This is a genomic window from Shewanella sp. Isolate13 (genome assembly GCF_022398325.1).
GTDB lineage: Bacteria > Pseudomonadota > Gammaproteobacteria > Enterobacterales > Shewanellaceae > Shewanella.
Map to the genome: position 1 here is coordinate 1 of NZ_JAKEVD010000023.1, position 57671 is coordinate 57671.

The 57671-nt window shown below is 43.1% G+C and carries 47 protein-coding genes, 8 tRNA genes and 1 pseudogene (1 of these 56 running past the window's edge); 30 read left to right on the forward strand and 26 right to left on the reverse strand.

The features are described 5' to 3' along the window. Window positions 1–711: 711 nt before the first annotated feature. Window positions 712–1218: a hypothetical protein gene (locus tag L1D44_RS14485; RefSeq protein ID WP_239891718.1), complete on the forward strand. Its 507-nt coding sequence runs from the start codon at window positions 712–714 to the stop codon at window positions 1216–1218. Window positions 1219–1514: 296 nt separating this feature from the next. On the opposite strand, the gene L1D44_RS14490 is transcribed toward L1D44_RS14485, so the two are convergent. After that, the gene (locus tag L1D44_RS14490; RefSeq protein ID WP_239891720.1) at window positions 1515–2537 is read right to left on the reverse strand and encodes an oxidoreductase family protein; all 1023 of its coding nucleotides are present in this window, start codon (window positions 2535–2537) and stop codon (window positions 1515–1517) included. A 147-nt stretch (window positions 2538–2684) separates the two neighbouring features. Between L1D44_RS14490 and L1D44_RS14495 the strand changes: the two genes are divergently transcribed. The 8 genes and pseudogenes from L1D44_RS14495 to L1D44_RS14530 all read left to right on the forward strand — a co-directional run bounded on the left by L1D44_RS14495 (window position 2685) and on the right by L1D44_RS14530 (window position 8651). Further along, window positions 2685–3074: a glycine zipper family protein gene (locus tag L1D44_RS14495; protein ID WP_239891722.1), complete on the forward strand. Its 390-nt coding sequence runs from the start codon at window positions 2685–2687 to the stop codon at window positions 3072–3074. A 254-nt stretch (window positions 3075–3328) separates the two neighbouring features. Continuing rightward, window positions 3329–4021, forward strand: coding sequence for an SDR family oxidoreductase (locus L1D44_RS14500; RefSeq protein ID WP_239891723.1), 693 nt, complete (start codon window positions 3329–3331; stop codon window positions 4019–4021). A gap of 357 nt (window positions 4022–4378) precedes the next feature. Then, a pseudogene (locus L1D44_RS14505) lies at window positions 4379–4786 on the forward strand (RimK/LysX family protein); the annotation flags it as partial. An 84-nt stretch (window positions 4787–4870) separates the two neighbouring features. After that, a complete protein-coding gene (rimK, locus tag L1D44_RS14510) occupies window positions 4871–5755 on the forward strand; it encodes a 30S ribosomal protein S6--L-glutamate ligase (RefSeq protein WP_239891854.1) in 885 nt (294 codons plus the stop codon). A 159-nt stretch (window positions 5756–5914) separates the two neighbouring features. Beyond that, entirely contained in the window at window positions 5915–6466 is a 552-nt protein-coding gene (locus L1D44_RS14515; protein ID WP_239891725.1) for a GNAT family N-acetyltransferase, read from the forward strand. Between the two features lie 8 nt (window positions 6467–6474). Further along, window positions 6475–7824 (forward strand): FAD-binding oxidoreductase, encoded by a 1350-nt coding sequence (locus L1D44_RS14520; protein ID WP_239891728.1) that lies wholly within the window; start codon window positions 6475–6477, stop codon window positions 7822–7824. A 68-nt stretch (window positions 7825–7892) separates the two neighbouring features. Continuing rightward, on the forward strand, window positions 7893–8168 hold the full coding sequence (locus tag L1D44_RS14525) for a hypothetical protein (RefSeq protein WP_220769209.1): 276 nt from the start codon (window positions 7893–7895) through the stop codon (window positions 8166–8168). A gap of 159 nt (window positions 8169–8327) precedes the next feature. Then, window positions 8328–8651, forward strand: a complete 324-nt coding sequence (locus tag L1D44_RS14530; protein ID WP_239891730.1) for a hypothetical protein — start codon at window positions 8328–8330, stop codon at window positions 8649–8651. A gap of 139 nt (window positions 8652–8790) precedes the next feature. Here L1D44_RS14530 and gap read toward each other — a convergent pair whose 3' ends face one another. Further along, window positions 8791–9801, reverse strand: a complete 1011-nt coding sequence (gene gap, locus L1D44_RS14535) for a type I glyceraldehyde-3-phosphate dehydrogenase (protein ID WP_220769207.1) — start codon at window positions 9799–9801, stop codon at window positions 8791–8793. A 220-nt stretch (window positions 9802–10021) separates the two neighbouring features. Continuing rightward, entirely contained in the window at window positions 10022–10855 is an 834-nt protein-coding gene (locus L1D44_RS14540; protein WP_239891732.1) for a DUF2989 domain-containing protein, read from the reverse strand. A 222-nt stretch (window positions 10856–11077) separates the two neighbouring features. Between L1D44_RS14540 and L1D44_RS14545 the strand changes: the two genes are divergently transcribed. The 9 genes from L1D44_RS14545 to L1D44_RS14585 all read left to right on the forward strand — a co-directional run bounded on the left by L1D44_RS14545 (window position 11078) and on the right by L1D44_RS14585 (window position 16701). Then, window positions 11078–12514: a glyceraldehyde-3-phosphate dehydrogenase gene (locus tag L1D44_RS14545; protein WP_239891734.1), complete on the forward strand. Its 1437-nt coding sequence runs from the start codon at window positions 11078–11080 to the stop codon at window positions 12512–12514. A 376-nt stretch (window positions 12515–12890) separates the two neighbouring features. Beyond that, a tRNA-Gly gene (locus tag L1D44_RS14550) sits at window positions 12891–12966 on the forward strand. A gap of 12 nt (window positions 12967–12978) precedes the next feature. After that, window positions 12979–13052 (forward strand) — tRNA-Cys (locus L1D44_RS14555). 28 nt (window positions 13053–13080) lie between these two features. Continuing rightward, window positions 13081–13156, forward strand: a tRNA-Gly gene (locus L1D44_RS14560). Between the two features lie 12 nt (window positions 13157–13168). Then, window positions 13169–13242: transfer RNA gene (locus L1D44_RS14565), tRNA-Cys, on the forward strand. Window positions 13243–13326: 84 nt separating this feature from the next. Beyond that, a tRNA-Leu gene (locus tag L1D44_RS14570) sits at window positions 13327–13412 on the forward strand. 619 nt (window positions 13413–14031) lie between these two features. Then, window positions 14032–15897 carry a methyl-accepting chemotaxis protein gene (locus L1D44_RS14575; RefSeq protein WP_239891736.1) on the forward strand — a complete coding sequence of 622 codons (1866 nt, stop codon included), beginning with the start codon at window positions 14032–14034 and terminating at the stop codon, window positions 15895–15897. Window positions 15898–16457: 560 nt separating this feature from the next. Continuing rightward, a tRNA-Cys gene (locus L1D44_RS14580) sits at window positions 16458–16531 on the forward strand. A gap of 84 nt (window positions 16532–16615) precedes the next feature. Continuing rightward, window positions 16616–16701 (forward strand) — tRNA-Leu (locus L1D44_RS14585). 681 nt (window positions 16702–17382) lie between these two features. On the opposite strand, the gene L1D44_RS14590 is transcribed toward L1D44_RS14585, so the two are convergent. The 6 genes from L1D44_RS14590 to punR form a co-directional block, all read right to left on the reverse strand. Further along, the gene (locus L1D44_RS14590; protein ID WP_239891738.1) at window positions 17383–17712 is read right to left on the reverse strand and encodes a TusE/DsrC/DsvC family sulfur relay protein; all 330 of its coding nucleotides are present in this window, start codon (window positions 17710–17712) and stop codon (window positions 17383–17385) included. Between the two features lies 1 nt (window position 17713). After that, entirely contained in the window at window positions 17714–17995 is a 282-nt protein-coding gene (gene tusB, locus L1D44_RS14595) for a sulfurtransferase complex subunit TusB (protein ID WP_239891740.1), read from the reverse strand. Continuing rightward, window positions 17995–18351 carry a sulfurtransferase complex subunit TusC gene (tusC, locus tag L1D44_RS14600; protein ID WP_239891742.1) on the reverse strand — a complete coding sequence of 119 codons (357 nt, stop codon included), beginning with the start codon at window positions 18349–18351 and terminating at the stop codon, window positions 17995–17997. The genes tusB and tusC overlap by 1 nt, the downstream gene beginning before the upstream one ends. 8 nt (window positions 18352–18359) lie before the next feature. Next, window positions 18360–18749 (reverse strand): sulfurtransferase complex subunit TusD, encoded by a 390-nt coding sequence (gene tusD, locus L1D44_RS14605; RefSeq protein WP_239891744.1) that lies wholly within the window; start codon window positions 18747–18749, stop codon window positions 18360–18362. 57 nt (window positions 18750–18806) lie between these two features. After that, the gene (locus L1D44_RS14610) at window positions 18807–19460 is read right to left on the reverse strand and encodes a Bax inhibitor-1/YccA family protein (RefSeq protein WP_220769234.1); all 654 of its coding nucleotides are present in this window, start codon (window positions 19458–19460) and stop codon (window positions 18807–18809) included. 180 nt (window positions 19461–19640) lie between these two features. Further along, entirely contained in the window at window positions 19641–20543 is a 903-nt protein-coding gene (punR, locus tag L1D44_RS14615) for a DNA-binding transcriptional activator PunR (RefSeq protein WP_239891746.1), read from the reverse strand. Between the two features lie 130 nt (window positions 20544–20673). On the opposite strand from punR, the gene punC reads away from it, so the two are divergent. Together punC and L1D44_RS14625 are read left to right on the forward strand one after the other, a co-directional pair. Further along, on the forward strand, window positions 20674–21906 hold the full coding sequence (punC, locus tag L1D44_RS14620) for a purine nucleoside transporter PunC (protein ID WP_239891748.1): 1233 nt from the start codon (window positions 20674–20676) through the stop codon (window positions 21904–21906). An 89-nt stretch (window positions 21907–21995) separates the two neighbouring features. Further along, window positions 21996–22086, forward strand: a tRNA-Ser gene (locus L1D44_RS14625). Between the two features lie 114 nt (window positions 22087–22200). Here L1D44_RS14625 and L1D44_RS14630 read toward each other — a convergent pair. After that, entirely contained in the window at window positions 22201–23085 is an 885-nt protein-coding gene (locus L1D44_RS14630; protein ID WP_239891751.1) for a LysR family transcriptional regulator, read from the reverse strand. A gap of 167 nt (window positions 23086–23252) precedes the next feature. Between L1D44_RS14630 and L1D44_RS14635 the strand changes: the two genes are divergently transcribed. Beyond that, complete coding sequence (locus tag L1D44_RS14635) at window positions 23253–24152, forward strand: NmrA family NAD(P)-binding protein (RefSeq protein WP_239891753.1); 900 nt, start codon at window positions 23253–23255, stop codon at window positions 24150–24152. A gap of 359 nt (window positions 24153–24511) precedes the next feature. On the opposite strand, the gene L1D44_RS14640 is transcribed toward L1D44_RS14635, so the two are convergent. After that, the gene (locus tag L1D44_RS14640; protein WP_239891755.1) at window positions 24512–25468 is read right to left on the reverse strand and encodes a LysR family transcriptional regulator; all 957 of its coding nucleotides are present in this window, start codon (window positions 25466–25468) and stop codon (window positions 24512–24514) included. A 189-nt stretch (window positions 25469–25657) separates the two neighbouring features. On the opposite strand from L1D44_RS14640, the gene L1D44_RS14645 reads away from it, so the two are divergent. Both L1D44_RS14645 and L1D44_RS14650 read left to right on the forward strand, forming a co-directional pair. Further along, complete coding sequence (locus L1D44_RS14645) at window positions 25658–26482, forward strand: enoyl-CoA hydratase/isomerase family protein (protein WP_239891757.1); 825 nt, start codon at window positions 25658–25660, stop codon at window positions 26480–26482. 102 nt (window positions 26483–26584) lie between these two features. Then, window positions 26585–27466 (forward strand): radical SAM protein, encoded by an 882-nt coding sequence (locus L1D44_RS14650; RefSeq protein WP_239891759.1) that lies wholly within the window; start codon window positions 26585–26587, stop codon window positions 27464–27466. Window positions 27467–27596: 130 nt separating this feature from the next. On the opposite strand, the gene L1D44_RS14655 is transcribed toward L1D44_RS14650, so the two are convergent. The 3 genes from L1D44_RS14655 to L1D44_RS14665 form a co-directional block, all read right to left on the reverse strand. Further along, the gene (locus L1D44_RS14655; RefSeq protein ID WP_239891761.1) at window positions 27597–30782 is read right to left on the reverse strand and encodes an efflux RND transporter permease subunit; all 3186 of its coding nucleotides are present in this window, start codon (window positions 30780–30782) and stop codon (window positions 27597–27599) included. Window positions 30783–30785: 3 nt separating this feature from the next. Next, on the reverse strand, window positions 30786–31976 hold the full coding sequence (locus tag L1D44_RS14660; protein ID WP_239891763.1) for an efflux RND transporter periplasmic adaptor subunit: 1191 nt from the start codon (window positions 31974–31976) through the stop codon (window positions 30786–30788). Window positions 31977–32461: 485 nt separating this feature from the next. Next, a complete protein-coding gene (locus tag L1D44_RS14665; RefSeq protein WP_239891765.1) occupies window positions 32462–32797 on the reverse strand; it encodes a PBPRA1643 family SWIM/SEC-C metal-binding motif protein in 336 nt (111 codons plus the stop codon). A 356-nt stretch (window positions 32798–33153) separates the two neighbouring features. Here L1D44_RS14665 and L1D44_RS14670 point away from each other — a divergent pair, with 356 nt between their 5' ends. Continuing rightward, window positions 33154–34074 (forward strand): manganese-dependent inorganic pyrophosphatase, encoded by a 921-nt coding sequence (locus L1D44_RS14670; RefSeq protein ID WP_239891767.1) that lies wholly within the window; start codon window positions 33154–33156, stop codon window positions 34072–34074. Window positions 34075–34159: 85 nt separating this feature from the next. Here the strand turns inward: L1D44_RS14670 and L1D44_RS14675 are convergent, their stop codons facing one another. From L1D44_RS14675 to L1D44_RS14685, 3 genes are all read right to left on the reverse strand, one after another. Continuing rightward, window positions 34160–36559 carry an AAA family ATPase gene (locus L1D44_RS14675; RefSeq protein WP_239891769.1) on the reverse strand — a complete coding sequence of 800 codons (2400 nt, stop codon included), beginning with the start codon at window positions 36557–36559 and terminating at the stop codon, window positions 34160–34162. Between the two features lie 257 nt (window positions 36560–36816). Further along, window positions 36817–39204, reverse strand: a complete 2388-nt coding sequence (locus L1D44_RS14680) for a DUF3656 domain-containing protein (protein ID WP_239891771.1) — start codon at window positions 39202–39204, stop codon at window positions 36817–36819. A gap of 343 nt (window positions 39205–39547) precedes the next feature. Further along, complete coding sequence (locus L1D44_RS14685) at window positions 39548–40012, reverse strand: rhodanese-like domain-containing protein (protein WP_239891773.1); 465 nt, start codon at window positions 40010–40012, stop codon at window positions 39548–39550. Window positions 40013–40684: 672 nt separating this feature from the next. On the opposite strand from L1D44_RS14685, the gene L1D44_RS14690 reads away from it, so the two are divergent. Continuing rightward, entirely contained in the window at window positions 40685–41713 is a 1029-nt protein-coding gene (locus L1D44_RS14690; RefSeq protein ID WP_239891775.1) for a biogenesis of lysosome-related organelles complex 1 subunit 2, read from the forward strand. Window positions 41714–41871: 158 nt separating this feature from the next. Next, window positions 41872–42510 (forward strand): protein-disulfide isomerase, encoded by a 639-nt coding sequence (locus L1D44_RS14695; protein WP_239891777.1) that lies wholly within the window; start codon window positions 41872–41874, stop codon window positions 42508–42510. A 323-nt stretch (window positions 42511–42833) separates the two neighbouring features. Here the strand turns inward: L1D44_RS14695 and cmoM are convergent, their stop codons facing one another. From cmoM to codB, 3 genes are all read right to left on the reverse strand, one after another. After that, the gene (gene cmoM, locus L1D44_RS14700) at window positions 42834–43610 is read right to left on the reverse strand and encodes a tRNA uridine 5-oxyacetic acid(34) methyltransferase CmoM (RefSeq protein WP_239891779.1); all 777 of its coding nucleotides are present in this window, start codon (window positions 43608–43610) and stop codon (window positions 42834–42836) included. Between the two features lie 182 nt (window positions 43611–43792). Continuing rightward, entirely contained in the window at window positions 43793–45088 is a 1296-nt protein-coding gene (locus tag L1D44_RS14705) for a cytosine deaminase (RefSeq protein ID WP_239891781.1), read from the reverse strand. Window positions 45089–45098: 10 nt separating this feature from the next. Continuing rightward, the gene (gene codB, locus L1D44_RS14710; RefSeq protein WP_239891783.1) at window positions 45099–46364 is read right to left on the reverse strand and encodes a cytosine permease; all 1266 of its coding nucleotides are present in this window, start codon (window positions 46362–46364) and stop codon (window positions 45099–45101) included. 396 nt (window positions 46365–46760) lie between these two features. Here codB and L1D44_RS14715 point away from each other — a divergent pair, with 396 nt between their 5' ends. Next, complete coding sequence (locus L1D44_RS14715; RefSeq protein ID WP_239891785.1) at window positions 46761–47039, forward strand: DUF4242 domain-containing protein; 279 nt, start codon at window positions 46761–46763, stop codon at window positions 47037–47039. A gap of 100 nt (window positions 47040–47139) precedes the next feature. On the opposite strand, the gene L1D44_RS14720 is transcribed toward L1D44_RS14715, so the two are convergent. Further along, window positions 47140–48390, reverse strand: coding sequence for a valine--pyruvate transaminase (locus L1D44_RS14720; protein ID WP_239891787.1), 1251 nt, complete (start codon window positions 48388–48390; stop codon window positions 47140–47142). Between the two features lie 389 nt (window positions 48391–48779). Here L1D44_RS14720 and L1D44_RS14725 point away from each other — a divergent pair, with 389 nt between their 5' ends. Beyond that, window positions 48780–49205, forward strand: a complete 426-nt coding sequence (locus L1D44_RS14725; protein WP_239891789.1) for a DUF4156 domain-containing protein — start codon at window positions 48780–48782, stop codon at window positions 49203–49205. A gap of 82 nt (window positions 49206–49287) precedes the next feature. Here the strand turns inward: L1D44_RS14725 and L1D44_RS14730 are convergent, their stop codons facing one another. After that, window positions 49288–50829, reverse strand: coding sequence for an MDR family MFS transporter (locus L1D44_RS14730; protein ID WP_239891791.1), 1542 nt, complete (start codon window positions 50827–50829; stop codon window positions 49288–49290). A 1-nt stretch (window position 50830) separates the two neighbouring features. Beyond that, the gene (locus tag L1D44_RS14735; RefSeq protein WP_239891793.1) at window positions 50831–51868 is read right to left on the reverse strand and encodes an HlyD family secretion protein; all 1038 of its coding nucleotides are present in this window, start codon (window positions 51866–51868) and stop codon (window positions 50831–50833) included. Window positions 51869–52143: 275 nt separating this feature from the next. On the opposite strand from L1D44_RS14735, the gene L1D44_RS14740 reads away from it, so the two are divergent. After that, on the forward strand, window positions 52144–52368 hold the full coding sequence (locus tag L1D44_RS14740; RefSeq protein WP_275660493.1) for a VOC family protein: 225 nt from the start codon (window positions 52144–52146) through the stop codon (window positions 52366–52368). A gap of 1431 nt (window positions 52369–53799) precedes the next feature. Here L1D44_RS14740 and L1D44_RS14745 read toward each other — a convergent pair. The 3 genes from L1D44_RS14745 to L1D44_RS14755 form a co-directional block, all read right to left on the reverse strand. Then, entirely contained in the window at window positions 53800–55092 is a 1293-nt protein-coding gene (locus L1D44_RS14745; RefSeq protein WP_239891797.1) for a site-specific integrase, read from the reverse strand. A gap of 85 nt (window positions 55093–55177) precedes the next feature. Next, window positions 55178–55450: a hypothetical protein gene (locus tag L1D44_RS14750; RefSeq protein WP_239891799.1), complete on the reverse strand. Its 273-nt coding sequence runs from the start codon at window positions 55448–55450 to the stop codon at window positions 55178–55180. Window positions 55451–55641: 191 nt separating this feature from the next. After that, complete coding sequence (locus L1D44_RS14755; protein ID WP_239891801.1) at window positions 55642–56139, reverse strand: hypothetical protein; 498 nt, start codon at window positions 56137–56139, stop codon at window positions 55642–55644. A gap of 227 nt (window positions 56140–56366) precedes the next feature. Between L1D44_RS14755 and ccoN the strand changes: the two genes are divergently transcribed. Next, window positions 56367–57671, forward strand: the 5' portion of a protein-coding gene (gene ccoN / locus L1D44_RS14760; protein ID WP_220769859.1) for a cytochrome-c oxidase, cbb3-type subunit I. It continues 132 nt past the right edge of the window; only the first 1305 of its 1437 coding nucleotides appear in the window; it begins with the start codon at window positions 56367–56369; its stop codon lies beyond the right edge, outside the window.

Consider the following 57671-nt stretch of genomic DNA (forward strand, 5'->3'; position numbering starts at 1 on the left):
GCCTAGGGAGAATATTATTTATTAAAGTATGGTTTAACCATATATTGTGGCGATTAAGACGACGAACTGCAGCCAATAATTAAAAGTGACTAATGATTTAAAGGACTAAGGATTAAAAGGTACTAAGGTCAAAAAGGGCGGCACAGGTATAAGCTGTATCAATTATGTGATCTAAAGAATATTCGCAATAGCTTAACTAGTTGGGTGGTATGACTGCACTGATCTTTTAGTTATTCATGTTTAACTGTCCAGGCTAAAAGTATTCAGAGGTTCTAGCCAAAAGCTAAGTGCCGTACGAGCATAACCGAAACAACTAAAGTGACAGATGATTTTGACTGTCGAATTGTAAAATTACTGTGGGGGGAGTTGCTAAGTGAAAGATATGACTATCAGTCATGGAAAACTGAAATATACTGTTTTTTAAAATGCCCCGTTAGCGTGTCTCTGTAGATTTGGAAATTGGACAACTGATAGCGGTGGCGGTGACCAGTCCTTTCTTACGCGTAATTGATTATTACAATAAAGTGGTGTCACCATTTTATTGGTAAAAAGTAGAGGCATCGTTCATTTCAAGAAAAAATCTTACAAAAGTAACGAGTTAGATACTGCATTAGTAAGCAAATTTGGGTATTATATGGTTATACCATACTTTAGTTATTTTGTTTGTCGGTAGTTAAGTCTGGTAAAATCAACGATTGAGAGTGGAATAAAATGCAAAAGAAAATAGACAGTGCAGGGCAGAGCTGGCAGTACCATCAGCAAAAACCAACGGCAGGTCGGAAATTAAAATTGTTAGAGGCAGATGAATTGCTCGTAGCCTTGCCTCTGATCTATCGCCTTATCTCATTAGCTGAAGTTGAAAAGAGAAAAGACTGGTTTTATGAATTCGGAGAAACAGTTGAACGTGAGCAGCTCTATATCAAGTTGACTGAAAGTTTATCGTCACTAAATAAGATCCGCAAACAAGCGACAGGTGTTGAAGACGCCTTGATACAAACCAATCTACTGCTTAACTGCTATTTTAGTGATTATGGCTGGAGAATGGTACGAAAGGAGTTGTCGCAGATAAAGAAACGTAAAAAGAAATCTCATATTGAAATTGGCAATGATCTTGTCATAAAACTTAAGCAGTTCATGGCGGTAAATCAAATCGATACTTTTGACCAAGCCATAGATCACCTGTTGAGTGAATATCCAAAAGAAAACGATGAGTATTGATTTGCTAAACCTAAGATGCGGTTAATCTTGCTTAGCTATTAATATGGATATAGATAGGCGTTGGCAATTATCCTGAATTACAAAATCATAATAATCGGCGGTAGTGCCAATGCCATCGGTAAGTCCATTCTTTAGAAACTAAATCTTAAGCCGACTGTTCAGTTAAATAATTTAACCCGTTCTGTAGCTATCAGTACTCGGAAGTAAAGCGCCTTCGAAAGTTTAACCATACAACGGACTAAGTCGGTCTCTTAAAGTAAAATGTTGTGGTCATGTTGCAACTTTATTCCTAAAGCTCAAATGGATGCTAGAGCCCGGCTCGTGATCATCTGGCTAAATTGATTTCTTTTTTTGTGGTCAGGAGCCCAGCCGACAAGAAAGCGTTCGAAGTCAGCCCAGGCTAAATCCACCAACCCTTGCCACTCTTTAACCACTAAATTAGCGGTTAGCTTAGGCTGGTATAAGCCTAATGCATAGGTTAAACAGTCAAAATAATCATTCACTAATAATGTGAAATTATTCTTACAATCCGTCTCCGATAAGCAACTTCCTAGCAGATAAATAAGGTCTTTTACCCCAGTGCCACTGCCTACATACTGAAAATCTACGGCGGCGACATCGGTAAAATCTGGGGTGAAACAGAAATTAGCTACCTTAGCATCACCGTGAATAATGGTTTTATATTTACAATTATTCAAGGCCTTATCTATATTTGTGGCGCTTTCTTTCAGCTGTGAACTCGGCATTGCTTGCCACTCTTCAAGGCGAGTAGCAAGATGCCAGTAACTGCCTACTTCCCAAAGCCCATTATGTTTGTGGTCTGATGAGGAGTGAATAAATTTCGCATGAAAATGCGCTAACCAACGCAGGCACAATTTTGTTTGCTGAACTGTTAGGTTGGTGGCTCGAATAGGAAAGCCCTGATCATCGAGGTCTGACATTAGGATGAGTTGGCAAGGGTTACCGTTCTCAATAAAACGATGCTCGCCAATGAAGCTCGGGACAAGGCACTGATCATCGCATCGTTCGGCGAAGGTTTTATAAAAGTTAACTTCAACTTGATAAGAGTCGACTTTTCGCTGATGGGAAACCGAAGTTGACCAACCTCTGGGATGGCAAACCTGTCTAGGAGGGGAGATGTGTTTAACTATAAATTGTCTAATACCAAACTTTTGAACTAACTTAGGTGAGGTAAAGCGGTATCTTGCAATCTCGCCATACCCAGACCAAAGTGATTGAATCTTTGCGATTTTTTCAAAATCTGTCGATTTAAAAAATTCGACTAAAATATTTTCAATTGAGTTATTCGTTAGATCCATTAATGCGCCTAAGTGAAATCTTGTTCAAGAGCCAGACAGGTAGAACGCTGTACTATAATTGATAAGAAGCGGAAATCAAAACAGACTAATGCTTTTGATTCTGTTGTCGATTTTTCGAGGAAATTGTAGATAAAGAGGAAACATTGAATGAGGCGTAATCTAATAACTCTAGGCTTGTTGTTACTACCGTTGAGTGCGATGGCAAATATCGTTGTAGATAAAACTGGTGTTGATGAGAAAGACTATGTGTACGATCTTCATCAATGTACCGAAATGGCGACTCAAGTAGAGCAGAAAAAGACCGAAGGAAGTGCTATTGGTACTGCAGCTAAGGGCGCGGCGATTGGGTCTGCAGGTAAGGCGATAGCAGGTGGTTCAGGTACTGATGGCGCAAAAAAGGGAGCGGCAATTGGACTCGGTGTCGGCGTATTATCTAACAGTCGAGAGAGGCGAAATAATAAAGATGCCCACGCAACGGAGCAGCAAACCGTGATTAAGAACTGTATGACAAATCGCGGCTATGTTGTGCTCAACTAAGGTTTGTTTGTGTTAGGCTAAACTCTTAAGGTTTTTAAAGTGAGTTAAAGTTACCTTCATATTGCTTGGTTGTTGACGTGGCAATAAATCAAACAAATGAGCTACGCCTGAATCGCTCAATGATTATCTGCAGATTGATTTAATTGGATTATTTGATTTTTCCGTTTATCGTGCACATCTAAAGGCTTGGCTACTGATTCATTCACTAATGAATTAATAACACCAAATAATGGACAAAAACGGGAGTAAAATCAGTGAAACATGTTGTGATCACCGGTGCTAATCGAGGAATAGGCCTAACCTTTGTTGAGCACTACTTAGCTGATGGTTGGCGTGTCAGTGCATGCTGTAGGGATCCGATTAATGCACCCGAGCTTACCCAAATGATGTCCCGTTTTAATCGGCTCCAAGTTATTGAACTCGACGTAACTTCCGCCGACTCCATCGCAACATTGAATCAAACATTTGGTACTGATCCCATCGATCTATTAATTCATAACGCTGGGTATTATGGCCCAAAGGGAGTGCAATTTGGCGATACTGATGTTAAGCAGTGGCGCACAGTACTAGAGGTCAACACCATTGCTCCCCTTATACTTACAGAGGCCTTGTATGCGAACCTTAAACGCTCCCCTTGTGCTGTATTAGCGTTTATTTCGTCTAAAGTCGGCAGCATGTCTGATAACAGAAGTGGCGGGGGATATTATTATCGCTCATCTAAAGCGGCACTGAACTCTATTGTTAAGTCACTTTCCATCGATCTTCGACAAGATGGCATAAGGTGCGTGGCCCTGCATCCTGGGTGGGTGAAGACAGACATGGGCGGTCCTAATGCACTTATTGATGCCGATACCTCGGTAAGAGGGATGATGGCGGTAATAAAGCAATTAACATTTGAGCAAAGTGGTCACTTCTATGACTATCAGGGCGGCAGCATTGATTGGTAGAGCTTGTGTTAATACTGTCACATTGGAGGTTGACTAACCATTTGTAGCGCCTTCCTGTTACTGGGCGAGCGCTACACTGCTTTAGTAGGTAAAAATTAGCATTTTATGTGGTCATAAATTAAAATTAACCGAGCTAAACTACTAAGAAAATCGTGTTTTTGGTACCCTGTACAATTAATTCGTTTTCAGGTGACTTTAGCCGTTTATACGGCTAATAAACCACGATAGATGTCTCAATTTTCAGGATTTTAGAAAAAATTCTATCCGAATGCAGTAAATAACTAAAATTTAGTTTGCATCTGCTGAAAAAAGGAGTACTTTCGCGCTCCTTAATTTAACTTAACTGGAAGAATTGTAATGAGCGACAATAAGTTTATTATCGGAAGTGAAGAGTGGTGTGCATTCCCCGCTCTTGGTGTTCCTGCAATTAAGGCTAGAGTTGACTCTGGCGCCAGAACGTCATCAATCCATGCTGTAAATATCCGTCCTTTTAAAAGAGAAGGCGAGCCATGGGTTTCTTTTGAACTTCACCCGATACAAAACAGTCGCAAGATCATCCTAAGATGTGAAAGTAAAGTTGTTGACCGTCGTAACATCAAGAGTTCGAACGGCGAAATAGAAAAGCGTTACGTTATTGCATCAGTCATCCAGTTGGGTGGCCACGCGTGGGAAGTTGAGCTTACTCTAACGAATCGTGACAGCATGGGTTACCGTATGCTGTTAGGTCGTGAAGCGATGAGTAATAAAACGCTAGTCGATCCATCAGCATCATTTTGTTTAGGCGAGCAAAACGAAGCTGAAGTTGAACAGCTTTACGGTGTTAAAACGGCTAAGAAGAGCGGTTTAAAGATAGGTTTGCTAGCAAGTAACCCTGACTTATACAGCAACCAGCGTATCATTGAAGCAGGCGAGCAACGCGGCCACGAAATGGTGTTCTTGAACATCAAGCAGTGCTATTTAAAACTCGATGCATCAGAGCCAGAAGTGCATTACCGTGGTGGTCGTATCTTGAATGATCTTGATGCCGTAATTCCTCGCATCAGACCGAGTATGACTTTCTATGGCTGTGCTTTAACACGTCACTTTGAAAGCTTGAATATTATGGCGTTGAATACTTCTGAAGCAATAACTCGCTCAAGAGATAAGTTATTCTCGTTGCAGTTACTGCAAAAGAACAACCTAGATATTCCAACGAGTGGTTTTGCTAACTCACCTGTTGATACTAAAGATCTTATCGATATGGTTGGTGGTGCACCGCTTATCGTTAAGTTACTTGAAGGTACTCAAGGTAAGGGTGTTGTATTAGCAGAAACAACTAAAGCGGCTGAAAGTGTGATTAACGCATTTAAATCGCTACACGTTAACTTGCTAGTGCAGGAATTCATTAAAGAAGCTCAAGGTAAAGATTTACGTTGCTTTGTGATTGACGGTAAGGTTGTTGCTTCTATCGAGCGTACTGCAGCTCCTGGTGAGTTTAGAGCTAACATTCACCAAGGCGGTAGCGCATCAATCGTTTCTGTAAGTGCTGCAGAGAAGCAGTTAGCACTGAAAGCGGCAAAGACCATGGGTCTGCGCGTTGCTGGTGTTGATATTATTCGTTCTAGCAGAGGACCTCTATTACTAGAGATTAACTCTTCTCCAGGACTTGAAGGTATCGAGTCAGCAACAGGTATTGACATTGCAGGTGCGATGATTGAATCAATCGAAAAGAAATTAGGATGGAAGCCGGAGTAACTGGCTAAGTTTCTAGTTTCACTAGAAAGCGTTATGTCTCAGACATAACGCTTTTTTTTTGCTTGATGATAATTGACGCGATTGACATCGCCAGAGAGGGCTTAATGTAAAAAACATGTTAATGTGATATTTGTATCAACTTTTATGATAAAAATACCCATGATTATTCCTCTCGCCCCAAAACACTTCGATGCCGTTATAGCGCTTGGAAACCAGGTACATGGAGATGGCTACCTAGACGAAAAGTCGTTAGCTCATATCGTAGAGCTCGGACATAAAAATGGCATTAACAGCTGTTTCGTCGCAATTGATAAACAGCATCTACTTGGTTTTAGGCTCTGCTATGCTCCTGGACAGTGGGCCATAGATAAATGGTGCTCCCCAAATCGATGGCGCATAGAACCAGAGAAAGTGGGTTATTTTAAGTGTAATACGGTCGCAGAAGAGGCGAGAGGCCAAGGATTAGGGGGAAGATTACTCCAGGCCTCCATTTCTGCATTAACGCAGCAGGGAGCTGCTGCGGGCGTCAGTCATCTTTGGCAGCAAAGCCCTAATAATGCAGCGGTTAAATATTTCACAAAAGCGGGTGGTATATTGATAAAAGAGCACCCTAACAGGTGGAGTGATACCGACGAACATCCAAACTACGTGTGTATCCTGTGTGGCTCTAATTGTCATTGCGTGGCATGTGAAATGTTGCTGACGTTTTAGGGGGAAAGATGACCAATCAACAAAGTGACTGTTTTGACCCTTTAGTTGCTACGTCACCTAAATCACTTGCACCGTGCCATTCGTACTGGTCTGATACCATCGCACTAGGTAAACCAAAACAACCTCTTAGAGCGCAAGTTCAGGCTGATATAACCATCATTGGGGGCGGCTATACTGGCCTTCTGACCGCCTACTATCTTGCTAAAAATCATCATGTAGATGTCTGTCTGCTCGAGGCCAATAGAATAGGGTTTGGTGCGAGTGCTCGAAATGCCGGTTTTGTATTGGGCGGCTCGGGGCGTTTAGGCTACAGTCAAACGGCTCAACGTTGGGATTTAGACGTCGCTAAAGGTATTCATAACGAATTTTCGCAAGCGGTAGAGCGAGTAGAGGGCTTAATAGTAGAGCATAAAATTGATTGTGAACCGCAAGATAAGGGGTATCTTAAGATTGCCCATAACCGTAAAGCCTTTAAACAACTAAGCGATACGGCTCACTTCATCGACAAATATTTAGGAGAGAAACCACAACTTATCAGCCAAGCTCTGCTTAAGTCTGAATACATGGCTCATCATCAGGCATATGGAGCCCTAAGAGTTGAACGAGGATTTGGCGTTAACCCGCTAAAATTACTGCTTGGTTACAAACAGGTGGTTGAAAAATTGAAGGTTCCTCTTTATGAGCAAAGCTGTGTTGAATCCTGGATTCAGGAGGATGGCGTTCATAGGTTAATCACATCAAATGGCGAGGTAAGGACGAAGAAGGTAGTAAGCTTGGGAAATGGTTATACACCTAAGCGTTTTAACCCAGTAGTGGATAAACGTTTTTTGCCTATCTTAAGTAATATCATTGTTACTGAGCCTTTAACGCCAGACGAACTTGCTGCATCAGGTATTCATACTCGAGAAGTGGTGATGGATACCCGTATATTGAAATATTATTATCGTTTATTGCCCGATAATCGGCTGCTTTTCGGCGGTAGAGGCGCTATTTTTGGGCGGGATGCGCAAAACCCTGTGTACCAAGAGCGACTAAAATTTGCTTTAAGCCAATGCTTTCCTGCATTAAAAAATAAGAAACTGGCCTATAACTGGACTGGTTGGATTGCTGCTACCCTAGATGATATTCCCCATGTATTTGAAAGTAATGGAGTTGGCTACAGCTTAGGCTACTGTGGAGCCGGAGTGTCTTTCAGTGCTCAGGCAGCCTATCGCCTAGCAGAGAAAATTGTAGGTAAGCCTGTACCTAACTTGCCTTTATATCATCAGGCCGCGCCGCGATTTCCAGGAGCCAGCTTAAGGCGGTTAGGGCAGTGGGGGTATTACCATTACGGCTGGTTAAAAGATCGCTATTTTTAGGCAATTTTTTTACACAACAAGTGGTCTGTGCTACTTTTATAGCTTGGTTTTTTGCTATGGAGGAAGTTGTGAAGTCCACAGTAGACAAGATGTTAGTTAAGCACGATAAGCTCGTTCATTCTGAAGGTGTAAAGGTTTGCTCTCACACTCAAAGGGTTAAAGATGATTGGGTACAACATACAGTAATGATTGATGACTGTGATACACCTTTCACCTTCCGTCGCACTAAAAAATACAAAAGCCTCAACGGCGCAAGAGTGAATATGACGTATTACCCTGACACGCAGGGGCTCGCCGGATTTGAAATGGATATCTTTAAGGTTGTACGCATTAAGCGAAGCTAAAAACCCTCGTTAGTCCGTTTTTAATCACAATCACTGTTAAGCTGTCTCATTCACGGGCTCAATTGAGTTGCCTATTAAGTTTGAGTACAGTTCTAGGTTGTTATTATCTACCTCTCAAAACCTATGCTATTAAGCCTAGGTTAACCTTAAGAGGTGGATATGCAACATACTTTACAGCAACAGTATTGTGGTTTGGTAGCCCCAAAATTAGCGGGCGAGAAAGTCTCTATTTTGAATCATAGTGTGCAAACAGCGATAAAGATTACCCAGCGAACATTGTTGAGCCGCTATAAAAACGAAAATCAAATCTCCGCTTTAACGCTTTTAACTCTTAAGTCCGAGTCCCTAGAGTTGCATCGAGCCATATTAACCTCAGAGCTGGACAGTACAGAGAAAAGCATTTTGCTCGGTTATATTGATCAAAATCTAGAAAATATTGATGAAGCAATTAACACTCCCCAGATGAACAGGTTACTAGGTTAATCGTACTAACGCCTTTTAGAGGGATGAGGGATGCAGAACTGCTCTCGAACTAAAAGCGGATTATTAGGCTCGGTAGGTGAGCTTTCACCAGCCCATAAAAAAACCCAGCTTAGCTGGGTTTTTTATTACTACAAATGAGTTACTTAGCGTTCATTAGTGCAACAGCATTGTCTAGCATGCGGTTACTGAAGCCCCATTCGTTGTCATACCAAGCCATTACTTTAACTAGACGACCGTTAACACGTGTTTGTGTAGCATCGAAGTTAGAAGAGTATGGGTTGTGGTTAAAATCGATAGATACCAACGGCTCGTGGTTAACTGCCAATACTTCGCTTAATGGTGCGACAGAGGCGGCTTTTTCGATGATAGCATTGATCTCTTCAACACTTGTGTCGCGTGCAGCGACGAAAGACAAGTCAACCAATGAAACGTTAACCGTAGGAACGCGAACCGCTAATCCATCAAACTTACCTGCAAGTTCTGGAACCACAAGGCCTACGGCAGCAGCTGCACCAGTCTTAGTTGGGATCATAGACATCGCTGCTGCACGAGCACGGCGAAGGTCAGTGTGATAAACGTCAGACAAACGTTGGTCGTTAGTATAAGCGTGAATGGTCGTCATTAGACCTGATTCGATGCCAATCTCATCATTTAACGGCTTAGCAAACGGCGCTAAACAGTTTGTAGTACAAGAAGCATTTGAAATGACCGTCATGTCACCAGTAATTTCGTCGTTGTTGACACCGTAAACAACAGTCGCATCGACATTCTTACCTGGCGCAGAAATAATCACCTTTTTAGCGCCAGCATCTAGGTGAGGCTGCACTGATTCCTTAGATGTGAAAATGCCGGTACATTCAAATACCACATCAACATCTAACTCTTTCCAAGGAAGTTTTGAAGGATCACGCTCTTGGAAGGTAAGGATCTTATCTTCGTTCACAAAAATAGCGTCATCTGCGTGTTCTACTTTTGCGTTAAAGCGACCATGTACAGAATCGTATTTAGTTAAATGAGCGTTGATTGAAGCATCACCCAAATCGTTTAGTGCAACAATCTTGATAGGGTAGTTCTTTTCGCTTTCATATAGTGCGCGTAGAACATTGCGGCCGATACGGCCATAGCCGTTAATTGCAACTCGGATAGTCATCTCATATCCCTCTGGTAAAAGAAAAAATAGAATCTGGTAGTAAAATTACCAAACTGGCAGCCATCGTCAAGTAATATCGGTGATAAACGGCTAATTATTGCTAATATTTAGGTAATTTTTTTACACGTGTCGCGAATTCGAATATAAATTGTGTTAATCGATAAAATAACTGTAAGTTGGCAAAAATATTGCCAAATTAGCAGTGTTTAACAGCTAAAGCTTACAGTGGCTTGATTAGATCTTCGTCAAGCAATATTTTTAGCTTACTTTGCTGATACTTTCCACTCATAAGCTGATCTGCAAGATTTTCGGCATCTCGGTCTAACTGTCGCTGAAGTGCTTTCTCTCCCTTGATGAGTGCAAGCATCTGCTCGCTCGAAAATTTTGCCTTAGTTATTTCAATATTGGTCATAGATAGCCAATATTCAATTTCATTTCTGCCTTCTTGACGATAAAGCGTGGCCAATGCCAGTAGCCAGTCCGGTTTAAACTCTTCTGCGGTGCTTGCCTTTAATACCTCAGCATAGAGGCGCTTGGATTTCTTAGGGTTTACTTTTACAAAATAAGAGGCTAATTGAGCCTGTAGTTCTATATCGACTATTTTATTGTCTTGTTCTGCCGCAAAAAGTACCGCTCCGGCGTCTGTGTCGTTAAAACGTGACCAATGATAGTAGGCGAGGTGAGGATCTGTGCTTCCTTTAGTCGTTTCCTGCAACTCGGCTAATGACTGCGAGCTTAAACCAAATGCACGAGCGCGGTCGTTAGTACGCTCCGGATGTAAAATGTGCTGTACGCCGGCGGCTAGCTCAACGCATTTATTGTAATTTTCTAAGTACACTAGCTGCTGATAAATCTCTTTACCAGAAGGGTCAGGTATACTTTTTAGCTTGAACCTATTACGGATCAGGTCTCCTCGTTCAAATCGACACCAACTATCTTTATGTAGATCGGCACAAAGTTCAGGATTTTTGTTACAAATGATCTGAGTATTTGTCGGCTGTTCGCAGCCAATTAGGCCAAAAACAAGCGGAATCCCAAGAAATGATGTAATCATTACAAGTTTTCGGTTCAAACTAGGCTCCAGATAGCGTTTTATCTAATAAAATTACAATGTTATGAAAAATATCTTGCTAGCTTGAGAGCATACTTTTCATTACAATAGCGCCGACCAAACGGGGAAAGATCCCCTATATAACGATAGATTATTGGTCTTTTCTTTTTGTTACTCAAACATTTCTGATGAAAAAGTCAGAAAAGTGAGATAAAGGATCTGTTAATGAGCGCTGATAAACACCTACAAAGTTGGCAAGAACGTTTCGAAATGGCTGAGGCTATGCAGCCATTACTTGGTAAGTTATACCGTAACCAAGGTGTAGAAGTCGTCGTCTATGGCAAACCTCTACTAAATGCCTCTACAATCGAAATCATCAAATCGCACCGTTTAGTGCGTCGCCATGTTGGTGAAAAACTGAGACTACGTGAAAGCTTTCCATTTGTTGAAGCCCTAAGCAAGTTAGCGGTGAAACAGTGTAAAGTTGACATCGGTAAACTCGCGGTTAATTACTGGCGCGAATATCAAGATGCAAGTCAGATTGAAGCTTACATGAGCCGCGAACTTGCAGATGCAATCACCCATCAAGATGACGAAGAAGCAAGAGATGTTGTTCTTTATGGTTTTGGCCGTATCGGTCGTCTACTCGCTCGCTTGCTTATTGAAAGAACGGGTGTAAGCAATAAGCTTAGACTACGTGCTATCGTTCTTCGTGGCGGCCGTACTGGCGATTTGGAAAAGCGTGCAAGCCTATTGCGTCGTGACTCTGTTCATGGACCATTTAATGGCTCCGTTGAAGTCGATGAAGAGAACAATGCAATCATCGCTAACGGTACCTACATTCAGGTGATCTACGCAAACTCTCCGGATGAAGTCGATTACACTAAGTTTGGTATCTCAAATGCGCTTGTTGTCGATAACACAGGCATCTGGAAAGATGAAGCGGGTCTCGGTTTACATCTTAAGTCTCCAGGCGCTAGCAAGGTACTTCTTACCGCTCCAGCTAAAGGCGCTATCAAGAACGTTGTTTATGGTGTGAACGAGCAAGATATTCTTGATGAAGACACTATCGTATCGGCGGCTAGCTGTACTACAAACGCGATTACACCTGTACTTAAGGCTGTTAACGATAAGTATGGTATTGAAAATGGTCACGTGGAAACAATTCACTCATATACCAATGATCAGAACCTTATCGATAACTACCATAAAGCAGACCGTCGTGGCCGTAGTGCACCATTGAACATGGTTATTACTGAAACTGGCGCGGCAAAAGCAGTATCTAAGGCTTTACCTGTATTAGAGGGTAAGCTAACGGGTAACGCAATCCGCGTTCCTACGCCTAACGTTTCTATGGCGATTATTAGCCTTAACCTTAACGGTGAAACAAACAAGCACGACTTAAACGAATATCTAAAAGATATGGCGTTACAGTCAGAGCTGCAAAACCAGATCGATTACACAGATTCTACAGAAATCGTGTCTAGTGACTTAGTTGGCTCACGTTACGCAGGTGTTGTTGATTCTCAAGCAACTATCGCTGAAGGTAATCGCGCGATACTTTATGTATGGTATGACAATGAATTTGGCTATAGCTGCCAGGTTGTTGGTGTTATGCAGAAAATGCTTGGCCTTAACTACCAGTCTTTACCCCATGGCTAATTCTTTACTGAATTAGTTCGTCTAGAAAACGCCTCTTATCATAGAGGCGTTTTTGTTTTTAGGTCACCCAATGGAAAAGGGGAGGCTGGAATAACTGTTCGCTAAAAGGTTTGCACAGCTACAGCAACTGGATGATTCTCCTCCATCTCTAAGCGGTTATTCCCAATAACCACTTTGTAAAGGGTTTTAAACTCCAAAAATAAGGCGGCAAAACAATCAAGATGCATGAAATTTGTTATTTCTGATGGTTTTAACGTCAAACAGTCACTAATTTGTTTTTTGTCGATTGACTCTCATCGGTAAATCGGTAGAATGCCATTCCGTAGTCAAGGGGAAGCGAACTAAGCAACGACTTGAATACAGTTTAAATTGAAATGCGACATTAGCTCAGTTGGTAGAGCGATACCTTGCCAAGGTATAGGTCATCGGTTCGAACCCGATATGTCGCTCCAATTTAAATATGTGGCGCGATGGCAGAATGGCTATGCTGCGGATTGCAAATCCGTCGATCTCGGTTCGACTCCGGGTCGCGCCTCCACAATTTAAGAGACAGTTTAAATTGAAATGCGACATTAGCTCAGTTGGTAGAGCGATACCTTGCCAAGGTATAGGTCATCGGTTCGAACCCGATATGTCGCTCCAATTTAAATATGTGGCGCGATGGCAGAATGGCTATGCTGCGGATTGCAAATCCGTCGATCTCGGTTCGACTCCGGGTCGCGCCTCCACAATTTAAGAGTTTGGTGAGTTTGCTCAATAAAGAGCAAGCAGTATTAATACCGATAATACGTATCGTCAGAGTCAAAGAGTTTGCCCGTGTGGTGGAATCGGTAGACACAAGGGATTTAAAATCCCTCGCTGAATAAGCGTGCCAGTTCAAGTCTGGCCACGGGTACCATCTTCTTTTGAAGAGTGAATAAACCAGCCTAGAGCTGGTTTTTTTACATCTGTAATATGATGGTAGACACAAGGGATTTACTTTCTATAAGAGATGCCTCGCAGATTAACCCCACCAGTTCAAGTCTGGCCACGGATACCATCATTAAAGCCTCTGCATTAACGTGCGGAGGCTTTTTTGTATTTGTTGTTTACGAAGAAAGCACAAGGGATTGCTTTTTATAAGAGCCGCCTCCCAGAGTAGGCGAGCTAACTCAAGTCCTGCTAAAGCCTCTGTATTAACGTCTGTCAGCTCAATTAGCCACCGGTTCCTTACATGAATAGTGGTGAAACCAACATGCAGCTGGCTGTCATATCCCTCACAAACTGCAAGGGCCAAACATTGGTCACTGGTATTAAGCCATGAGCTTGGCAATTGTCCGCTATTTATCATTTAGTTTGAATTCAGCAGCACTAAAGTCAGCGCCATGCTTGGCCTGTTTTTGACCTGTCATTTTTATTAGCGCTAATGGTTTGTCTTCTTTATTTAGCACCTAGCACTTTTGAGAAGGAGACTTTGAGGGATAAATAATTGTTGGTTGTTCTTTTTGTACTATTATTTTTTTATCGGATATTTATGGATGAATACAAATATGTTCAAAGGAATGACAATTAGGATAAAGCTGATAGCTCTTGCTTCGCTTGTAACGGTATCAATGCTGTTTTATGGCGTTTTCGAGAACATAATTATAAACAAAATCATATATGCAGAGGAGGTTGCCTCTCAGAATTGGTTTATTGAAGCAGAGCTTCTTGCTTTAAGACGTCATGAAAAAGACTTTTTTTCACGAATGGATGATAAGTACCTAGAGAAGCATGCTGATGTCATGGTTCATATCAAAAAGGATTTAATTAAGCTGAATGAAGATTACCTGTTGCTATTTAACAGAGGGGCTAATAATTCTACCACCCTTAGTAAGCTAGATACCTATGAAAAGTCATTTGTAGAACTGGCAAAGCTTTCACACCAGATCTATGACAAAGATGGGCTTGAGAAAGAGATTGAACAGTCTAGAGCGAAACTAGAAGAAGCAATTGTTAGTTCCAATTCCATTAGCGTTGAACATTTGATGCTTGAGCTTATTGAGGCAGATTATGAGTTCCGTATCCACCACTCCCAGGAAACTCTTGAACAGTTACTTTCTAGCAAAAAAACACTAGAGGTTGCAATTGCAGATTACCCTGCAGTTAAACCTTTTTATGATTCCTATTTTAAAGTCTATAACGAACTTATTAACTTACATTTAAAGATGGGATTTGAGCATCATGAGGGCCTTAGGGGGGTAATGCGGGAGACGGCTCATGAGGCTGAAGCTGTCATAGTGGATAATGCTAAAAATATTTCCCTATTGATCGCCGATTATATTACGGAGCAAAAGATGACTTTACATATTTTGGGGCTTTTTTTGCTCTTATTTACCTTAAGTTTCGTTTTTGTAATAGCGAGCAATATCAATTCTAGGCTTAATGCGTTAAATCATATGGTCAAGGCAATATCTACCGGTAATAGAGATTTGACAAGTCGAATCAACTTTGAAGGTCACGATGAATTTAGCGATATTGCTCGTTCGTTCAATCGATTTATTGAGTCTCTTCAAGGTGCATTTAAAGAGATTAGAGATAGTTATGAAGCGATTAACCTTGCTAGTCATGAAATGTCTGAGAAACTAAATTTGACTACTCAAGGTTTTAGAGACGCTGTAGCTCGGGTAAATAGCATTAGTAGCTCTGTTCATGAATTAGTAACGGTAAATTCGGAAATAAACCTTTCAATTAATGCTACAGATGATGCTTCAAACAAACTCGGTAAAGCTAACGAACAAGCTTTGGATATATCTAGAGAGTCAAATGCTGAGATCGATTGTTTAAATGAGAAGTTGCTAAGTGGCCAGGAAAAGATTTCTGAACTAAATGAGCAATCAGCAAAAATTCAAAGTGTTACTAAAGCAATCCAAGAGCTGGCTTCACAAATTAACTTACTTTCCCTAAATGCTGCGATCGAAGCTGCTAGAGCTGGAGAGCAGGGTAAAGGCTTTGCTGTCGTTGCGGATGAAGTGCGAAGCTTATCGGGCAAAACGGATGAAGCAACGTTAGCTATTGATGAAACGATTGTAGAGTTGCAGAAAAAAATTGCTGTCGTGGTGAATATTCTTGAGGAGTCAACCCAAACAGCACAAGGTACATTGAATAAGAGTAAAAATGCCAAGAATGAACTTGTTACTGTTGAAACTTTGTGTCAAAGCTTGTCATCACAAACTTCACAATTAGCCACAGCCTCCGAAGAGCAGCAGTATACTAATAAGGAGGTTGAAGGTCATCTACAGGATCTAGTCGCAATTTCGAGTGTTAATGAAGAGCAAATTGCACAATCCCAGCAATCTACGGACATCGTCTTACGCCAGTCTAAGAAGCTTAAAGCAACAATTGATAGCTTTAAAGTGGCATGATGCAACAAATACGTAGGTAGACCCATTAAGAACCAACATTCAAACCTGAATTTACCTAGACTTTACAGCAACCAGGCTCAGCCTCGCTGAGCTTTGGCTTCAAATTAAGAGGCCGTCACATTTGTATTTGCTGAACTCGTTAGTGATAGCACCCGGTTTACTCTATTTCTCAGTTAAGGCTCTGAACAATAAAGATGTGATAGTGGGTCATATCTTACCGTGGAGCTGTAAAAGGTTACCTTAGCTGGCACTATATTTGGGTTTAAGCTTGCCAATTTATGCTAGCCCCATTTTTACATACAATTTTATTCATGGATTAACGATTGAGAACTCTTAAAGCCTTGTTAGTGTCTCCACAGACTTAGTCGCTAACCAATCTATTTGTTGAAGTAAAAAGTATTAGAAAGCCATTGCAGATTAAGCTTTAACCTTGTTTTGTTTATAATTTAAGTTCGTTGTTCGCGATTTAACCGTATGAATGAAAACAACAAATAATTGGTTGACTCATTTTTCAAATCTAGTAAAGTACGCCTCGTTCCCGGCAAGAAGGGAAAGAAAGTGGCGCGATGGCAGAATGGCTATGCTGCGGATTGCAAATCCGTCGATCTCGGTTCGACTCCGGGTCGCGCCTCCACAATTTAAGAGTTTGGTGAGTTTGCTCAATAAAGAGCAAGCAGTATTAATACCGATAATACGTATCGTCAGAGTCAAAGAGTTTGCCCGTGTGGTGGAATCGGTAGACACAAGGGATTTAAAATCCCTCGCTGAATAAGCGTGCCAGTTCAAGTCTGGCCACGGGTACCAAATAACTCTCTCGTAGAGTTGCAGAGAAGCCTCGACAGTGTCGGGGCTTTTTTGTATTTGTTGTTTACGAAGAAAGCATAAGGGATTGCTTTTTATAAGAGCCGCCTCGCTGAATAAGCGTGCCAGTTCAAGTCTGGCCACGGGTACCATCTTCTTTTGAAGAGTGAATTAACCAGCCTAGAGCTGGTTTTTTTACATCTGTAATATGATGGTAGACACAAGGGGTTTACTTTCTATAAGAGATGCCTCGCAGAGTAAGCCCACCAACTCAAGTCTGCCCACGGGTACCATCTTCTTTTGAGGAGTGACTAAACCAGCCTAGAGCTATTTTTTTATGTGTGAATTTTGACGTTTGAATGAGAAGCCTCGTTGCGAGTCCTTACGTTTAGAGCCCTAGAAGCAAACACTAATGCTCTATGAGTAGTGTTTTTGCGAAGGTTAGCCAATGCTAAGGGCCAGTAAAACGGAGATAAATTCGTGAAACAGCCCCTAGAAAGTCGGTATTATTCTTTCCTCACCCAAGTATTACAAAAGTGAAACGGTAAATCAGGACTTTGTTAGGGGGCATCTAGGGATGTTCTTAGGCTTTCTAACGAATACAAGTGCTTCAGTGCCAGTGTTAAGAGGCAAAAAGCCCTAACGTGTAGGGCTTTTCTTTTATGTACTTAATGCATCTTTATTTTAAATACATTTAGCAGGTTTAGGCAGACCCGCTATTTTAGTTGCCTGCTTGGCTGGACCGACTGGGAAGAGGGTATAGAGATATTTTGAGTTCCCCTTGTCTTCACCGAGCTTTTGACCTATCGCTTTAACTAGCACGCGTATCGCTGGGCTTGTCTTAAATTCTAGGTAGAATTCGCGCACGAAGTTAATCACTTCCCAGTGCGCTTCGGTCAGTTCTATTTGTTCTTCCTTGGCGATCACTGGCGCTAGCTCAGGAGTCCAATCCGTGACTGATTTTAAATAGCCTTGATGATCGGTTTCTATCTGTTTTCCATTAAATTCTATCATTTTACCAACTAATTACTTTTTCATGCTCAAGGCTTAACTCAACAAACTCGTTATAGCTGACTTGCTTAACGTCCTTTAAATAATCTTGCAGACCACGAGCGTTAACGTCTTCTTGTAAGACTACGACGTTCAGATCTGCCAATTTTGCGCGCCACTCAGCCTTTAGTAAACAGTTAATCCCATTGCCAGACAATAAAATACTGTCGTTGTTCGTAATGTAACGCAGACAAGTACTAAGCGCACCACTCTGTTCCACCGAGTTTTGTATGTGATGTAATATCATTAGAAAACTAGCACCTCATCAACTTCTGCAAGATGTTTTGAAATATCAGCCGGCAAGGCCGTTGTTACATCAATCCGTAAATCTTCTTGTTCAAGTCCAAGCGCTTGCATCGATTCTTGGCATACCAATACGGTTTCAATATCATAAAGCGACAAAGCACCTAAGGCAGCGATGTAATCTTTGCTACCAATTGATTCAGGATCTTGCTTCTTTAGTAGAGTCAGTATCCCTTCATCGCAAAAGAGCAGGCTCACTTCCTGCTCAAAGCTGGCACTTAATAATGATAGGTCAAGCCCTTCGCGGCCATGGGCTGTGCCATGGGGAGCCTGTCTAAAGATGATACAAAGTTTCTTCACTTACGCTCCTAAAAGCTAACGAGCCTGTCGGCAGTTTCAATTCCAGTCACTAGCTCGCCTAATCCGCCCATAGTAAACGGTAGTTGCATATTCCAATGGCTATGCTGGTTCTCTTTTGCTTCAGACTCCGATAACACTCCACGGCGCAGCGCGGCAGAAACACAGTTAACCAAGGCGACACCGTGAAGCTGATGCAACTCAATCCATGCTTGCTTTAGATCGAACTCATCGCTGGCTGGAGAGTTGAGATGATTGGTGTTAAGCACACCGTCCTGGTAGAAGAACACCTTTTCTATGGCGTGACCGTTTTCTATTGCGGCTTTAGCGAAGCGGTAGGCGCTATAACTCGACGCACTGCCATAGGCTGCGGAGTTAACCTGAATAATGAATTTGCTCATGGTAAAAAAAATGGCCCTGTAATAGGGCCATTTTAACTCAATTAAAATTAATTGGTATTAGTCATCACCACCAACACCCATTAAATGTAGTAGGGCGATGAATAGATTCAAGAAATCTAGGTATAAAGAGATGGTCGCACGAATGTAATTGGTTTCGCCGCCGTTAACAATTTTACTTGTATCGTAAAGAATAAAGCCAGTCATCAGCAGTGCGATACCCGCGTTAAGCGCCATAAACACCATGCCGTTACCTAGGAATAGGTTTACTAGCAAGCCAACCACCATAATCACAAGACCAGCGATTAAGAAGCCGCGCATAAACGAGAAATCTTTTTTGGTCGTTACCGCATACCCTGAAAGCGTCACGAAGATTAGCGAGGTTAAACCGAGTGCCTGCATGATTAGCTGTGGGCCGTTCGCCATGCCGGCGTAATGGTTTAGGATGTAACCCAGTGACGCACCTTGCATACCTGTAAATGCAAATACCCAGAAAATACCAGCGCTAGAGTCCGCTTTTCTAAGGGTTACGAATAACAGCACTAAGCTGCCGAGAGATAGACCTAGAGACATCATAGGGCTAATTGCTAATGCCATCGCCAAACCTGCGCACACTGCAGAAAACGCCAAGGTCATAGAAAGCAGCATATAAGTATTTTTTAGCAGTTTGTTTACTTCAACTGAAGTACTGCTATACGCGGTTTGTTGTGTCATATCTTTCATATCTTTCTCCGAAGACAAATTTTCAAGCTATTTTGTTTGAACACGAGTTATACAAGGAGTTCCCTCAAGGTGAAAAAGAGTGACATTCCTATGTTAAGTAGTTGAATCATACAGCAGCTAACCTAAGGTATAAAGCGCCTAACGTATAAAATAGACCCAAGTTAACCTTAGTTAATCTAACCAATCTTTATGTAACTTTTCAGTATCGCCTAAATAATCCAGCACCCAGGCCATAGCAGGTGACTTGTTGGTCGCATTCCAAGCCAAACAACAAGGGCTGGTTTTATTAGGTCGTTCAAGCTGTTTTTCTATTAGCGCACCAGTTTTGATAAATGGGAATGCAAAGTGGGCAGGCATGTAGCCAACACCAAGACCCTCTCTAAAACAGTTGATAGCTCTTATCCAATCCGGAACAACCAAACGTCTTTGGTTTTCTAATAGCCAGGTCATTCGTTTAGGGATCTCTCGAGAAGTATCCTCTAAACAGATAGAGGGGTACTGTCTCAATTCATCGTCCGTAAGCGGTCTATCAATATCTGCGAGAGGATGGTTTTTGCCTACGAGGAAACACCACTCTATTTCGCCCATATCCCTAAAGTGATAATCACCACCCACAGGTATCGCCGTTGTTGCACCAATGGCGATATCGCTTCGCCCTGTGGCTATCGACTCCCAGACGCCATTAAAGACTTCAATTCGGATAATGAGCTCGACATTATCGAAGGTGCGGTAAAAATCAGCAATCAGATTGCTGATCTTATCGGCTCTAACGATGTTATCTAACGCGATTGAAAGGGTCGGTTGCCAGCCATTAGCGACTCGAATGGTATCGGCTCGCATTGCGTCTATATCGGTGAGTAAGCTTCTAGACTGCTTAACGAAGTGTTCTCCTGCGGGCGTTAAGCTAACACTGCGGTGGTGCCTTACAAACAGCACCACACCTAGCTCTTCTTCAATCTGCTTGACCGCGTAACTCACCGCGGAAGGGACTTTGTGTAACTTGTTTGCCGCAGCGGTAAAACTACCGACACGGGCTACCATATCAATGAGTTGAAGGGACTGTTCTGAAAGCATAGGTCACATCCTGCTGTGATTTTTTTTGAAGGCTAATGTGAAAAATAAACGTTTCACAGGGTTATAGCAAGTGTTTACACTGCGCGGCTTTAATAAATCACTATCTGAATTTCTATCTATGAAACCTCTTATGAATGTTAAATACTTTATATTTTTAGCCTATCTTGCGCTACTAAGCATGCTAGGCTTTATTGCTACTGACATGTATTTGCCAGCATTCAAAGCAATTGAAGACACTATGGGGGCATCGCCATCACAGGTTGCTATGTCTTTAACCTTTTTCTTAGCAGGATTGGCATTAGGCCAACTCCTTTATGGGCCACTAGTAGAACGCTTTGGTAAACGTAACTCACTCATCCTCGGATTAGTGCTATTTGCGTTAGCGAGCTTTTCATTGTCTGTTAGTGACTCGATTCTAGTATTCAATATTTCTCGTTTTATGCAAGCATTAGGTGCCTGTTCTGCCGGTGTTATTTGGCAAGCGATTGTAATTGAAAAATATGATGCTTCTAAGGCACAGAGTGTGTTTTCTAATATCATGCCGTTAGTGGCATTATCACCAGCACTCGCCCCAATTCTTGGTGCATTTATTCTTGAGAGTATGGGCTGGCAGAGCATTTTCATCACATTAACTGGTATGGCTGCGGTAATGATCCTATTGACCGTCTGGTTTGTACCTGCAGAAACCAAAGTAATAAACCATGACAAGAAAGAGATCAGTTACTTCAATATCCTGAAGAATACAAAGTATTTAGGTAACGTTGTTATTTTTGGTGCTTGTTCAGGTGCGTTCTTCTCGTACCTAACACTGTGGCCTGTAGTGATGGAGCAACATGGTTTTGATGCGACAGCGATTGGACTGAGCTTTATTCCGCAAACCATTACATTCATTCTGGGTGGGTATGCGAGTAAAACTCTTATTCGTAAAGTTGGAGCGGAGAAAACCTTAAAGGTATTACTATCTGTATTTGGCACCTGTGCTATGTCAATTGCTGTAGTGACTATCTTGCTAAAAGGTTTATCAATTTTTCCTTTATTGGCAATATTTTCAGTGCTTGCGGCGTGTAGCGGTGGCATTTACCCAATCGTGGTAAACGCTGCACTGCAAGAGTTCTCTGACAACGCTGCTAAAGCAGCGGGTTTACAGAACTTTCTACAGATCAGCTTATCTTTTGGTGCATCAAGCCTAGTCGCTATCTGGGCGACAAGCGGTGAAGTGGCAATTGGTTGGGGGATCATGATCTGCTCGTTCATCGTCTTTATCGGCTACAAGCTGCGTAACTATAAGAATTGGAATGAGGTAAGCGAAGAGGTCGTAATGCCAGATCCAGCCCGTATTGCTATCCATCAGGATGATAAATAGTCAAACTGAGACGTTCTTGAGCAAAGTGTTATTTTCCTGAAATTATTACTTTACAAGAACAATCGAGCGCTATATTATTCGCGGCGTTCGGAGAGATGGCAGAGTGGTCGAATGCACCGGTCTTGAAAACCGGCATGGGTTTGTAGCCCATCTAGGGTTCAAATCCCTATCTCTCCGCCATACATAGAAAAGCCCGCTAATTTATAGCGGGCTTTTTGCTATCTGAAGCTAATTGATTGACCCCTAGGGTTCTAATTGTTTAGTACCACTTTCTCTTGCCCCCACAACTGACGGTTAACAAAACGCGTTTGCCTTTTGTTTCAAGAACTCAATCAAGGTACGCACTCGCAGTGGCATCAATGCTTTTTCTTGGTAAACAGCGTAAATTGGGATTTCTAAATCATGTACGTCTGGCAACAAGCGAACTAAATCACCACAGGCCATTTCTTCCTTCATCATAAAGCTCGGCATAATTGCAAAACCTAGGTGGTTGAGGACGAACGCTTTTACTGTTGCCGCGTTTCGAACACGCACTTTAGGGCTATGAGCAATACGAGTCACGTTCCCCAAGCTGTCGGTCATCAAAAGTTGTTTGTCGCCATGGACAATATGGTGGGTGATCCAGTCCAGTCGCAAAAGGTCTTCAGGTTTAGATACCGCTTCCACCTTACTGAGATAGGTTGGTGTGGCGCAAATCATGTCACGGAAGTAACCCAATTTGACGGCGTACAAGCTGGAGTCTTCAAGTGCCGAAGAGGCTCGTAATGCGATATCACAGCGTGATTCTATTAGATTGCTGTAACTGTCACTTTCGATAATGTCGAGTTTAATCTCAGGATAAAGGTGTAAGAATTCACTTAAGGTATCTACGAGTGCAGAAGTTGGCGTGGATAGACGAATTGTGCCACTTGGGATCTGATTAGCATCTTGGGTTTCTGCATTCGCTTCTGAGGCAATATCTCCAATTAGCTTGCACTTTTCGTAATAGCGCAATCCAGCATCGGTAAGAGAAAGCGAGCGAGTCGTGCGGTGGAGCAGGCGGGTGTTCAATGAATGTTCGAGCTTAGACACAATTTGCGAGACTCGAGCTTTGCCGATACTTAGATCATCAGCGGCCTGAGTAAAGGATTGTCGTTCTGCCACTTTAGCAAAGACCATCATGTCATCGAGTGAAATCATACTTTTTATTGTTTAGCTTAAATTAACAATCAGTTTAATCAAAGACTAATTATCTATCAATCATCAAACGATATAGTGTCTCCATCAAAAGCGGGAAAGCTAACACATCAAGGCAAACCTGCACTTAATCAGATGAAATCGCTCTAAAAATGAATGGAGAAACACACATGACAGAACGAAAAATTTTAGTAACAGGTGGATCAGGCAAATTAGGTACAGCAGTCGTAAAAATGCTACTCGAAGACTTCGATGTCCAACCTAAGCAACTCATTGTTACAACACGTAAAGCGGACAAGCTTAGATCATTATCAGAAAAAGGCGTAGACGTTCGTGAGGCAGACTTTACCAGCCTAGAATCACTAGAGAAAGCATTTAAAGGTGCAAATAGCATGCTGCTGATCAGTATTGATGCTTCTGGACCACGCACTCAAGCCCATTTAAATGCCGTAGAGGCAGCAGAAAAAGTCGGCGTTAGCCATATTGTTTATACCTCAATGCCCTCGGCAGAGAATTCTCCAGTAATATTTGCGCACGAACATGATGCAACCGAGAAGGCGATTAAACAAAGCGCAATTGCAAACGCAACAATCTTGCGCAACAACTGGTACTTTGAAAATGTATCAGAGTACTTTGCTAGCATTCTACAATCGGGCCAATGGCTAACTTCGGCCGCTGAAGGGCGCTCAGCCCAGCTTTCACGTACAGACTTGGCCTACGCAGGGGCTTCGGCGCTTATAAAGCCTATAGAAGGTAAAGTCACGTTACCGATGAATGGCGTGCAATCGATGACACATGCAGCAATGGCAAAAGTTATAGACAAAGTTCTGGGTACTTCAATAAACATGGTGCATTTATCAGACGAAGATTACCGAGCACAGTTAGTGTCATTTGAATTGCCAACACCAATCGTAGACTTGTGTGTGACTATGGATAAACATAACCGCGGCAATTTCTCAGATGGCACGAGTGAAGCGTTTGAAAAACTGACTGGCAAGCAACCACAAAGTTTTGAGGCTTGGCTGAACGAGAACGAAGTGGAGTTAAAGAGCGTAATGCAATCTCGTTAATCTAACGCCTTTTAGAAGTGTGTTAAGGAGAACCACTTCATCGAGCAGTTGTGGGATAGCAGCATCTTAGCGCAATAGCACTAAGGTGTTGCTATCAACTAATGAATTTAAACAGCTCATAGAAAATAAGTGTGTTACTAACAAGGCAACATTGACTAGTTTCCAGTATTTGAGAAGCCCTGAAGTCTATCAATGAGTCGTTTCAATTAGACCAGTATTTAATGTCGACATAAATTAACATATTGATATATTGATAATTTATGCGGTTTTGCACTAGATCTGATTTAAACTTGCTATTAACGCACATAAACAATAATGGCAGTCTCAGTTAATCAAAGACCCCTCTATAAGAATGTGTTCTATTTTCTGTTACTAGGAAGATACATCTTGTCGAAATTGGGAATATTGCGTTCCCATACGGGGATATCTTCACCAATAACCGATTTTAGTACATCGATAAACAGTTTAGTCTTGATGGGCGCATCACGGTGGGGATATACCGCATAGAAGGTGCCAAAGTCCTCCAGTGCTAAATGGGTCATAATCGGAATGAGTTGACCTTCAATGATCTCATTTTGAATCATTTGTGCCGTCACGACTGCAAGTGTATTACCGGCTACAGCGCTCTTAACGACCATCTCCACATCATTTACCTTGTAGGCTGTTTTGAGATGAAAGCTCTGTTCATTGAGTTTGTCATCGAGGTAATTGAATTTATCGATGAGCAAACCGGGGGATGAATAAATGGTGGCGGGTGCGGCCTGCAACTTATCTAGGGTATCGATACCACCATGTCTCTCAATAAACTCAGGTGATGCGACGATTAACAGGCGACTCCTGGCTATTTTTCGACAAATTAAGCTTGAGCTTTTTGGCTTTCCGATACGAAAACCAATATCGAAACCCTCTTGCACAATATCGACGACTTTATCTTCTAGCCTAAGCTCACATTGGATTTCAGGATACTTTGTTTGAAAGATTGATATCGCGTCCTGAACATATTGGCGCCCAAACATCATCGAACTGCTTATTCTTAATAACCCCCTCGGTTCAGAGTGATAGTTTTGTGCGAGCCTGTGGGTATTGTCCAGTAACTCTCGCAGCAGTTTCGCTTGATTGACTATCTCATTGCCTGCAGCGGTTAGAGATAGTGAGCGGGTTGTTCTATTGAGCAGGCGAACCCCAAGTTCACTTTCTAACCGGCCAATTTGTTTTGAGACCACAGAGCGATCGAGGTTTCTCCGTTCGGCAACATTGGTAAATGAGCCTAACTGGACAACCTCGAGTAATAATAATAATCGACTAGAAAAATCCATCGCTCCTCGATACCTCTCACGTATTAGAGCCAATACAAAACCTATTGGTGCATAATTAGCACCAGTATTGTGTAGATATTAGTGTTTTTCCACATCAATACAAGTTTTATAGTGACTTCATCGAAACGATAACAGCTCTTTCGTTTAAACATTTTATGAGCTGATTGTCCTATAAATGAGGAAATGACTATGAATACTACAATGACTGCATTATCAATTACTAATCACATGGGTGTTGCAACCGTTGAAATTAATAATCCACCTGTGAATGTATTAACTATCAACCTAATCAACGAGATTAATGAGTACGTGCTCAGCTTAAAAGACGATCGTGAGACGAAAGTTGTGGTGTTTAAATCCATGCATGAATCCTTCTTTTTAGCTCACCTAGATCTTAATGTGATTAATGGTAGCCAAGGAGGTCAAGCTGCCTCCATTGAGTTCAACCACATGATCGCCAACATTAAAGCGATGAAGCAAGTATCTGTTGCCGTGGTTGATGGTGTTGCTCGCGGAGGAGGAAACGAATTTGTAATGGCTTGTGATTTAGCTTACGCCACCGAAAATGCGGCATTTGCACAGCCTGAGATCCACGTGAACATTCCAACAGGTGGGCAAGGAGCGGTGCAGTTCGCACGTCGAATGGGTAAAAACAAGGCACTACAAGCGCTATTACTGGGTAATGATTTTACTGCACAGCAGGCCGAAAGCTTAAACATCATCACTCAATTCGTACCCAAAGCAGAGATGGACGAATTTTTAACAGTGACTCTTGGAGTGATTAGCCGATTAGAGGTGCGTGATATCGTGATGTACAAGGAAATTATCAGCACATCGATTAAAGATGAAGAGGCGGGAGCCGAGTTAGAATTGCGCTATTTCTTAGAGCGAGCTAAAGAGCAAAAGACAGAAGCTATTATCGCCGCATTTCTTAAGCACGGTGGTCAAACCGAACGTGAGGCTAAAGATATTCAGGGTATTTTTGTGGATACCGCTGCAGAGCTAACGCAATAAAACCTGCCTCAATGAGCTTTGTCTCAATAGGTTAAGATTTAAACCCAAGTTCAATGGCCGCTTCTAAGGCGGCCTTTAATAGCGTATTTGCAAGGATAATTGATGAGATACGAAGGTAATATTTATCGGCCACCACCAGAGGCCGATGCCTACATTTTGCAATGTACTATTGGTTGTTCTTACAACAAGTGTAGTTATTGCGCGATGTATAAAGATGTTCGTTATAGAGTACGAACGATCGACGAGCTAAAAGAAGACATTCGACTGGCACAAGCCACTTTTGGTAATAAAGTTGAGAAGGTCTTCCTTAGTGATGGGGATGCGATTTCACTACCAACCGAGAGCTTGCTAACGATCTTATCGGAGCTCTATCTCGCTTTTCCAAACTTAAATCATGTAAGCACCTATGCTGGTCCACAAAGTACGTTAGATAAGAGCCTAGATGAGTTTAGACTGCTTAAGGAAGCAGGACTGACCATGACCTACCTCGGGGTAGAGTCTGGCTCCGATGACGTGTTAAAAGCTATCCGTAAAGGTGTGAGTTCAGCTCAAATGCTAACTGCTGGTCAGAATATTGTACAGTCCGGTATCAAACTGGTTGCCATGGTGATGATTGGACTAGGAGGAAGTGGTGAACAGTCTAAGCAACACGCGATACAGACAGCCGAGTTAATCAATAAGATGAACCCGTACCTTCTGGGATTATTGACCACAGTTGCCATCGAGGGCACGCCTCTCTATAGGCAGGTTGAGAAGGGTGATTTTACACTACTCGATCCATACGAGGTACTAGAAGAGGTAAAGGATTTGCTGCAAACGCTCAGTCGAGAGGAGTTATTGATAGACAGTACTCACGGCTCAAATTTATTACCGATGAAAGGAAGCTTACGAGCGATTAGAGCAGGAGTGTTCGATAAGATTGACCATACATTGCTTAATCGTGATAGTAACATCATAGGTAAAGCCTATCTTGGCCGTTTCTGATGTTAGATAGGTTAGCAAGTTATCGGTAACTAAAAAGCCCCTAGTCTAACTTCTTTTACTAGGGGCTTTTTGATTCAACCTCTTTGATTTAACTTAGTTATTAGTATTTGTTTCTCATATTAGATTGCTATCAGCTGACAGCGTGTTCAGTTGAAAGTGCAGTCTCTGTTGGCTCCTGTACACGAGACTTACTGCCAATCACACGTTTGATATCCTCAATCGTCACATATAAGCAGGGGATCAGTACCAAGGTGACAATTGTCGCGAATAACACACCAAAGGCTAAGGATACTGCCATCGGGATCACCATTTTCGCCTGCATACTGGTTTCCGTCATGATAGGAACTAAGCCAATGAAGGTGGTTAATGAGGTTAATAAAATTGCTCTAAAGCGTCGACAACCCGCCTCGAGTACCGATTGCTTCATTGCAATACCTGACTCCCTAGACTTATTAATATAATCAACCATCACCAGTGAGTCGTTAACCACGACACCTGCGGCAGCAATGATACCGAACACAGAGAGGGCACTTAGGTCGAGTCCTAAGAGCATATGACCAAGTACAGAGCCGATCACCCCAAATGGGATCACCGACATGATCATTATCGGTTGCGAATAGGACTTAAGTGGCACGGCCAACAGACTATAGATCACAAGCATAGAGATTAAGAAGTCTCGCAATTGAGTATCCGCACTATCAAGCTGTTCTTGAATATTGCCGGACACTTCGCTTTGAACTCTCGGATATTTCTTTAATAGCTCAGGCAAGAAGTTATCACGAATATCCTTAGCAATCTTAAACGGCTCAGCCTGATCCGCGTCAACCGAGCCCCAAACATTGATGGTTCGATTACCATTTTCACGGCGAATGCTGTTAACACCATCGGTGACAACAATCGAAGCCACCTCAGATAATGGGATTTCAGTACCCAGTGGCGTCTTAATCATTACATCTGACACTTGGGCAATAGAGTTTCGTTGCTCCTCAGGGTAGCGAAGCATCACCTTGATCTCTTCACCGTTACGCAAGATACGCTGGGCTTCTAAGCCATAGAAACTATTACCCACCTGGCGTGCGATATCCGCAAGAGATAAACCGAGACTATGAGCTAAAGGCTTAAGCTCAAACTGGATCTCTTTGGCGCTTGATTGGCGGCTATCGTTAACATCGCCAACCCCTTTAAGGGTATTAAGTTTAGCTTTTAACTCTTTTGCTGCGGCGACTAACTGCTCGTCATCCTTACCTTCGAGCCTGAAGCTGATATCACCGTCATCCCGTCCACCACCAAACAGGTTATCTTGGATGGTAAAGGACTTCATGCCTGGGATAAGCGGCATATTCTGGCGCCAAAGCTCAGCTACTGCAAAGGTATCGATAGGGCGAAGTTCTGGGTCGACAAGTTTAGTCATGACTTGTGCCGATGTGCGGCCACGTAACTCAACTTGCATATCAGAGATCATCTTCTGACCATATTGCGCCTCTAGCTCTGTATCGACACGCTTCAGTGCTTCCTCGATAGACAAGGCCGCCGATAGGGTCGCTTTTTCCGAGGCATCGATATTCATTTCGAATGAGATCCGCGGGAAGTCATGGGGGATTTTAGGCTGACCGATAAAGCGAACTAAGCCACCTGAATACAGACCCGCACAGACTAAGATCAAACTGATAAAGATCATGATTACCGTGTAGCGATACTTAACAGCTACAGCAAGCGTGGGTCGGTAATAGCGACTGATCAAAACCTTCAAGCCTGAGTCGACTTTGCCTTGTAAAAAGTTAACCCCATTGCGTAGCCAGTCTAGTGGATTCTTCGAACCTGGTTTAACGATGGTTTTTTGCTTCATGCGCGCTAAATGCGCTGGCAAGATAAGTTTAGATTCAACCAGTGAAAAAATAAGACATAAGATCACCACATATCCGATAGCCTGACCGAAAGCTGACGAAGGGCCGTCATCGAGGGTGATGGGCAAAAATGCGGCGATAGTGGTTAATACACCGAACGTTGCTGGCATCGCTACGCGTTTAACACCGCGGATCACGTTATCGAGGCTTTGACCTTTCTCCTCACACTCAGCATGGGCGCTTTCTCCCATAACAATGGCGTCATCCACCACGATACCCAGTACCAAGATAAAGGCGAAGAGGCTAATGACATTGATAGTTACATCTATCATGCCCATCGGCATAAAGAGTAGGGTACCAAGGAAACAAACAGGTAGCCCCATCATGACCCAAAATGCGAGCCTTACGCGCAAGAAGAGTGCGAGTAAGATAAACACCAGCACGGCGCCGCTTTTCATGCTGTCGAGCATCAAGTTTAGGCGCCCTTCAAGGTAATAGGTCATATCGACCCAAGGCTCAAGCTTTACGCCCTCGGGCAATACTTTTTGCTTATCGGCGATATAAGCCTTCACCACATCGGCGACATCGGTGAGACTCTGATCATTCGCCGCACCAATAAAGAAAGTAACCGAATTCTTACCATTAAACTTTGAGTACTGAATGCCTTCTTCGAAGCCATCCACAACAGTTGCTACATCACCCAGTAATAGGGTGGTACCATCCTCCAGTGTGATTAGCGGCAGGCTTTCAAATTCATAGCCGACATAGGCCTGATTCTGCACTCGTAGGTTGATATAGCCATTTTCAGCACGGATCTGCCCGGCAGACATATTTCTTGAGTAACCGCGTACCGCTTCGGCAACGTCATTAAAACTTAACCCAAATTCACGTAATCTGTCTTTACTGACTTCGATGGCGATTTCGTAGCCGAGGCCACCATAAAAATCGGTGATATTGACCAGAGGCAACTGCAACAGCTCATCATGGATCTTCTCCCCAAGATCTTTTAGCTGCCTTTGGGACAGATCGCCATATAGGCTCATATACATCACTTCTTGGCGGAGCTTTATTCGCTCAACCTTAGGTCGCTCCATGCCATCGGGAAAGCTGGAGATAGAGTCAATCTCTGACTTTACCTCTTCCAATACAACCTGCGGATCGTAGGAGTCCTCGACTCGAAAGTAACCGGATGAGGCATTACGGTTTGAGTAGGTGATGACGCGCTTTAGACCTTGAACGCTTTCTAGTGCTTCCTCAATCTTAATGGTGATCCCTTCCTCCACCTCTTGTGGCGCTGCGCCGGGATAAACCGCATTGAATTCGAGCCAGTTGATCTCTACCGCTGGGAAAAACTGCTTACGAATGGTATTAGCCGTAAGTAAGCCGCCTATCAGGATAATGATCATCAGTAGATTTGCTGCCACGCTGTTACGGGCAAACCAGGCGATTATGCCTTTATTTGTATCTATCATGAATTAATCCTTCTCTTCCATAGCAATTTGCGTAGGCTGCTCGGGACTGTCTTCATCTCGTAATAATTTATCTTCTGGTAGGGCTAACTGCATGCCTTCGATAGGGTAATCTAGGGCTGAGGTGATCACATTCATACCGGCTTCAAGTCCATCGGAGACGATAACCTTAGAACCAATCTGACGAAGGATAGTGATATCCTTGTATCTTAATTTACCTTCATCATCTAACACGGCAACTTGGTTGTTGATCACAAGGTGACGAGGGAGCTCCGCAACTTGGCCGGCGTGGCTGCCATCAATAGAAGCGGTAACATAGGTACCATAACGCAGTTCATTGTTTTTTGACTTAAGACCGTAGGGATCTTTTACTTCGGCAACGAGATAGGTCATGCGACTACGGCTATCGATAACGCCTTCACTGCGTACGACTTTCGCTGTCCACTCTTGAGTCTTACCGGCAAAGTCACCGGTTAATATCACTTCCGCATCTTGCCCTTTATCATCTAAAAATTGCAGTTCTTTATCTGCGATTGGAAGACGGATCTCTGCTTCAGCAGTACTCAACACTTTACCTAGTGGTGTACCCATACTGACATAAGAGCCTAAGCCGATGTTACGGGCTTCAATCAAAGCATCATAAGGTGCCTTGATAATGGTGCGTTCAAGATTACGGTTGGCTCGTTTAAGTCCTGCCTCAGAAGAGTTAAGCTTAGCTATCTCTTGGGCGAGCTGAGGTTTACGAAGACTCAACTCAGTCGGTACACCGTTTTCGATGCGCTTCCATTCTTCTTCGGCAACCTTGCCATAGGCTTTTTCTTGTACCAGAGTCGCTCTTGCCGATGCCATGGTTGCTTTGGCGTCGATGAGCGCGGCTTCATAATCGCTTGGATCGATTTTGGCGAGCACATCGCCTTTCTTTACAAAGCCACCACGGACGAACTTATCTGATAAATAGACAATTTCACCATTGAGCTGTGATACAAGCTCAGTTTCATATTTTGCATTAACGACGCCATATGAACTGACTGCAAAACTCATGGGGTTGATCTCAACCGCCTGAACCGAGACTAACGGTGTCGTATCGAGCTGTTCCTTTTCCTCTGGAGGCTTTTTTAATGCCGACATGCCAATAAATCCTGCCACACCGACAGCGATAACAACCATTGGTAGAATGATCTGTTTTTTCGTAGCCACAAACACGTCCTCTTGTTTAAGCAAACCGACACTCAATAACAGTCATCAATGCTGTTGAAAGTGAATTCCTTTGAAAGCTAAGCGCGGTCTATAATTTTGAATGTATGTTAATAGATGTGGCGAGATGTAACAGCTCAATTATGTAAACTTGTGTAACCAAATTTGACATACAAGGAGAATAGAGCTGATTGGATTTATAAAATAGCAGCGAGATATTTGTTAACAGCTTGATTAATCGCTAAAAAGTTTGCCTTTTGTTACTCAGTTAGGGCGTTGGCAATAGGCTGAGAACAGAAAATAGACAAAAGACGCCAGCAGAGAAAAATGTAACAAAAGCTGAAAAGGCAATCGCTGTTAAGATTAGAGTGAAAAGAAATGATAGCACCTAGTACTCAAACTGAGCGCAAGAGGGCTGGTACAGCTGGGGTGACTATTGTAAAAAAGCAGTCCAAAAAGAACTGCTTCATCGTTTTCGCACTAGGGTTTTAGCCGCAACACTTCTTGTATTTCTTGCCGCTACCGCAAACACAAGGGTCATTACGGTTTGGCGTCTTTTCAAAACGGGTCGTTTGAGGTTTATTGAGAAGACCAATCAAATCAACGATATTCTCTTCCTGACTTGCGTCTACCGTGATTTCGCCCACCAGCTGGTTATCGATAAGCAGCTGCTGCACTTCAACTTCACGTTGTTCGTCTTGAACCATAAGCTTTAGTGGGTTCTCTTCAGTTCCCACTTTAACTGCACGCTTGGTGTTGTAACCATAGCTTTCGTGCTTAGGCTTTGGGGTTTTACGCCCTTTAAAAAAGAATTTGTCTGACATCGCTATGGCGCTCAATCTAAATAATGAAAATTTACGCAAGCTTATACTACAAAAATGCCCCTAGTGATATCTAAGACTGCTTTTCGTTAGCATTTAGCGGAAAATTTAACGATGTTTGGCCGATAAAGGATTTTTCTTTGAATTCCAGCTGAAGTCTCGGCACAAGAACTCGCCTTAACTTAGCCTGTCTAATTAGTATGAACGGCGGTTAGTCCGAGCTATTTCGGGCTTTGATAGCGCGTATCCGTTGTAACTTTAACCATTTCAGGCAAGAGTTTGCTGTCTGAGACCTTTTGCTATTTCCGCATCGCGAAAAACTTTGTTAAAATCGGCGCAAATTAAAGGAGAGCTTTTATATGCCAGTTTATGTTGTGGGCCACAAGATCCCAGACTCAGATTCCATTTGTGGTGCTATTGCACTTGCACACCTAAAGAACCAGATCGGTGAAGCATCAGTTGCAACTCGTTTAGGTGACATTTCACCAGAAACCGCCTTCATTTTAGATAAGTTTGGTTTCGAAGCGCCGGAGCTAAAGCTTAGCTATGCTGGCGAAGAAGTTTATATCGTCGACCACTCTGAACTGACACAGGCTCCTGACGATATCGCCGAAGCGACTATCGTGGGCATCGTTGATCATCACAAGCTTGGTGATCTAACGACTTCTACACCATTAGAGTGCTGGATCCGTCCAGTGGGTTGTAGTAACACAGTTATCAAGATGATGTACGACTTCTATAATGTTGAGATCCCAAAAGAGATCGCTGGCATCATGTTGTGTGCAATTCTTAGTGACACTGTTATCTTCAAGTCGCCAACATGCACCACGGCAGACATCAAATGTGTTGAAGCATTAGCTGAAATCGCCGGTATCGAAGATTATAAAGCTCTAGGCATGGATATGTTTAAGGTGAAGTCTGCGGTAGAAGGTACTCCGGCACGCGATCTTGTTATGCGTGACTTTAAAGACTTCAACATGAACGGTAACTTAGTGGGTATTGGTCAACTAGAAGTGATCGATCTGTCTGTATTCGATGACATTAAAGCTGAACTTGAAGCCGACATCGCCGCATTGAAGGCGGAAGGTAACCGTCACAGCGTACTATTACTGCTAACTGACATCATGAAAGAAGGTTCAGAGATGCTTATCGTCAGTGACGACATAGCGAAAATTGAATCTGCTTACAACTGCAAGTCAGAGAACAACAAAGTATGGTTAGATGGCGTACTAAGCCGTAAGAAGCAAGTAGTACCACCACTACAGGACGTGTTCGCTTAATCCCGTAGTTGCCAGTGTATTAAAGAAAGGCCGAGCATAGAGTTCGGCCTTTTTTGTTTTCAACATCAGCGCGTCAGTATTGGTATTACTGAGTGTGATTATCTTTAGCGTGTTGTTTACGTAATTCGTTAAGTCTTACTTGCGCCAAACCTAAGATACTATTTTTCGGGTATTCTCCCTTTGCGTTTAGGGTTCCAACTTTAGCCCCGGTCAGTAACTCAATCGCCTGATTCACGTGTGAAATGGCCCAAATATTAAACTTACCTTTCTCGACTGCTTCGACGATATCACGGCGTAACATCAGATTATGAACATTAGACTGAGGAATGATCACCCCTTGGCTATCTCTACGCCCCTTAATTTTACAGACATCAAAGAAGCCTTCGATTTTTTCATTGACGCCGCCGATAGGCTGCGCCTCACCAAACTGATTCATCGAGCCAGTGATGGCGATGTCTTGTCGCAGCCCCTTACCTGAAAATGACGACAGCATAGCGCACAGCTCCGCCATGGTGGCACTATCGCCATCGACTCCACCGTAGGATTGCTCAAAGGTAAGATGGGTCGATAGGGGGATTTTATCCGTCTTACCTAAAATAGAGGCGATATAGGCGGTTAAAATCATCACACCTTTAGAGTGTATGCTGCCACTAAGTTCGACATTACGTTCGATATCGAATACTCGACCTTTACCGAAACTGGTGGTTGCAGTGATCCTGCTGGGGGCCCCGAACTGGTAGTCTGTAGTAGACATCACCGACAAGCCGTTCACTTGGCCAACGGTTTCGCCCTGAGTATCGATTAGGGTGGTGCCATTGGTAAAGCTCTGCATAAAGTCATCTTTTGCACGGCAGATTCGTTTCTCTTTATTAATCAGTGCTTGCTCAACATGGCTTACTCGGATCATGTTGGCATTGGCTGCGCGGGCGCAATAATTTGCCTCACGCAATAAATTGGCAATATCGACAGAGTGTAGCGATAGCATGTTCTGATCATCTGCCTGTCTAGAGCTGAACTCGATAACCCGTGCTATGGCTTTTTTATCACAATGGAGGATCTGATTACTGTGTACGATACTCGAGATAAACTGGGCATAATGCGCCTCGGATGTGTCCGTACGGGGCATTTTGTCTTCAAAGTCTGCTGTCACCCGAAACAGTTCGGTAAACTCGGCATCATATTGCTGCAATAGCTTGTAGGTGGCAAAATCTCCAAACAGGATAATTTTCACGTCCAACGGAATGGCTTCGGGATCCAAAGAGATGGTCCCCGACAGAGTCACCTCTCGCTCCAGAGAGGTTAAGCTTAGCATGCGTGATCTCAGTGCTCGTTTTAGTCCGTCCCAAACGTAAGGGTGCTCAAGCACCTTGACTGCATCTATCATCAGCACGCCGCCATTAGCCTTATGTAAACTACCCGGGCGAATAAGAGAGAAGTCGGTGAAAACCGTACCTTTATAGGTCGCATTTTCCACATAGCCAAAGATGGTGTGGTAATTGGGAGTCTCCTCAACAATGATCGGTTGCATCTGAGACTCTTGCGAGACCAAGACGTTGATCTGATATCGCCTTGGCATCTTCTTGCTCATGGAGGCATAGGCAAGGGCGGCTTGCTCCTCACTCTCCTCTAGGAAGATATCTAGGTTGTCGAGAATATCTTTGTGCATCGCCTTGATATAGGCTTTAACACTACTTTGCTCATTATATTGCTGTTTCAAACTCTCAAGTGCATGAGTCAGTACCTCCTCGGCAACCTGCTCATCATGTTTTTGCTGCTTCTCTGAATACTCCTCCTCCCATACCGTTATTTGACGAATGATCCCCCTTAGTTGAGCTTCAAGGGCCGAAATCGCCGTCTGCATGTTGGCTTGTTCAGTTGCTGAAAGAGCAAGGTAACTCTCTTCGGTATGAGGCTCTTCACCATTTAACGCTACAAGCTCGTAATTCCCCTGAGGTGAAATAGACAAACCAACACCATGGCGTTTTGCTTCTTCAGTTAAGGCGCGCAGCGCGTCTTCTTGTTTCGATGCCAGTTGGTTTTTAAGCTTGTCTGCACGGCTGTAATACATCTCGTTGTCAAACGCTAAAGGTAGAGCCTTAAGCAATTTTGACATGAGTTTTTCCATGTCTTTTTTAAATTTAACCCCCATACCGGCAGGTAGTTTTAGGACTTTGGGGCTACGCGTATCATCGAAGTTAACCACATAGCACCAATCATAAAGGGTGCGCCCGTTTGAGTTTGGCGCTTGGCGATTAAGGTGGCGTAGCACCATGGTACGTTTTCCAAGGCCATTACGACCGAGCGCATAGATGTTATAGCCTTTCTCTTTCATCGATAGGGCAAACTCTACCGCTTGTTGCGCACGGGCCTGGCCGACAATTTCGTCTAAGGGTTCTAGATGTTTGGTCGACTTGCAGTCTGAAGAAAGCTTCTTTAGCGACGATACGCGGTAAAGCTTGGTACTGCTGAGAGGTTTTATTGGCATAATGCGTCCTCTTTATGACGGTCAATAATTCCACTCTATACAGTTAGATAGCATATATCTGCAATTATTTACCAATAGGTTAGATATTAGCCTATTAGGGCGTTCAATTGATGACTTATTGCTCAGGATGGGCATTTTTAGTGTAAAACCTAGCTATCTCAATAGCGAAATTTTGTTAACTGATTTATGAAATGGGGTTTTACCATTTACTCTCGCTAAAGAGTAAATGGAGTAGGTGATAGCGTAGCTAAATTGACTTAAAGGCCTTTTTGATATTGCTCGTTAGTGGTATTGCAAAAAAGTGCTTGTAAGTTTGCCGGTGCTTCTACTGAGCGAGTTAACGACTTATCTGAAGGCGTAGCGCTTTTCTTTTGCGATTGCAGATTAGTAAGAAGATCACTAAACAGGCTAACTGTGTCAAACTGGCTAGCTTGTAATTGAGTCTTGGTCGCTACCGAGCGCAGATCCAGCATCACAGAGTCAAAATAGCCTCCAAGATCGGCCAAAATCTGTGGGTTAAAGAAGTGCTCACTGCCGTATAACACATTGTGTTCACGGCGCTTCTTGTCAATAACAAAGTCGACGCCTTTCACGTTGGTCAAGCTGCTACTCTTTTTACAAACAGTCAGGCATTCCTTATCCATCACGGCCTTATCACAACCACTCGCTTGTAGAAACAGACATTGACGGCTGCTCATCAACATGACGGGATGGTAGATACTGTAGTGGAGGCTAAAATTATCCGGTGCCTTGATAGCCTTGATCTGTTTGTTGTTTAATTCGTTTGACACAAAAGCCCCTACACAGCCCTGTTGCTGCAAACTATGCATGCTAATGGAGTTTGTCGTGTTAAGGTGAGGACCGGCAACCCAGGGGATGCCAAGTTGGGACGCGGCCATGCCGACACCAGAGTTATTTGTGACTATGCTGCTCGGCTTTATCTGTGCGAGTAATTGTTTCGCTGCTATATAGTCGGGCTCCATAACCACGGCGCCAAACCAAGGGATCAATCCAGGCTCCTGAGTAAACAAAAGGGCAAGTTTTTCCTTTTCAGCCTCGATGGCGTCCGGGATCAGGTAATAAACACTGTTCTCTTTATCCGCTAACTGTTGTTTAATCTGACGATAGAGTGCCAAGTCCCGACGATTAGCGATAAGCACAGATAAACCAGTTTGTTTAGTCGATTGTTGATGATTATTCTCTTTTGAAGACAGCGATACCAGCTGCTGACGTACCTGTTTTATCGTAATTGGCTCGACATGCTCTCGACCGTTGTTTAACCAGCAAACGACTTGGCGTTTCATCTCAGTGATCTCTTTAAAGGGAACAAACAAGTCTTCCCCAAGAGCGTCAAAGTTAATCGTCCCTAAATTGAACTCTAGATTACCTATACTGGCAAAGCGTTTGGATAACTCCGCTTGCTGCAAGCCATACTTATCTGACGGAAGCAATACAGAGTCTGATTGCACCGAAAACCTTATGTTAGAGTCTAGAGCGTGGTGCTGATTGGCTGGCTCGAGTTCAACCTCGATACGTAAGGCTTGATTCTCTTGACCAATAAAACGTAAAGACACAACAGGCTTATCTAGCGAGAGTTTTGCAATTTTGCTGGCAACGGTTTCGATGATTTCGGTTTTTTCATCATAGAGTGCTTTTTTAATGTTGGGCAAGGCTTGTGTGTTTTCGCCACTAGTCAGCTTCAAACTCTCAATCTGAGTAAAGTGTTGCACCGCGTTATCACGTGGATTGTCGATATACATGTTTTTACCAACAGTGCCATGCAAATAGCCATTTGAAAAATCCCGATTAAATACCGTGTATAGCGGATTTTTATCGTGACTCATGGTTTGATTTTGCTCTAGGCGAGAGATCTGTTGGCGCCAAGTATCAATGACGCGATAGACGTAATGAGATTTCTTAATGCGCCCCTCTACCTTTAATGAATCCGCGCCAGCATCATACAGCGCACCTAAATCTGAGTAAGCCGAATTATCTTTGAGGTTAAGTGGATATTGTGCGCCAACTTCAGTAGCCTGATATTGATCGCGACAGGGCTGACTACAACGCCCCCGGTTACCCGAATTCCCACCATGAGCAGAGCTAAAATAGCAGAGGCCTGAAAACCCAATGCAATTAGACCCGTGAACGAATACCTCAGTGAGCATATCAAGGCTGTGGGCCTTGTCTGACATCAGCTTAATTTCTGACAAGTTTAGCTCTCTAGACAGATTGGCTCTTGAAGCGCCAAGCTTTGACAGAAACTCCAGTTGACCGCTGTTATGGGTCGTCACTTGCGTAGATGCGTGAATATCCAGTGTTGGGTAGTGCTGTTTTAACAGATAAAATAGACCCAGATCTTGAACTATGACACCATCTATAGAAGTATTAACCAACTGATTCAACAGCTTAAGCAGTGCAGGCAGTTCCTGCTCTAACACTATGATATTGAGCGTTAGAAACAGTTGGCACTCGTGCTGGTGAGCGACTCGCAGTAGTCCCATTAGATCTTCAAAACTTAAATTCTCAGCGCGAGTTCGAGCGTTAAAACTATTTAAGCCGCAGTAAACCGCATCCGCCCCTGCAACAATGGCCGCTTTAATAGACTCAATGTCACCACCTGGCGCGAGTAGTTCAAGTTTTCTCATGGTATTCCTATTGATGTTGAATTCGTAAAGAATTCGGGGACTGCTAGAGTAAGGCGCAGTTTGGATAGAGCAGGGAATTGTAAGACGTGCTAACGCCGAGATCTAGGAGGGATAAGCCTATTTTACTAATTTATGATATTGATCCTGCGCTACACCTAAGCGTAAACACTCGCGCTCATATTCAAAGAGGCAGATTTGACTTAACACATGGCACACGCATAAGCGAAAGGAATAATTAACTTGTGGTGGGTGACGCCAGCGGTAAAGAGTCGGTAATTGGGCAAGGCATCCGCAAAATACATGCTTGTTAGCCTTGCCCAAAACAACATGTTGTTGTCTATGGCTATTTAGCGATGTTCGGGCCTACATAGCTAGACAGTTTGCTATAACCACCTTTTAATACTTTGACATTATCAAAACCTAATTGGCGCAGTGCCGTACCGGCCGCCATGGCGCGTGCACCAGATTTACAAACAATGACCACAGGCTTGTCTGTAGGGATTTTATCAAGGTTTTCAGGCGTAAACAGTTCATCTAAGCTGATGTTAAGCTGGTCTTTCATTGCAAGACCAAATACTTGACGCTCTTCTGGGGTACGGATATCAACGGCTGTGATGCTAGCATTATTCTGTAATTGCTTAACAAATCCTTCTGCACTAATTAGTCCGATATCTTTGCCTACAGTTTTACCTTTTGCGTGGCTAAATTGTTCGTTAAAGCCTTGTGCTAACTTTGCATCATATGCGATAGCCTGAGAGCTAAGTCCTAATAAGGCACATAATAACGTCATGTTTACCACTTTTTTCATACATCTATTCTCCAGTCTTATGGTGAGGATTAACTCCTCACTTTGAGTTATTTTTATTTTATTCAATCTTAAAGCAGGGCAAAGTCAGGTGCAGGGGACTGACGTTGCCCTGAAGAAACAGGATTATAGAAAGCAAAAAGGGGGCAATATGTTGCACGGCATCACATTTGAAGCTCCGATAAGATTTCAACAAAGCTAAAAGTGATTACAGCAGTCAATATTTAGCTCTCAATTAAGTTGAATACATAATATTAGTCTTATTATTCAAAGTGATAAGTACGTATTGTTTGAAAAGCTATGTTTTAAACCTGCTTTGGTCTAAAGGGTTAAATTTATATTGTTTTATTTATAAAGCGTACATTTATATCACATCTTTTAAGGTAACTTGCCCAATCAACTTATGCTTAGACGTGGCTGATACAGGTAGTAATGTTTTAGTGCCGTGACAAATTAGCCCCGCAGCAACTTGTTTTCGTTATACGGCACCATTTAAAATGCCATCTGCAAACATGTAATTAGCATAAATGTAATATCCGAGTGAATAATGCGCATAAGATCCTAATCTTTAAGTTATTTGAAGATAAATAGGCTGATTTAGAGTAAGCTAAATATTCAAATTCTCAAGTTATACATACTCAGAGTTATCTTCCTATTCTCATTTAGAAGTCCACTATGCTTTACAATCAAAATCACGCTATTCGTTTTCCAAAAGGCAAGTTTGCCATGTGGAGTGTTTACAGCTTCACTGGCGCATCGATCCTCGCTTCCATTATATTTTCACTACTGCTGTTCCTCTCTATCGATGACGACCCGGTTATGCAGTTCCTCTTTGGTGGACTAGCGGTTATTTTTGAGCTTGGAAAATTCTTCGCTTGGTATGAAGTCGGCGAGCGTTACGCTAGAAAAAACTTTATGGGTATGCTGTCTGCATTAGGATTTTATACTGTGCTTGCCGCCATCTCTATCGGGGGGTCTATTGGCGGGATCAATAGCGCAACGAATAAGGCTCAGGAACATGTTCAGGTTCAGCAGAGTAAAGTAAATGCGTTTAATATGCAGATTGAGGCTATTGATAAGCAGATAGCCCTGAATAACATAGCAGCTGAAAAATACATCCAGATGGAACGTATCGCCACCGGTGTGACTCGCATTCAAAAAGAGAACAATAAACTGCGAGAACAACAGCAGCAGCTTGCCCTACAGCGTGATAGCATTCCCGTTGTCAGCCAAGGTTCCATTGTTGGCTTGATTGAAAGTCTTGCGCTATCACTTAACATCAAAGCCGAAACTGCCCAACTTGGTTTAGTCGTGTTCCTATCTATACTACTGGACTTCTTTGCCGCCTTCTTTGTGGGACTGATTGGTGAAGAGAACCGCTTTAGACAGAGGTTCAATCAAATGCATCCTATTACACTCGAAGGCTATTCGCCCCTCGATACAAAGGATTCAGACTTCCTGCCGCACTTCGAACCCAAACAGTTACCGGAGGCTGAACCTAAGTCCACCTATGAGCAAGTTTTAGATGCACTCGGTAGTAACCGAGTCAATTGCAGCAAGCGCGCTGTCAGTAATTACCTCAATATTACCACCGAAGAAGTGGACGAGATCTTTAGCCGTATGTTTAGTGAAGGCATAGTCACTAAAAAGCCAAACAATCACTTTCAGTGGCAAGGCATTAAAACAGTAGAAGAGGCCGTCTAGCGCCCTTAGAGCGAGTAACAAAGAGGGAGTCTAATTCAGAGGCTCCCTTTTTTATCATAAAAGTGCCAACAAGCTTGTGTATAGTGAATTGGTGTTTGAAAATTTTCGACAAAGAACTTAGGATCGCGCTACAGATTATTCTAACAAGATCTTAGTTAATGACTTCTAAGCAGACTCACACGCAAAACGAACCTCTAACACTTTATTTTATTTATGACTCTCATTGCCCTTGGAGTTACGCAACCACACCCGTTGTTGCAGAGCTGATGAATGCTTTCGATTACTCTGACGTTCATTTGCTGCACTGTGCACATTTCAACGGTTCTGATGCACCAAAGAAAGCACAAATAGACCAAGTTAGCGCATTAACTAAGGTGCCATTTAGTGATGCTTACTTGAAGGGATTAAACAAAAAAATGTCTTCGATTAAGACTGCTAACTTCATGTCTTGGGTGCAATCAAAACAGGCAGATAAAGAGTTTGAATTATTAAAAGCACTACAGCAACAACATTTCGTTGAAGCGAATCCATTAGATTCAAGAGCTGATTTTGACAAGATAATTAATCAATACAAATTATCTCCTTCAAATAAGGTCTTTAAAGATGCTATCAGTCATGAGGCGGAGAGTGTGTTAGCAGGTATCGCCGAGATTGGCGAAGCGATCGGTACCAATGCCTTCCCCGTACTTGTGATGACATCTGGCGATCAGGCTATCTTTATTGACCACTCAAAGTTCCTATCGGAACCAGCTGCGGTGATCGAGAGTGTAAAACAAGAGCTAGCAGCGCTAAGTTAATAACAAACGAGATTAAAACCGCTAGCCGAGCGTTAAGTGATAGTGAGTAGCCTTTCTATGGGGCTATTCACTATTTATAGCAGATACGGATCAACACGATATAAAATACAACCAAGGCAATCCATTTCACCGTTAATACTGTATCAAACAACATAGAGCCCCCTTATGTGATGAGCTAGCTAGGTTGTGATAAATGCTAGCCGTTCCTTTAGATTGCTGACTACAAATGCCAGCGAAGTGCTTCATATCACAAGCTTTATGGTAACAAACCCCCATTAACCCTATCTTAATTACTTAGCCTAAACTCGCCAGCTCATGCTCACTTAAATCGTTTTTTGTGCATAGACATGAATATATCGCCCTAAAGACAAGAACGGCTCCTGCCTACAGAGCTTTTGCTCCATGGCAACAATTTGCTCGAAGCTAAAATCGCCCATGTCATGATCCTGCATATAGTCGTGAAAAGTACGCACACCAGTCTTACCCAAGATATTAAAGCCCGCATGCTCAAGGCACTGATAAACGAGTTCAGGTTTTATGCCTTGCTGCGGTTGCAACTTAAAACGCTTTCTATGGGGCATACCTTTCTCAATATGATTAAGGTTTCCGCAGATAAGATTCTTAAACAGCAATCCGTTGTAGTTGTAGAACATGACCGAGATGATGCCACCTGGCTTAACCTGCTCACATAAGCCTTTTAGCGCTTGTAGCGGCTGGGCCAGCCACTCCATAACAGCGTGGAACAACACTAAGTCGACTTTGGCTGGGAGGTGCTCGGCAACGTCTTGCACTGGACAGTGAATGAAGCGGTAGTGCTCAATTAAGTGATTCTTGATGATATCCTGCTTTGCCAGTGCAAGCATTTCACTAGACAGATCACAAAGGCTGACTCGATGTCCTTTGCTGGCAATCTTCTGCGATAGCTGAGCTAGGCCACCACCTGCGTCTAATACGTTTAGCACCTTGTCTTGTGAAAGAGTAAAAAGGATCTGCTCGATATCTTGCCAGACAACGGTTTGTCTGATCTCACCTTTAGCGGTGCCATAGATGCTGGCGGCAAACTTATGGGCCAAATCATCAAAATTTCTATCTTCTATCACTTGGGGTATACATTTTACGACTAAAAAAGGAGGGAGATTTTGTCATAAGCAGGCGAACAAAAATAGCTTTTCGATCGCAAAGTTAAACAACAAGAAATATCGCCAATTTGAATTAAGTTCGAAGGCAGAAAAAAGCCGAGTAAGCGTTAAACACTTACTCGGCTAGCTCGTCTAGCTAAATCTTAACGACGGAAGGTCACATCTTCTGCCTCTGCTAGATGGATCTGTGTGGTTGCCACCTGAGTTTCAGCCAAAACCTTACCGTGGCGTACAGAGTAACGCACAGGCACTTGGCGACGCACAGCATCAAAACCGTTTTCAGCAGGTAACACCAGTAAATTACCAGGCTTGCCTAATTCAATGCCGTAGCTATCTTGAATATTCAAAGTGCGAGCTGACTTAGTGGTAATTAACTCTAATGAGTTGTTGATCTGATCGTAACCCATGATTTGGCAAACATGTAAGCCCATGTGCAAAACCTGCAGCATGTTGGCCGTACCTAATGGATACCAAGGGTCGAAGATATCGTCATGACCAAAACAGACGTTGATATTGGCTGCGAGCATCTCTTTAACACGAGTGATACCACGACGTTTTGGATAGTCATCGAAGCGGCCCTGTAGATGAATATTCACCAGCGGATTCGCCACGAAATTAATGCCAGACATGCCAAGTAAACGGAACAAACGCGAAGCATAAGCGCCGTTGTATGAATGCATTGCCGTTGTGTGGCTCGCCGTTACGCGTTCACCCATATTGTATTTGTGAGCAAGGGCTGCAACAGTTTCAACAAAGCGTGATTGTTCATCATCGATTTCATCACAGTGAACATCGATTAAACGATCATACTTGCGCGCAAGCTCAAACACATAATGTAGAGATTCAACACCGTATTCACGAGTAAACTCAAAGTGCGGAATTGCGCCAATAACGTCGGCGCCAAGCTTCACTGCTTCTTCTAATAACTCTTTACCATTTGGGTAAGACAAAATTCCTTCTTGAGGGAAGGCAACAATCTGAATATCAACCCATTGTTTCATCTCTTCTTTAACTTCGAGCATCGCCTTAAGTGCGATAAGAGTCGGGTCTGAAACATCGACGTGGGTACGAACATGTTGGACACCGTTAGCAATCTGCCACTTTAGTGTCTGCTTAGCACGAGACTTCACATCTTCGATAGAGAGCATAGACTTACGCTCAGCCCAACGCTCAATACCCTCAAATAGGGTGCCTGAAATATTCCAGCTTGGCTCACCAGCCGTCTGCGTGGTATCTAAGTGAACGTGCGGCTCACAAAAAGGCGCAACCGCCATGCCGCCTTCGCCATCTAGCACTTCTAGAGAATCAGCTGATGGAAGCGTAATGCTTTCACTCATTGGTGCAATCGCGCTGAACTGACCATCTTCAATCAACAGTTGATGAAGGCCTTCTTTGCCGTTAAGCGTGACATTTTTGATCAACATATTTGCGGATGACATGGTGTTTTCCTTATGCATTGTTTGCATTTTGACAATCTGATTTAACTAAATTCTGTTGAGTGAAGCGCTTTAATGCTTCATCTAATACTAGGTAGCTGATTGCGCCAGCGAGTACCGCGTTAATGGGGACAATGCCAGGTAACAGGTGACCTGCAAGTACACCAATCACTACGCCGCTAATTGCCGCCCAATTAACCGTAGTAAATTTGGCGTTGGCGAAGTCTTTGTATTTTTCACGATTTCTAAGGTAATCGGCGATGATAATGCCACCAATTGGCGGAATTGCTGCTGACAGGAAGGTCAGCCAACCAACAAAGTTATTATATAGCCAAAGTGCGCACAGGGTACCGATGACACCGTTGAAAAGTGATAGATACTTACTCGGTAGTCCGGTGATATTTGAAAAACCTAAGCCAGAGGCATAAAGCGCATTATCGTTAGTGGTCCAAATATTTAAACCTAAGATGATAATGGCTGGGATCAATAGTCCTTGCGCAATCATCACTTCAGAGATATCCGCTTGACCTGTTGCCGCTGCACCTGCCGCGCCGAAGATAAACATCAAAGAGTTACCAACGAAAAACGCGAACATGGTGATAAACACGGCATTAATCGGCTTCTTACCAAAACGCACGAAATCGGCGGTGAGAGTACCGGCAGAGATAAAAGAACCCACGACTAAGGCAAGTGCTGTCGAAAACTCAATCGGTGTTTGTGGCGTTAGCGCCTTTAACCCATCCATACCTCCTACGGTATCAACCGCTTGAAGTACTGAGTAACCACCGAATAGGGCGATTGCAGGTACGGCGATGGCCGATAGGATCATAATCGCGCCTATCCCGAAGTAAACGGTAATGGTCATCAACAGACCTGAGATGATGATAAGCAGGTTAGTGTCTATGCCAGTAGCCTTTTGCACTGGAATAGCAAACATCGCTACGCCAACACCAAACCAGCCAACTTGAGTGCCACCGAGAAGGAGCGAAGGTAACCAAGAACCTTTTAAACCGAATGAGTAACGAGCGAGGAGATGAGTAGAGAGGCCTGACTGAGCGCCGATGTAACCAAGAAATGAAGTGTAAATACCGAGAATTAAATTACCAATTAGAACTGCTAGAACAAAATCATTAAAGGAGAGGCCTGTTCCAAGTGTCCCTCCTGTCCACATACTTGCCGAAAAAAAGGTTAACCCCAACATTACCATCGTCAGAGAGAAAACACCTTTACGGGCCGATTGAGGAACCGGACTTAAACTGTAGTTATTATCGCTTGCCATTTATTGCCTCTGGTCATGTAATTATTATTCACGGCCTACCGAAAATGCAGCAAACTCAGTAGAAATAGGCATAATGAGTCAGTGCGCTTCAGGCAAACGGCGCGTATTTTAGTGATAATGAATACAGAGTCAAGCAATTAACTATCAACTATTACAAATCGATGCACTCGTTATTTACAAGTAGTGTGAATGCTACCTTAAGGTTGCTACCCTTTCCGAATTAGTACACTTTTCCCAACCTTTGCCCCACATTTATGCCAAACTTTTGCCATTTAAAGTCAGACGAAATAGCTGCCTGTGCCATCCAGGGTTAACTCTTATACGTTACAGTATCGACTATACTTTTTATTCTATTGTTGAACGTCAATTGAACGATGAGTTAAGAGGAGAGGTTAGATGCCAAAATATGTGATTGAAAGACTGCTTCCAGGCGCTGGAGATTTGTCGGCTAGCGAGTTACAGGGGATCTCTCGAAAATCTTGTGATGTGCTAGAAGCGTTGGGACCAAAAGTGCAGTGGGTTGAAAGTTACATTACCGATAATAAGATCTATTGCGTATATATTGCGCCGGATGAAAGCTTGATCAGAAAACATGCGGAAATGGGAGAATTCCCAATAGATGCCATTAATAGAGTTAGCACTATTATTGATCCCACTACCTCGGAATCAAAATAGCAGATGCGCTTTAGGCGGAGACAAAAGGCAGGTCAGCGAGAGCGCAATTAGGCGCTCTCGTCTATTTAACTTTCAAGCGTTCGCTAAAATTAACCCATTGCTAGGCGTTAGCGTAAGCCTTTTCGACCTCTTCGGCAATAATTTGAATGCCCGCACGCATCTTAGCTTCATCTTGAACATAATTCATGCGTAAACATTGATGGCTATGCTGCCAATCTTGTTCGAGTCCAAAGAAAAAGTACTCACCGGGTACAACCAACACACCACGAGCCTTTAATCTGTCATACAGTTCCATGGTCGTGATAGGTAATTCATCAAACCAAAGCCAGAGGAACATGGCGCCTTCAGGCTTGTGGATTTTAAATCGGGTATCGCCAATCGACTCTTGCAACAAAGCGACGGCGAACTCAGACTTCTCTTTATAAAAAGGCTTAATGATCGATTCACTAAGAGTAAGAAGGTCACCGGAATCGATCATCTGCTTAACGATAGCAGGACCAAAACTGCCAGGCGCCAAACTTATAATGCCATTAAGGTTTGTCATTGCCTGAGTGATCTCCTCGTTAGCAATAACGATCCCGCAGCGCACACCCGGTAAACCAAGTTTTGATAGACTCATACATAAAATGGTGTTGCTGTTCCAAAAAGGCTTCACCTCTTCGAAGATAATATTAGGGAAGGGCGTACCGTAGGCGTTATCGATAATCAGTGGAATGCCATTGTCTTGGGCTAACTTATCTAATTTCACGATCTCAGCATCGGTAAGCACGTTGCCAGTCGGGTTCGTCGGGCGTGAAACACAGATAGCGGCGACAGAGCTGTCGATCTCAAGTTTTGAGAAATCTACACGATACTTAAATAATCGATTATCTAGCATCTCGATATCGGGACGGTAAGAGACAAAGATATCGTCATCTAGCCCAGCATCGTTATAGCCGATATATTCTGGAGCGATGGGCAACATGATTTTCTTGTGGCTACCGTCAATTTGCTTACCGGCAAGAAGATTAAAGAGATAAAAGAAGGCGCTTTGGCTACCGTTAGTGAGGCTTATGTTTTTCTCACTAATCTCCCAACCATAGGTTTCACGTAAAAGCTTGGCTAAGGCCTTTAAGAAGCTGTCTTTACCCTGCGGGCCATCGTAATTACCTAGGGCAGCGACCAAATCGCCGCTAGCTAACAGATTGGCTGAAGCTTGGTGAAAGTAATCGTGCATCGCAGGAATGGTTGCTGGGTTTCCACCACCGAGCATGATTGCGCCGGGTGTACTTAAACCTTCATTAAGATCATCCATTAACTGAGTAATACCGGAATAACGATTAAATTTTTCACCAAACTTTGAAAACTGCATAACACCCAACATAACCATTGCTAAAGAATGCCTGTAGTAACAAGATTTAGCTGCAAACGCACTCATTATTTGTTTTTTTGCTGACTAATTTGGGACTCATCATGTTTTACCTAAAATCTCGTCAGTTATTTGTACAAATTTGCGACGAAAGGTCAGGTAGGTGTTGCCCGTGTTTGGCAGGTTTTCGTTTGATATTGCAGCAGTTTGCGACAGATAAGAACAAATATTTTAGGCTGGGAGACCAGGATTTCGAGTCGACAGCCAAGGTAAAAGCCGTCATTTCCCGCTTAGTTTTTACTGGTTGTTCAGGCGAAACCTGTGAGCTAAAAGGATTCCCAAAACTGTAAAAAATCTATATTATCGCGTCCCTTTTTCTTGAACGATTAACCATGAAACTCGTAAAACTTAGTGCAATTGCATTGTTCTGTGCAAACCTAACCGGCTGCATCACTTTTCCAACCGATGAATCCAACACTGTTAAGGTGCTATGGGACGATCCTCTTGCATTACAAGGCTGTGAGCACAAGGGCACGGTCATTGGTTCACAGGGCCACTTTTATGACTACTGGTTACACGCCGATAAAGACATGGTTTGGGGCACATTAAATGAGATACGCATCAAGGCAGCGAAACTCAATGCTGATACCATTTATCTGTATAAACCATTAGGGTTCACAGGTTCGGTGACTATGATGGCCAATGCCTATCAATGTGCTGATAATCTGACTGAGCCTGATGACTTATTTCAAAGCACGCTTACAGCGATAGACAAGCCCATCGAAAAACTGCCTAAAGTTGAGGCTGAGGCTAAATAGTGCTAGTAGCCAATCTTTGAGCAAACCTAAGAGTATGAACTTACAATAAGTTCATACTCATTATTAAAACCTCACTTTTCTACTAAGACGCCGCCACTTTGGGTTTAGGCTTAAACAGTGCAAGCAGTGGAATAAGGCATAAGTAAGAGAACAGCAAGAAGCCGAATGTATAGACAAAGGCGGTGAGGGTGGATTGCTGATGTAGCAGGTTTTGTAGCTGAGCTAAAAATGTAGGATCGGTAATACTGGTTCCCTGTGTCTGGGCTGCTTGCTGTAATACCGGATTAGTTGGAGAAAGCGCTCCACCTAATTGGTTCCATTCTTGTTGCTGGATCCGTGAAAAATAGGTATTTACGATGGAGATCCCAAAGGAGCCACCAATAGTACGACATAGGTTGAACACAACTGCGCCGCCTATAGTATCTTTCGGGGAAAGTGTCGCATAGGCTAACTGACTCAGTGGAGCAAAAACCAATCCCATTCCTGCACCTTGAATGATACTTGGAAGTAAGATCCAGTAGATGTTGATCTCAAGAGAATACTGAGTCATTAAATAGGTTCCCAGCGCGTTCAGACTCAGACCCACAACAATCAACAGCCTAGCATCGATTTTGTCCATATAGCGCGCCATCACCAGTAACACCACTGCAGAAGCGAGCCCCCTCGGCGCCATAGCAAACCCCGTAGTTTCTACTGGGTAATTCAATAATTGCTCAAGCATCATGGGTTGTAACTGGGTGATGCCAAACATCCCCATAGAAAAACCGGCCATAACTAGGCATGACATTGCTAGATTTCGATCGCGCAATAACCAAACCGGGGCGATCTCGCTCTTAGTCATAAAAGAGCGTGCGACAAAGAAAATTATCGCTATGGCGCTGATAATAGCTGAAAACAAGATGGTATTAGACTCAAACCAAGACTCATCATTACCTCGGTCTAGTACCATCTGTAGTAAGCCTATACCTATGGTCATTGCGATGACAATTGGCCAATCGATACGGGTCTGGCCTCGACCATCGAGTTTAACGAAGAGATAGATAAGGCCAAAGCAAAGGGCGCCGACTGGTAAGTTAACGTAAAATATCCAGCGCCAATCCATATTCTCAGTAATGATCCCGCCTAGGGTTGGTCCTAAAATCGGCCCGAGTAACACTCCGACACTAAATAGCGCCATCGCCTTACCACGTTGATTGGCTGGATAGATCTGCACCATAATTGACTGAGAAAGTGGGATTACCGAAGCACCAAATGCCCCTTGCATCACCCGAAAGGTAACCATTTCAGCGATGGTATCCGCTTGACCACAAAGTGCGGAAGTGATCACGAAACCGCTGACGGAAATCAGCAAGAGACGGCGAACCCCAAACTTCAGAGCGAGAAAGCTCGCTAACGGAATAAATATCGCTTCAGCCATAGAGTAAGATGTGAGTACCCAAGTGACTTGATCAGATGTGACCCCTAATGCGCCCATCATATGCGGCAGCGCTACATTAGCGATAGTCATATCTAGAAGCACCATGATAGCTGACAGCATCACGGCTAAAGTCACTAGCTTGCGGCTGTTTTCGCTTAAAACCTGTAGCTCTTCGTTAGTTGCAGACGCCTTTGATAACGGCTCCATATTACTGCTCTTTATGCTTAGCTGAGCTGTGAAGGGTATCTACAGTGACATTGGCACTTGCGCCGACCCGCAGTGGAAAGTCTGGATGCTCGGCTTCATTAGAAAGGCGGATCAATATAGGGAAACGCTGAGGGACCTTTACCCAGTTACCCGTCGCATTTTCAGGTGGCAACAGAGAAAACGACGATCCGCTTGCAGGCGAAATCGCTTCAATGGTGCCGTGGTAATCGACCTTGGGGTAGAGATCTAGGGTAATCGATGCTGGCATGCCACTTGTGATCCGCTCTAGCTGGGTTTCTTTGAAATTGGCTTGAACCCAAAAGCTATTGTCTTCAACTAAAGGAACGAGCGCTTGCCCCGGTGATACAACACTCCCGGCATGGGCACTTAACTTGCCTAAATGGCCGTCTTTAGGAGCAAAAATATTAGTGTAGGAAAGCGATAAGCTGGCTTGACTCAATGCTGCCGCCGCCTTTTTCACCTCTGGAGCCGCATCCCCCTGAGCACCTTGGGATTTGATAAGTTGTGACATCGTTGCCCTAGCTGCTATAACGCTTTCTTCTGCTGAAGAGAGCTTAGCGCGAGCATCATCGAGCTGTTGTTCGGGTAGTAACTGCTTTTCTACTAACTGTTTAATACGTTGATAGGTGGACTGGGCATCGGATAACTGGGCAACAGCGCTGTTAACGTTGGCACTGGCGGCGAGTATCGCGTCATCACTTGCGGCATTGTTTTGCATAGCGACTTCATAGGCCGCGCGCGCTTCATCGAGTTTAGCTTGAAAAGGAGCAGGGTCTATCTGTACTAACAAATCGCCCTGACTGACTTTTTGATAATCTGATGCATTAACACTGATCACCTTGCCATTTACCTGAGGAGCGATGTAAATGATGTTGGCGTGAATATAGGCATCATCGGTACTCGGATAGTTTTTTTGGTGCTGAATATAGAAATAACTAAGGGTGGCTAAGACGACAATCGCTATGGACGCGATAATAAGGTTACGTAATGTATGGGATGGAGCTGAAGTTTCGTTCATTATTTTAACCCAGTGAGGTTATCTGGCGATTGCCGAGTATTGAAGGCTCGACGCGCGGAGAGATTAATTTGTTCTCACAAATATTAGACCTAGTTTGTAGTTGTCACAACGTAAGTGACTAAAAAAGCACGAAAGTGAACCATGTTTAATCTTGAATTAATTTAGTAACCTAGTGTTTTATATGCCTTGATATCTTGCTACTAATATTTTACTGAAGGAGTGTTAGCCAACGAGTCGTATACAGGAGGGGGAAGCAGAACTACGCACTTATCCCATTGTGCATTTTTCTTGGGCCACCAAAAACAGATGATCAAGCTAAGATACTTATTCAAAAAACAACCCATAAAAGTCGCGTGCATCTTGATATTGAGACTGATGAAATCGCAGCAGAAGTTGCACGTTTAAAAGCGATTGGTGCACAGGTCGTCGAAACGTTTGAGCGCTGGGTTGTTATGCAAGCGCCAACGGGTCATCGATTCTGCGTAGTGCATCCGCAGTGAAAAGATTTCGGTGATTCCAAAAATGCTAATACCTGAGAATAGTGCGATAAACAGGAAATAATAATCAACCGTGGCGCTCAAGTTCATTGAAGTTTAAATCAAGCAAACAGTGTAGGAACTAGTGACTGAGATTCTCATTTTCGATGACAATTCCCAAAATCAGAAAAGGTATCTAGCCACAAACCCTATTTAACATAATATACATTGTACGCATTTGTATGTAAGAGCTATCAGAATGAGGTTAGATCTGGTTGTTAGGCTTTAAACGAATAGCTTTTGATATTTAAAACTGTTTTTTAAAGGCCGATATTTCATGCATGCTTTTTATGTAGCTCCATCTAGTCATGTTGAATGTAATCAAACCGTTGAGCTTTGCTTAAGCCTTCCGAGTTTAATCTTCCACATCGCTTAGTTTATTAAACTTGCGGCGAGCTCGTTTGATTATGCTTGTTTTGAACGCTACGACACTTAATCCACTGGCGTTTAATCTATGTAGTTTATCAACAAGCTTTCAAGCTTTGTAACGGCTGTAATGTTACAGCCTCAAATACTAAATTATGCTACTCGAGCTCAAACTCAATTCAAGCTTCAGTAGCTAAGTAGATTACATTTGAGCGCTGACTGACTTACACCTGATATTTCACTGAGCCCGCAAACTAAATGATGAGCCTTAATCCCTATAGCAAAAAAGCCAGAAAGCTCGCAGCAAATTGAAAATAAGTAGAAAACAGCCACTTTTTATCGTGCGCTACGTGAAATCTGGCGAGCTGAGCTAAGCAAAACTTTAAAGCAGCCACACAGCGCGCCGTGTCATTCTCGCTAAAGCTAACGACATTAATGACTAAAACAATGACTATAACAATGCCGATGTTTAGATAAACAGCTAATCATAGACTTTAATCTCAAGCTGTCATCATAGGCTTTAAACATAAACATAGACCTGCAACATAGAGTTAGGCTTTGAGCTTATGAGTATGCGGTTCATTCATTGAAGCTTTGTTGGGAACAAACGATGATCGTGGCTAAGTTATCTGGTTGGCAACTGACACTAATCTAAAATCAGAGATTTGAAATCTGATTAGAGTCCTGTAATTGACTGCCTATCATGAGAACAGCATGGGTACGGGACTTAAACTAGACCGGGATCATTGTCTGTATGAGAGTTGGCTGAAAACTGCATGCCTTACTCTATAAAGTAATATCCTACCTTGGTTACATAGATAAATAGCAGAATTAAATCATCGCGAAAATACCACACATAGATATGGCGTCATAAGGAGTGATAAAGGGATTTAAAGGAATATAAAGAGCAATATTGGCAAAAGCCCCTTTTAAGTCAATTGCCGATAATGTCACTTATCGGCATTAACTGCTTAGACATTTGACTTAGCAATCTAAAAAGGTTTGAGCTCACTCATGCTCAGCACTGACTTACTCAATACCCTGCAAGTAATCTAACGGTTTGTTCTGGGCACTTTCGTGACGCTCTATCTGGGTGGTGTGCAGATATTGTGATGTGGTATCGATACTCTCATGACCGGCATCGGCTTGTACGTGTGATAGTGGACGGCCATTAATATTGATGTCGTGAGTAATGCCTGTATGGCGAATATTGTGGATACTTAAGCCTCGCATCTGCTGTGCATCTTCAATAAAGCCGTCGTTTTCGATGCTATTAGCCGCAATTTCGATGATCTTATCGACTTCTTCTCGAATTTGACGAATACCTAAATTGGCATTAATAGCCCCTACTTCGCGCCCTCGCCCTGCGGCTTTTTGGCGCACAATCAACGGGTGCTGTTCATTGCTCGATGGTAATGGCGACAGTTTTAAATAGATACGATATTGAGTTAATGCATCGAGTAATGCCTTAGATACGGCGACACTTCTGCTCTTGCCACCTTTACTCTTTGGAATATGAAAACTCCAAATCCCAGTCTGTCGGTTTTGCTTAAACTGGCTCATCACTGGTGAGTAACCTGCCCTAGCTGACACTTCAGATACTCGCAAGTAACAAGAATAGATAAGCTTAATTAGAAACAAGCTACGCTGGTGCAATTCTGGCTGGGCTTTGGCGAGCTTCTCTACCGTTGACATGATGTAAGACCACTGTAACTCGGTGAATGCTAATTGATTGTCATCATCAGTGTTGAGTCGGTATTTTTGCTTTGAAGAGAATCGGCTCTTATTAAGCCACATCTGCGCCGGATTTTTTTCGCAGTAATCCTCCCCCATCAAGTAACTATAAAAGCTCGACAAGATCGCGACTTTGGTCTTAAGCGCACTATCACTAAGAACATAAGGCAGAATTTGCCCGTCGACTTTCTTGCCTCGAAACGGCAGCCAGCTCGGATTGGGTGTACGCTCACCACTCGCTTTGTCTTGCTTAAATTGGGCTACATTGAAATAACCGATAAGCTCAGTTGGCGGATTTTTACAGTACTCAATATATAAGCCGACTTCTCGGCGTCCTATGGCGCTGACATTGAGTTTGATTACATCAAAACACCAATGCAGAAACGTGGTTAGCTCACTGCGGTAAGCCTTGTAGTTATTCTCATTGTATTTCTGTTCAAACAGCCAGTCTGTCGCGAGCTCAAACACGAGGCCAGCCTCATCGAGTTCGCCTAGACTCAGCTGAGTAATATGCTGATTGACTAATGGGTTGCCAATTTGAATAAAATCGATGGAATCGAAAAGTGGGATAACCTGAGGTAACTGCATAGAAAGATAAGTATTAAGGTCGATATGGCTATACTAATCAGTAAGGTTAAAAAGCGATATCGTTAATTAACCTTATGGGATTGTTTTACCGATTAATAACCAATATTGCCTCTTTAACTGTCTGTTGGTTTTGGTTTTGGTTTTGGCAGTGTTTTGGGTATAGGCTTTGGCACTCTTGTTGGCACTGTTTGTCACAATGAATGCGTTTCTGACAGCTCCAAAGGCACAGTTGCCATACCGCTTGCTTAGTCTCGGAGTCTAAACAGTTAAAGTCTGCGGCACAAAGTAAGCCTTGCGAAATCAGTTGAGCTATTTTCTGTTCTGAAATTCGAATATTTAATTGCTTGTTGCCACTCATAATCCCTTCCACCTATCAATAATGACCCTATCAATTGCTAAGCTATCTACAACGTTGTATTTGTCACTTAGCTAATTTTAACAACACATCTTGATGTTAATGATTATCAATTGCATTGTCGAGTCATTTGGGTGCGTTTGCAGGAATATCGGACTACTTCACTGGCTCGCAATCAGATCTATCCCTATCGCTTATCCTGGGTTATCGGCTAAGAAGTCGAAGTTGGTAAAGTGTTCGATGCCATCGAGTTCATAGCTAACAACGGCGCTCCAAACCATATAATTGCTACTGCATGAACCGTATATTAAGGTTCCCTTATGGTTGTTTTGGTCTATTTGGGTGAGTTTTACCGGAATAATGCCCATAAACATATCTCTACCCTGAACTTTAACCTTTATATTACTCAGCGGCTGAGAAGTTTCGATTGAAAGCTGTAATGGCCGCTCACTGGGGGTTTGCCATGGGGTAACAGTTAACTGGATGTCTACATCGGCTACACTTTGGGTACAAGGACCAGACTTGAAATTACAAAGGCTCGGATCCACGGCTCTAGAGGCTTGCGGCTCTTGTTGACTAGGCTCGCAACCTAGTACGAATGTCCCCAATATTATGCTGTACGCAAGGCTTAATACTGCTGATTTGTGAGCGACTTGCACGTTAATTAACCTTTTGATTAGAAGTGTTAACATTCTATTGAGTACTTTGATCTAGATCAACTTATCAGGGGGCTTAATTCCTATCTTTTTTGATATAGCTCAAGTATCATGGCCATGCCTTGCGTTACATCATGAAATGTAAGGTTACACATTGACACAGAAGCCTAGTTTCCGATAGGAGACATGATTTGTCGTCATATAAACGGGTAGAGTTTTACTCTACACAATAATAAGTATAAGTAATAAGCAGTGGAAGCAATATGATGAACCATTCCCAGCCTCAAGGCGCTGATTACAACTACACCATCGTCCGTCAATTCGCTCTAACTACCGTGTTATGGGGAATTGTTGGGATGTCAGTAGGTGTACTAATTGCAGCGCAGTTAATCTGGCCGCAGCTAAACTTTGAAACTTCATGGTTAACGTATAGTCGTCTTAGACCACTACATACGAACGCCGTGATTTTCGCGTTTGGTACCTCAGCCCTTTTCGCCACATCCTATTATATCGTTCAACGCACCTGTCAAACTCGACTATTTGCGCCGAAGTTAGCCGCATTTACGTTCTGGGGTTGGCAAGCCATCATTCTATCAGCCGCAATCAGTTTACCGCTTGGTATCACCAGTGGTAAGGAATACGCTGAGCTAGAATGGCCAATCGATATCGCCATTACCATTGTATGGGTCTCCTATGCTGTGGTTTTCTTCGGCACTATCATGAAACGAGCAACGTCACATATCTATGTGGCTAACTGGTTCTTTGGCGCGTTTATCATCACGGTTGCCGTACTTCACATAGTTAACTCTATGGCTGTACCGTTGACTATGACTAAGTCGTACTCACTCTATAGTGGTGCAGTCGATGCTATGGTCCAGTGGTGGTATGGTCATAACGCCGTAGGCTTCCTGCTTACTGCAGGTTTCTTAGGTATGATGTATTACTTCGTACCTAAGCAAGCAGGCCGTCCAGTTTACTCGTACCGTCTATCTATTGTTCACTTCTGGGCTTTAGTTGCTTTGTATATCTGGGCTGGTCCTCACCACCTACACTACACAGCACTTCCAGACTGGACTCAGTCGCTTGGTATGGTGATGTCTCTAATCCTATTCGCTCCGTCTTGGGGTGGTATGATTAACGGTATCATGACCCTATCTGGTGCATGGCATAAACTACGTACAGACCCAATTTTGCGTTTCCTCGTTGTTTCATTATCTTTCTACGGTATGTCTACCTTCGAAGGCCCAATGATGGCAATCAAGACGGTTAACGCACTGTCTCACTACACTGACTGGACTGTTGGACACGTTCACTCAGGTGCATTGGGCTGGGTTGCTATGGTTTCAATCGGTTCGCTTTACCACTTGATCCCAGTTCTATTCGGCCACGGCCGTATGTACAGCACAAACCTAATTAACGTTCACTTCTGGTTAGCAACAATCGGTACTGTTCTTTATATCGTTTCAATGTGGATCTCTGGTGTTATGCAGGGTCTTATGTGGCGTGCAGTTAACTCTGACGGTACATTGACTTATAGCTTTGTTGAAAGCTTAGAAGCGTCATACCCG

What these genes read in the sequence shown, in the direction of transcription:
- tusB (WP_239891740.1), bottom strand. Translation starts at nt 17,995, where the DNA reads ATGATATTACATCACATACAAAACTCGGTGGAACAGAGTGGTGCGCTT.
- L1D44_RS14610 (WP_220769234.1), bottom strand. Translation starts at nt 19,460, where the DNA reads ATGACACAACAAACCGCGTATAGCAGTACTTCAGTTGAAGTAAACAAA.
- L1D44_RS14690 (WP_239891775.1), top strand. Translation starts at nt 40,685, where the DNA reads ATGCTTTACAATCAAAATCACGCTATTCGTTTTCCAAAAGGCAAGTTT.
- L1D44_RS14485 (WP_239891718.1), top strand. Translation starts at nt 712, where the DNA reads ATGCAAAAGAAAATAGACAGTGCAGGGCAGAGCTGGCAGTACCATCAG.
- punC (WP_239891748.1), top strand. Translation starts at nt 20,674, where the DNA reads ATGAATGTTAAATACTTTATATTTTTAGCCTATCTTGCGCTACTAAGC.
- L1D44_RS14680 (WP_239891771.1), bottom strand. Translation starts at nt 39,204, where the DNA reads ATGAGAAAACTTGAACTACTCGCGCCAGGTGGTGACATTGAGTCTATT.
- L1D44_RS14635 (WP_239891753.1), top strand. Translation starts at nt 23,253, where the DNA reads ATGACAGAACGAAAAATTTTAGTAACAGGTGGATCAGGCAAATTAGGT.
- L1D44_RS14520 (WP_239891728.1), top strand. Translation starts at nt 6,475, where the DNA reads ATGACCAATCAACAAAGTGACTGTTTTGACCCTTTAGTTGCTACGTCA.
- L1D44_RS14530 (WP_239891730.1), top strand. Translation starts at nt 8,328, where the DNA reads ATGCAACATACTTTACAGCAACAGTATTGTGGTTTGGTAGCCCCAAAA.
- L1D44_RS14735 (WP_239891793.1), bottom strand. Translation starts at nt 51,868, where the DNA reads ATGAACGAAACTTCAGCTCCATCCCATACATTACGTAACCTTATTATC.
- L1D44_RS14665 (WP_239891765.1), bottom strand. Translation starts at nt 32,797, where the DNA reads ATGTCAGACAAATTCTTTTTTAAAGGGCGTAAAACCCCAAAGCCTAAG.
- gap (WP_220769207.1), bottom strand. Translation starts at nt 9,801, where the DNA reads ATGACTATCCGAGTTGCAATTAACGGCTATGGCCGTATCGGCCGCAAT.
- L1D44_RS14515 (WP_239891725.1), top strand. Translation starts at nt 5,915, where the DNA reads ATGATTATTCCTCTCGCCCCAAAACACTTCGATGCCGTTATAGCGCTT.
- L1D44_RS14540 (WP_239891732.1), bottom strand. Translation starts at nt 10,855, where the DNA reads ATGATTACATCATTTCTTGGGATTCCGCTTGTTTTTGGCCTAATTGGC.
- L1D44_RS14655 (WP_239891761.1), bottom strand. Translation starts at nt 30,782, where the DNA reads ATGATAGATACAAATAAAGGCATAATCGCCTGGTTTGCCCGTAACAGC.
- L1D44_RS14725 (WP_239891789.1), top strand. Translation starts at nt 48,780, where the DNA reads ATGAAACTCGTAAAACTTAGTGCAATTGCATTGTTCTGTGCAAACCTA.
- L1D44_RS14685 (WP_239891773.1), bottom strand. Translation starts at nt 40,012, where the DNA reads ATGAAAAAAGTGGTAAACATGACGTTATTATGTGCCTTATTAGGACTT.
- L1D44_RS14695 (WP_239891777.1), top strand. Translation starts at nt 41,872, where the DNA reads ATGACTTCTAAGCAGACTCACACGCAAAACGAACCTCTAACACTTTAT.
- L1D44_RS14575 (WP_239891736.1), top strand. Translation starts at nt 14,032, where the DNA reads ATGAATACAAATATGTTCAAAGGAATGACAATTAGGATAAAGCTGATA.
- L1D44_RS14750 (WP_239891799.1), bottom strand. Translation starts at nt 55,450, where the DNA reads ATGAGTGGCAACAAGCAATTAAATATTCGAATTTCAGAACAGAAAATA.
- L1D44_RS14490 (WP_239891720.1), bottom strand. Translation starts at nt 2,537, where the DNA reads ATGGATCTAACGAATAACTCAATTGAAAATATTTTAGTCGAATTTTTT.
- L1D44_RS14720 (WP_239891787.1), bottom strand. Translation starts at nt 48,390, where the DNA reads ATGCAGTTTTCAAAGTTTGGTGAAAAATTTAATCGTTATTCCGGTATT.
- L1D44_RS14670 (WP_239891767.1), top strand. Translation starts at nt 33,154, where the DNA reads ATGCCAGTTTATGTTGTGGGCCACAAGATCCCAGACTCAGATTCCATT.
- punR (WP_239891746.1), bottom strand. Translation starts at nt 20,543, where the DNA reads ATGCTTTCAGAACAGTCCCTTCAACTCATTGATATGGTAGCCCGTGTC.
- L1D44_RS14545 (WP_239891734.1), top strand. Translation starts at nt 11,078, where the DNA reads ATGAGCGCTGATAAACACCTACAAAGTTGGCAAGAACGTTTCGAAATG.
- L1D44_RS14715 (WP_239891785.1), top strand. Translation starts at nt 46,761, where the DNA reads ATGCCAAAATATGTGATTGAAAGACTGCTTCCAGGCGCTGGAGATTTG.
- L1D44_RS14640 (WP_239891755.1), bottom strand. Translation starts at nt 25,468, where the DNA reads ATGGATTTTTCTAGTCGATTATTATTATTACTCGAGGTTGTCCAGTTA.
- L1D44_RS14730 (WP_239891791.1), bottom strand. Translation starts at nt 50,829, where the DNA reads ATGGAGCCGTTATCAAAGGCGTCTGCAACTAACGAAGAGCTACAGGTT.
- L1D44_RS14705 (WP_239891781.1), bottom strand. Translation starts at nt 45,088, where the DNA reads ATGTCATCCGCAAATATGTTGATCAAAAATGTCACGCTTAACGGCAAA.
- L1D44_RS14650 (WP_239891759.1), top strand. Translation starts at nt 26,585, where the DNA reads ATGAGATACGAAGGTAATATTTATCGGCCACCACCAGAGGCCGATGCC.
- L1D44_RS14755 (WP_239891801.1), bottom strand. Translation starts at nt 56,139, where the DNA reads ATGTTAACACTTCTAATCAAAAGGTTAATTAACGTGCAAGTCGCTCAC.
- tusD (WP_239891744.1), bottom strand. Translation starts at nt 18,749, where the DNA reads ATGAGCAAATTCATTATTCAGGTTAACTCCGCAGCCTATGGCAGTGCG.
- L1D44_RS14495 (WP_239891722.1), top strand. Translation starts at nt 2,685, where the DNA reads ATGAGGCGTAATCTAATAACTCTAGGCTTGTTGTTACTACCGTTGAGT.
- L1D44_RS14675 (WP_239891769.1), bottom strand. Translation starts at nt 36,559, where the DNA reads ATGCCAATAAAACCTCTCAGCAGTACCAAGCTTTACCGCGTATCGTCG.
- codB (WP_239891783.1), bottom strand. Translation starts at nt 46,364, where the DNA reads ATGGCAAGCGATAATAACTACAGTTTAAGTCCGGTTCCTCAATCGGCC.
- L1D44_RS14630 (WP_239891751.1), bottom strand. Translation starts at nt 23,085, where the DNA reads ATGATTTCACTCGATGACATGATGGTCTTTGCTAAAGTGGCAGAACGA.
- L1D44_RS14745 (WP_239891797.1), bottom strand. Translation starts at nt 55,092, where the DNA reads ATGCAGTTACCTCAGGTTATCCCACTTTTCGATTCCATCGATTTTATT.
- L1D44_RS14590 (WP_239891738.1), bottom strand. Translation starts at nt 17,712, where the DNA reads ATGATAGAATTTAATGGAAAACAGATAGAAACCGATCATCAAGGCTAT.
- L1D44_RS14645 (WP_239891757.1), top strand. Translation starts at nt 25,658, where the DNA reads ATGAATACTACAATGACTGCATTATCAATTACTAATCACATGGGTGTT.